Origin of the sequence: Myxococcus sp. MISCRS1, assembly GCF_026626605.1 — a bacterium.
Lineage (GTDB): Bacteria > Myxococcota > Myxococcia > Myxococcales > Myxococcaceae > Myxococcus > Myxococcus fulvus.
Genome location: NZ_JAPNKB010000001.1, coordinates 5,201,537 through 5,256,982 on the forward strand (window position 1 = coordinate 5,201,537; position 55,446 = coordinate 5,256,982).

The 55,446-nt window shown below is 70.7% G+C and carries 53 protein-coding genes and 2 pseudogenes (2 of these 55 only partly in view); 28 read left to right on the forward strand and 27 right to left on the reverse strand.

The features are described from left to right. Both OWM54_RS20580 and OWM54_RS20585 read right to left on the reverse strand, forming a co-directional pair. Positions 1-115 carry the 5' portion of a hypothetical protein gene (locus OWM54_RS20580; RefSeq protein ID WP_267698569.1) on the reverse strand. It extends 1,334 nt beyond the left edge of the window, so 115 of the gene's 1,449 nt are visible here — the first part of the coding sequence; it begins with the start codon at positions 113-115; its stop codon lies beyond the left edge, outside the window. A 157-nt stretch (positions 116-272) separates the two neighbouring features. After that, positions 273-1,901, reverse strand: coding sequence for a sensor histidine kinase (locus tag OWM54_RS20585; protein WP_267698570.1), 1,629 nt, complete (start codon positions 1,899-1,901; stop codon positions 273-275). Positions 1,902-2,237: 336 nt separating this feature from the next. Here OWM54_RS20585 and OWM54_RS20590 point away from each other — a divergent pair, with 336 nt between their 5' ends. Continuing rightward, positions 2,238-2,633 (forward strand): hypothetical protein, encoded by a 396-nt coding sequence (locus OWM54_RS20590; protein WP_141332592.1) that lies wholly within the window; start codon positions 2,238-2,240, stop codon positions 2,631-2,633. 53 nt (positions 2,634-2,686) lie between these two features. Here the strand turns inward: OWM54_RS20590 and OWM54_RS20595 are convergent, their stop codons facing one another. The 5 genes from OWM54_RS20595 to OWM54_RS20615 are packed head-to-tail and all read right to left on the reverse strand — an operon-like array spanning position 2,687 to position 6,978. After that, on the reverse strand, positions 2,687-3,667 hold the full coding sequence (locus OWM54_RS20595; protein WP_267698573.1) for a c-type cytochrome: 981 nt from the start codon (positions 3,665-3,667) through the stop codon (positions 2,687-2,689). After that, positions 3,664-4,215: a cytochrome c oxidase subunit 3 gene (locus OWM54_RS20600; protein ID WP_267698574.1), complete on the reverse strand. Its 552-nt coding sequence runs from the start codon at positions 4,213-4,215 to the stop codon at positions 3,664-3,666. Before OWM54_RS20600 ends, OWM54_RS20595 begins: the two co-directional genes overlap by 4 nt. Further along, a complete protein-coding gene (locus tag OWM54_RS20605; RefSeq protein ID WP_267698575.1) occupies positions 4,212-5,933 on the reverse strand; it encodes a cytochrome c oxidase subunit I in 1,722 nt (573 codons plus the stop codon). Before OWM54_RS20605 ends, OWM54_RS20600 begins: the two co-directional genes overlap by 4 nt. Further along, positions 5,930-6,718, reverse strand: a complete 789-nt coding sequence (locus tag OWM54_RS20610) for a cytochrome c oxidase subunit II (RefSeq protein WP_267698576.1) — start codon at positions 6,716-6,718, stop codon at positions 5,930-5,932. The genes OWM54_RS20605 and OWM54_RS20610 overlap by 4 nt, the downstream gene beginning before the upstream one ends. Then, entirely contained in the window at positions 6,715-6,978 is a 264-nt protein-coding gene (locus OWM54_RS20615) for a hypothetical protein (protein ID WP_267698577.1), read from the reverse strand. The genes OWM54_RS20610 and OWM54_RS20615 overlap by 4 nt, the downstream gene beginning before the upstream one ends. 491 nt (positions 6,979-7,469) lie before the next feature. On the opposite strand from OWM54_RS20615, the gene OWM54_RS20620 reads away from it, so the two are divergent. After that, on the forward strand, positions 7,470-8,129 hold the full coding sequence (locus OWM54_RS20620; RefSeq protein WP_223750979.1) for an SCO family protein: 660 nt from the start codon (positions 7,470-7,472) through the stop codon (positions 8,127-8,129). A 573-nt stretch (positions 8,130-8,702) separates the two neighbouring features. Here OWM54_RS20620 and OWM54_RS20625 read toward each other — a convergent pair. From OWM54_RS20625 to OWM54_RS20680, 12 genes are all read right to left on the reverse strand, one after another. Beyond that, on the reverse strand, positions 8,703-9,158 hold the full coding sequence (locus tag OWM54_RS20625; RefSeq protein WP_267698578.1) for a hypothetical protein: 456 nt from the start codon (positions 9,156-9,158) through the stop codon (positions 8,703-8,705). A 143-nt stretch (positions 9,159-9,301) separates the two neighbouring features. Further along, positions 9,302-9,781, reverse strand: a complete 480-nt coding sequence (locus OWM54_RS20630; RefSeq protein ID WP_141332586.1) for a hypothetical protein — start codon at positions 9,779-9,781, stop codon at positions 9,302-9,304. A gap of 55 nt (positions 9,782-9,836) precedes the next feature. Then, positions 9,837-10,373 carry an O-acetyl-ADP-ribose deacetylase gene (locus tag OWM54_RS20635; RefSeq protein WP_267698579.1) on the reverse strand — a complete coding sequence of 179 codons (537 nt, stop codon included), beginning with the start codon at positions 10,371-10,373 and terminating at the stop codon, positions 9,837-9,839. Between the two features lie 89 nt (positions 10,374-10,462). Continuing rightward, complete coding sequence (locus OWM54_RS20640) at positions 10,463-11,050, reverse strand: Fis family transcriptional regulator (protein WP_141333031.1); 588 nt, start codon at positions 11,048-11,050, stop codon at positions 10,463-10,465. Between the two features lie 155 nt (positions 11,051-11,205). Beyond that, complete coding sequence (locus tag OWM54_RS20645; RefSeq protein WP_223750977.1) at positions 11,206-12,552, reverse strand: universal stress protein; 1,347 nt, start codon at positions 12,550-12,552, stop codon at positions 11,206-11,208. A gap of 154 nt (positions 12,553-12,706) precedes the next feature. Beyond that, a complete protein-coding gene (locus OWM54_RS20650; RefSeq protein WP_223750976.1) occupies positions 12,707-13,123 on the reverse strand; it encodes a type II secretion system protein GspG in 417 nt (138 codons plus the stop codon). 61 nt (positions 13,124-13,184) lie between these two features. Further along, complete coding sequence (locus tag OWM54_RS20655; protein WP_267698580.1) at positions 13,185-14,645, reverse strand: adenylate/guanylate cyclase domain-containing protein; 1,461 nt, start codon at positions 14,643-14,645, stop codon at positions 13,185-13,187. A 150-nt stretch (positions 14,646-14,795) separates the two neighbouring features. Then, a complete protein-coding gene (locus OWM54_RS20660) occupies positions 14,796-17,627 on the reverse strand; it encodes a GAF domain-containing protein (RefSeq protein ID WP_267698581.1) in 2,832 nt (943 codons plus the stop codon). Between the two features lie 145 nt (positions 17,628-17,772). Beyond that, positions 17,773-18,894 (reverse strand): hypothetical protein, encoded by a 1,122-nt coding sequence (locus tag OWM54_RS20665; protein WP_267698582.1) that lies wholly within the window; start codon positions 18,892-18,894, stop codon positions 17,773-17,775. A 256-nt stretch (positions 18,895-19,150) separates the two neighbouring features. Beyond that, positions 19,151-20,035 (reverse strand): tryptophan 2,3-dioxygenase, encoded by an 885-nt coding sequence (locus OWM54_RS20670; RefSeq protein WP_267698583.1) that lies wholly within the window; start codon positions 20,033-20,035, stop codon positions 19,151-19,153. Positions 20,036-20,167: 132 nt separating this feature from the next. Beyond that, a complete protein-coding gene (locus tag OWM54_RS20675) occupies positions 20,168-20,698 on the reverse strand; it encodes a cell wall protein (protein ID WP_223750973.1) in 531 nt (176 codons plus the stop codon). A 193-nt stretch (positions 20,699-20,891) separates the two neighbouring features. After that, the gene (locus OWM54_RS20680) at positions 20,892-21,389 is read right to left on the reverse strand and encodes a hemerythrin domain-containing protein (RefSeq protein ID WP_223750972.1); all 498 of its coding nucleotides are present in this window, start codon (positions 21,387-21,389) and stop codon (positions 20,892-20,894) included. A gap of 322 nt (positions 21,390-21,711) precedes the next feature. On the opposite strand from OWM54_RS20680, the gene OWM54_RS20685 reads away from it, so the two are divergent. The 4 genes from OWM54_RS20685 (at position 21,712) to OWM54_RS20700 (ending at position 25,244) form a co-directional block, all read left to right on the forward strand. Beyond that, positions 21,712-22,434 carry a lysophospholipid acyltransferase family protein gene (locus OWM54_RS20685; protein ID WP_267698584.1) on the forward strand — a complete coding sequence of 241 codons (723 nt, stop codon included), beginning with the start codon at positions 21,712-21,714 and terminating at the stop codon, positions 22,432-22,434. After that, a complete protein-coding gene (locus OWM54_RS20690; RefSeq protein ID WP_267698585.1) occupies positions 22,427-23,326 on the forward strand; it encodes an alpha/beta fold hydrolase in 900 nt (299 codons plus the stop codon). Before OWM54_RS20685 ends, OWM54_RS20690 begins: the two co-directional genes overlap by 8 nt. Next, positions 23,323-24,261, forward strand: coding sequence for a proline dehydrogenase family protein (locus tag OWM54_RS20695; RefSeq protein WP_267698586.1), 939 nt, complete (start codon positions 23,323-23,325; stop codon positions 24,259-24,261). Before OWM54_RS20690 ends, OWM54_RS20695 begins: the two co-directional genes overlap by 4 nt. 170 nt (positions 24,262-24,431) lie before the next feature. Next, positions 24,432-25,244 (forward strand): hypothetical protein, encoded by an 813-nt coding sequence (locus OWM54_RS20700; protein WP_267698587.1) that lies wholly within the window; start codon positions 24,432-24,434, stop codon positions 25,242-25,244. 76 nt (positions 25,245-25,320) lie between these two features. Here OWM54_RS20700 and OWM54_RS20705 read toward each other — a convergent pair whose 3' ends face one another. Then, positions 25,321-25,884: a hypothetical protein gene (locus OWM54_RS20705; RefSeq protein WP_223750967.1), complete on the reverse strand. Its 564-nt coding sequence runs from the start codon at positions 25,882-25,884 to the stop codon at positions 25,321-25,323. Between the two features lie 590 nt (positions 25,885-26,474). Here OWM54_RS20705 and amrB point away from each other — a divergent pair. Then, positions 26,475-27,263, forward strand: a complete 789-nt coding sequence (gene amrB, locus OWM54_RS20710) for an AmmeMemoRadiSam system protein B (protein ID WP_223750966.1) — start codon at positions 26,475-26,477, stop codon at positions 27,261-27,263. Between the two features lies 1 nt (position 27,264). On the opposite strand, the gene OWM54_RS20715 is transcribed toward amrB, so the two are convergent. Both OWM54_RS20715 and OWM54_RS20720 read right to left on the reverse strand, forming a co-directional pair. Beyond that, positions 27,265-27,879, reverse strand: coding sequence for a TIGR02265 family protein (locus OWM54_RS20715; RefSeq protein WP_267698588.1), 615 nt, complete (start codon positions 27,877-27,879; stop codon positions 27,265-27,267). Between the two features lie 158 nt (positions 27,880-28,037). Then, entirely contained in the window at positions 28,038-28,367 is a 330-nt protein-coding gene (locus OWM54_RS20720) for a DUF3817 domain-containing protein (protein WP_046717183.1), read from the reverse strand. A gap of 194 nt (positions 28,368-28,561) precedes the next feature. Here OWM54_RS20720 and OWM54_RS20725 point away from each other — a divergent pair, with 194 nt between their 5' ends. Genes OWM54_RS20725 through OWM54_RS20735 form a run of 3 tightly spaced genes read left to right on the forward strand, consistent with a single transcriptional unit; the run spans position 28,562 to position 30,125 of the window. Then, positions 28,562-28,966: a hypothetical protein gene (locus OWM54_RS20725; RefSeq protein WP_223750964.1), complete on the forward strand. Its 405-nt coding sequence runs from the start codon at positions 28,562-28,564 to the stop codon at positions 28,964-28,966. Further along, on the forward strand, positions 28,963-29,925 hold the full coding sequence (locus OWM54_RS20730; protein ID WP_267698589.1) for a hypothetical protein: 963 nt from the start codon (positions 28,963-28,965) through the stop codon (positions 29,923-29,925). Before OWM54_RS20725 ends, OWM54_RS20730 begins: the two co-directional genes overlap by 4 nt. A gap of 32 nt (positions 29,926-29,957) precedes the next feature. Further along, on the forward strand, positions 29,958-30,125 hold the full coding sequence (locus tag OWM54_RS20735; RefSeq protein ID WP_267698590.1) for a hypothetical protein: 168 nt from the start codon (positions 29,958-29,960) through the stop codon (positions 30,123-30,125). An 8-nt stretch (positions 30,126-30,133) separates the two neighbouring features. On the opposite strand, the gene mobA is transcribed toward OWM54_RS20735, so the two are convergent. Next, positions 30,134-30,751 (reverse strand): molybdenum cofactor guanylyltransferase, encoded by a 618-nt coding sequence (gene mobA, locus OWM54_RS20740; RefSeq protein ID WP_267698591.1) that lies wholly within the window; start codon positions 30,749-30,751, stop codon positions 30,134-30,136. Positions 30,752-31,382: 631 nt separating this feature from the next. Between mobA and glp the strand changes: the two genes are divergently transcribed. The 16 genes and pseudogenes from glp to OWM54_RS20820 all read left to right on the forward strand — a co-directional run bounded on the left by glp (position 31,383) and on the right by OWM54_RS20820 (position 48,001). Continuing rightward, positions 31,383-32,645 (forward strand): gephyrin-like molybdotransferase Glp, encoded by a 1,263-nt coding sequence (glp, locus tag OWM54_RS20745; protein WP_223750961.1) that lies wholly within the window; start codon positions 31,383-31,385, stop codon positions 32,643-32,645. A 97-nt stretch (positions 32,646-32,742) separates the two neighbouring features. Continuing rightward, a complete protein-coding gene (mobB, locus tag OWM54_RS20750) occupies positions 32,743-34,125 on the forward strand; it encodes a molybdopterin-guanine dinucleotide biosynthesis protein B (RefSeq protein WP_267698592.1) in 1,383 nt (460 codons plus the stop codon). Positions 34,126-34,464: 339 nt separating this feature from the next. Next, positions 34,465-35,958 carry an exopolysaccharide biosynthesis polyisoprenyl-phosphate hexose-1-phosphate transferase EpsZ gene (epsZ, locus tag OWM54_RS20755; protein ID WP_141329052.1) on the forward strand — a complete coding sequence of 498 codons (1,494 nt, stop codon included), beginning with the start codon at positions 34,465-34,467 and terminating at the stop codon, positions 35,956-35,958. Between the two features lie 110 nt (positions 35,959-36,068). Further along, positions 36,069-37,619 carry an exopolysaccharide biosynthesis flippase gene (wzx, locus tag OWM54_RS20760; protein ID WP_223750959.1) on the forward strand — a complete coding sequence of 517 codons (1,551 nt, stop codon included), beginning with the start codon at positions 36,069-36,071 and terminating at the stop codon, positions 37,617-37,619. Positions 37,620-37,628: 9 nt separating this feature from the next. Then, a complete protein-coding gene (epsY, locus tag OWM54_RS20765) occupies positions 37,629-38,258 on the forward strand; it encodes an exopolysaccharide export protein EpsY (RefSeq protein ID WP_223750958.1) in 630 nt (209 codons plus the stop codon). 3 nt (positions 38,259-38,261) lie between these two features. Further along, complete coding sequence (epsX, locus tag OWM54_RS20770) at positions 38,262-39,494, forward strand: exopolysaccharide export protein EpsX (protein WP_141329057.1); 1,233 nt, start codon at positions 38,262-38,264, stop codon at positions 39,492-39,494. A 15-nt stretch (positions 39,495-39,509) separates the two neighbouring features. Further along, on the forward strand, positions 39,510-39,686 hold the full coding sequence (locus OWM54_RS20775; protein ID WP_170300513.1) for a hypothetical protein: 177 nt from the start codon (positions 39,510-39,512) through the stop codon (positions 39,684-39,686). Between the two features lie 30 nt (positions 39,687-39,716). Next, a complete protein-coding gene (epsW, locus tag OWM54_RS20780) occupies positions 39,717-40,121 on the forward strand; it encodes an exopolysaccharide biosynthesis response regulator EpsW (RefSeq protein WP_141329058.1) in 405 nt (134 codons plus the stop codon). Beyond that, positions 40,118-41,641 (forward strand): PCP family exopolysaccharide biosynthesis protein EpsV, encoded by a 1,524-nt coding sequence (epsV, locus tag OWM54_RS20785; RefSeq protein ID WP_267698593.1) that lies wholly within the window; start codon positions 40,118-40,120, stop codon positions 41,639-41,641. Before epsW ends, epsV begins: the two co-directional genes overlap by 4 nt. Before the next feature lie 24 nt (positions 41,642-41,665). Further along, positions 41,666-42,874, forward strand: coding sequence for an exopolysaccharide biosynthesis GT2 family glycosyltransferase EpsU (gene epsU, locus OWM54_RS20790; protein WP_324289134.1), 1,209 nt, complete (start codon positions 41,666-41,668; stop codon positions 42,872-42,874). A 131-nt stretch (positions 42,875-43,005) separates the two neighbouring features. Continuing rightward, positions 43,006-45,102 (forward strand): YfbK domain-containing protein, encoded by a 2,097-nt coding sequence (locus tag OWM54_RS20795; RefSeq protein ID WP_267698594.1) that lies wholly within the window; start codon positions 43,006-43,008, stop codon positions 45,100-45,102. Positions 45,103-45,273: 171 nt separating this feature from the next. After that, positions 45,274-45,846 (forward strand): hypothetical protein, encoded by a 573-nt coding sequence (locus tag OWM54_RS20800; RefSeq protein ID WP_267698595.1) that lies wholly within the window; start codon positions 45,274-45,276, stop codon positions 45,844-45,846. A gap of 174 nt (positions 45,847-46,020) precedes the next feature. Then, positions 46,021-46,419 (forward strand): carboxypeptidase-like regulatory domain-containing protein, encoded by a 399-nt coding sequence (locus OWM54_RS20805; RefSeq protein WP_267698596.1) that lies wholly within the window; start codon positions 46,021-46,023, stop codon positions 46,417-46,419. A 90-nt stretch (positions 46,420-46,509) separates the two neighbouring features. Further along, a complete protein-coding gene (locus OWM54_RS20810; RefSeq protein WP_267698597.1) occupies positions 46,510-47,094 on the forward strand; it encodes a type IV toxin-antitoxin system AbiEi family antitoxin domain-containing protein in 585 nt (194 codons plus the stop codon). Beyond that, positions 47,091-47,339 (forward strand): annotated as a pseudogene (locus tag OWM54_RS20815) (nucleotidyl transferase AbiEii/AbiGii toxin family protein); the annotation flags it as partial. The gene OWM54_RS20810 and the pseudogene OWM54_RS20815, both read left to right, overlap by 4 nt. A gap of 110 nt (positions 47,340-47,449) precedes the next feature. Further along, positions 47,450-48,001 (forward strand): nucleotidyl transferase AbiEii/AbiGii toxin family protein, encoded by a 552-nt coding sequence (locus OWM54_RS20820; RefSeq protein ID WP_267698598.1) that lies wholly within the window; start codon positions 47,450-47,452, stop codon positions 47,999-48,001. Positions 48,002-48,012: 11 nt separating this feature from the next. Here the strand turns inward: OWM54_RS20820 and epsH are convergent, their stop codons facing one another. After that, positions 48,013-49,320 (reverse strand): exopolysaccharide biosynthesis glycosyltransferase EpsH, encoded by a 1,308-nt coding sequence (epsH, locus tag OWM54_RS20825; RefSeq protein ID WP_223784175.1) that lies wholly within the window; start codon positions 49,318-49,320, stop codon positions 48,013-48,015. Positions 49,321-49,374: 54 nt separating this feature from the next. Here epsH and wzy point away from each other — a divergent pair, with 54 nt between their 5' ends. Then, positions 49,375-50,967, forward strand: a complete 1,593-nt coding sequence (wzy, locus tag OWM54_RS20830; RefSeq protein ID WP_267698599.1) for an exopolysaccharide repeat unit polymerase — start codon at positions 49,375-49,377, stop codon at positions 50,965-50,967. A 24-nt stretch (positions 50,968-50,991) separates the two neighbouring features. Here the strand turns inward: wzy and OWM54_RS20835 are convergent. From OWM54_RS20835 to epsE, 3 genes and pseudogenes are all read right to left on the reverse strand, one after another. Beyond that, a pseudogene (locus tag OWM54_RS20835) lies at positions 50,992-51,960 on the reverse strand (hypothetical protein); the annotation flags it as partial. 123 nt (positions 51,961-52,083) lie between these two features. Beyond that, complete coding sequence (epsF, locus tag OWM54_RS20840; RefSeq protein ID WP_223750950.1) at positions 52,084-53,652, reverse strand: response regulator EpsF; 1,569 nt, start codon at positions 53,650-53,652, stop codon at positions 52,084-52,086. Positions 53,653-53,927: 275 nt separating this feature from the next. After that, a complete protein-coding gene (gene epsE, locus OWM54_RS20845; RefSeq protein ID WP_267698600.1) occupies positions 53,928-55,154 on the reverse strand; it encodes an exopolysaccharide biosynthesis GT4 family glycosyltransferase EpsE in 1,227 nt (408 codons plus the stop codon). Between the two features lie 154 nt (positions 55,155-55,308). Here epsE and OWM54_RS20850 point away from each other — a divergent pair, with 154 nt between their 5' ends. Continuing rightward, positions 55,309-55,446, forward strand: the start of a protein-coding gene (locus tag OWM54_RS20850; RefSeq protein ID WP_223750948.1) for a hypothetical protein. Its footprint extends 384 nt past the window's final position; only the first 138 of its 522 coding nucleotides appear in the window; the start codon lies at positions 55,309-55,311; its stop codon lies beyond the right edge, outside the window.

Sequence of the window (55,446 nt, forward strand, 5' to 3'; positions counted from 1 at the left end):
GCTCGCGGGAGGCCAGGAGGGGCGGCTGAGAGGGGGGCCGCGCCGGCGTGGGCACCTCGTCGGCGACAGCGTCGAGGGCCAGGGCGTTGCTGCCTGCTGCGTCGATTCGGGACATGTGCTCGCTTCCGCAAAGGGGACCTCCGGCCGCACTGCACCGGGCACACCAGGGTCCACTCCGAGCGGCGCGCGGGCCCTCGGCGCCTCACGCCATCGCCAGTTCCGGACGTGAAATCTCCCGGCGCGGACGTCCTCGCGCGCGAGGTCGGCGCGAGTCAGGCGACCACGGCGGCGACGGCCCGGGAATCGAGCGGCAGCTCCAGCGTGAAGGTCGTCCCGGTGCGCTCCCCGCTCTCGATGCTCACCCGTCCACCATGGGCCTGGGCACAGCCCCAGACCAGGGTCAGCCCCAGGCCCCAGCCCTTCGAGGGCCCCTCGCGCGCAGAGCGCGTCCTCGAGAACGGCTTGAAGAGCAGGTCCTGGTCGGACTGGGAGAGGGCCCGGCCCTCGTTGTGGACGGAGACGCGCGCGCCTGAGCCCGTCCGCGCGACGGTGAGGGTGACGGGGGAGTCGCTCGCGCCGTACTTCACCGCGTTGCTGGTCAGGTTCCAGAGTGCCCGGCGCAGCTCGTCCTCGCTCCAGAAGCCCTCGACGGGCGCCTCGGCCACGAGGAGGAAGCGCTCGCCGTGGATGGTGCTCAGCTCCTCGATGACCTCCCGGGCGATGGCCCGCAGGTCGCACGGCGCGAACTGGAGCGAGAGCTGCTCCCCGGCGCGCAGGCGGTTGGCGTCGAGCAGGTCCCGCACCATGCGGTCCGTGCGCTCGATGTTCTGGTCGATGCGCCGGGCCAGGTCCCGCCGCTCTTCCATCACCTCCGGCCGGCGCAGGAGCAACTGCGCCGCCACCTTCGCCGCCGACAGCGGCCCCCGCAGGTCATGGGCCAGGACGGAGACGAAGCGCTCCCGGAGCACCCGCTCCTCCTGCAGGGTGTCGACCTTCGTCTGCAGGTCCGCGTACAGCTTCGCGTTGTCCAGGTGGATGGTGAGCCGCTCGCCCAGGGACTCGAGCCGCCTCCGCTCCCGGGCCGTGAAGTCGCGCGACGCGGCGACGCCGACGTACAGCACGCCCCTCAGGGCGTAGTGCGTGGCCAGCCGGATTCCCAGCAACGAGCAGAGCCCCTCGCGCCGCAGGTCCTCGCTCACCGCCATCGGCGTGGCCTCCGCCTCCTCGCCCGAGCCGGGGTCCTCGTCCACGACGCCTCGAGTGGTCGCGTATCGCGCGAGGGCCTCCATCGCCACGCCCGTGGAGACCACCGTGCCGAGACCGGGGAGCGGGGTCTCCTTCAAGAGCAGGGCCGCGCCCTGTCCCCCCAGCGCCTCCATGATGAGCTCGAGGACCTCCCTCAATCGCTCCTGGAGGGAGGCGGCGTCCACCTCCAGGGCCTCGTTGGCCACCTTCTGGATGAGCCGCAGGTAGCGCTTCTCCGCCTGCTCATCCTCCCGCATGTGCTCGCTGAACAGCGCGATGACGCTCGCCGAGGCCGCATGCAGCTCACCGAGCAGCCGCTCGACGTCCTCGACGTCGGGCCGCGCCTGGGGCGGGGCCTCGGCCCACATCCTGGAGATGCACCTGCCCAGGAGCGCGAACTCCTCGACGACCTCCGCGACGTGGAACCCCTGGCGGAGTCGCGCGGCCACATGGCCCTCCACGTACTTGCGCCGCTCAGCGAAGGTGGTGGCCGGCGCCTTCGCGTCCTCCGCGAGCGAGGCCAGATAGGTCGGCATGATGTTCTTGAGCTCGGGGGCGTCCAGGCCTCGGGCGGAGGCGGCCCGGGTCGCCTCCTCGGTCCACAGCCGGACGATGGCGTCGTAGTGCCGGTGGATGATGTCAGCGATGCGGTTCATCGTGTGGCCCCATCGTTCTGCCGCACGGAGACGCCATCCCGTGCATTCCTGGAGAGGGGATAAGGCCTGGGCCTCCCGGAGGTGAGCGGGGAGAGCGCCGGGCCCGCGGACCACCGTTCGCTGGCATACACGCCCCGGGGAGGTCGCGACGGGTGCCCGAGCGGGGAGGGCATCCCGCCCCGAGGACCGAGGACCCATCCCCGAGCCCCCTCGGCGGGCGAGTGGCCCGCCGCTCCATGTCCGCGGCCGCCTCCGTGTCCATCCTCAAGAAGCTCAACCTTCCCCTTTCAAGCTGTCCTTCTCGCGAGTCGCGCGGCGGGCCGCCCGAGGTCCGCCATGCCTTCGTACACGGTCGACATCCCGCTCCATCTCCACCACGCATACTGGCAACTGCCCAATGAGATGCGCATGGCCGTCGCGCTGCATCTGCTGGCGATGGCGGAGCTGGCGCCCCGGAGATACTCCGCCGTGGACGGGGGGCCGAGCCGCAGTGACATCGCCGGCCTGGACGCGGGCGAGCACCTCGTGGAGCTCGGCGGGCTCTGGTTCTCCTATCGCATCACCCCTCAGGAGAACCTCTTGCGGTTGCTGGATTTCGGGGGCACGACGCGGGGTGTCCCCGCCACCGCGCCCTCCACCTGGAGGAACCACCTGCTGGACCAGGATGTCTGGACCAACGAGGGCGGCGGCAGCCATGCCCTGGCGCGGGGTGACGACGTGGCGGGGACCTGAAGCTTCCCGCGCGCGGAGCACGCGCGTGGGCCCGAGCGGGCGTGGCCTCCTCTTCAGTTCATCGTGGAGCCGCGCAGCCGCGCCCTCAGCACAGCGGCCTCGTCCGTGTCGCGCAGCACCACCAGCGTCTGCACGTAGTACGCGAGCGCCCACAGGTTCTCCTCGGGAATGGCTCCCTTCCACGTCGGCATCGCCGCGCCGCCCACGCCCGCCGCGATGACCCGGTAGAGGTCCTCGCGCTGACGGCCGGGTGTGTACGGCGCGCCTTCGACGGTTTCTCCCACGGGCCAGATAGTGCGCAGGGGCTGGAAGAGGAAGTCTGGCGGAAGCACTTTCTGCGTGCGCGTGGGCTCGCCGTTCGCGTCCACCTCCACCGCGTGGTCCGACTCGCGGACCTGCGCGGTGTAGGGGTCCACCTTGGACAGGTCCACGTCGCGCCCCGTGGCCTTCTTCATCAACGCCGCCAGCTCCGCGCGGGGAAGGTACGCGACATGACAACTGGAGCAGCCCGCGTTGCCCGCGCCCGACACGTGATAGGCGACGCGGCCCCGCTCGATGGCCTCCGCTTCACGGCCTCGCCACGGGTCGGGTGACATCTCCAGCGGCTTGCCGGGGACCTCTTCCTTCCAGCGAGGGCTGAAGGTCTTGAGGTATTGCACCACCGCGTCGAGGTCCGCGTCGGGCACATCCCACGCGAACATCGGCGTGCCATGGAGCCCTCGTCGCAGCGTGCGCTTCAGCGCCTCGTCCGTGGGCAGCTCTCCCACGGAGACACCGCCGAACTTGAACAGTCCCTGACGGAAGCTGCGAGGCACGGGCCGCATGCCCCGTCCCGCCGGGCCTTGTCCGTCGCCCTGCGCTCCGTGACAGGAGGCGCAGTAGTACGCGTACACCGAGTGCCCACGCACCAGCGTCTCCGCGGAGAGGACGCGGCCGTCGGCGAGCTTCAGGGGCTCGAACGTGGGCGAGCTCTTCGAGCGACACCCCGCGAGCGACACCAGGAGCAGCAGGGCCGACAGCACACGAGAGGTCATGGGAGGTACACCGCGATGAAGAGGAACACCCACGTCACCGTCACGAAGTGCCAGCCCAGGGCCCAGGTCCGCCACGAGGCTCGCACGTCCGCTCCGCGCAGATGACGCCAGCAGCAGGCGAAGAGCCCGACCTCCACCGCGAGCACGTGCAGCGCGTGCAGCGCGGTGAGGCCATGGAAGGCCGACGCGGACACGCCGCTCTCGGGGATGCGCAGGTGCTCGGTCCACCAGGCCCGGTGCATCCACATCGCCTGGAGCACGAGGAACCCGAGCCCCGCGGCCCACACTCCCCAAGTTGCCCACAGGGGACGAGGGCCCTCGCGGCGTGAGCCCAGGTGCAGGGCCGCGCTCCCCGCGACGAGCAGGAGCCCCGTGAGGCCCAGTCCCCACGTGGGCACCCGCGGCGAGGGCCACGCCTCCCGCATCCGGTACCAGCCCACCGCGAACACGAGCGCCGCGAAGAACATCGCCCACGCGGACAGGCCCAGCACCGTGCCGAGCCACTGTGTGGCCTCGGCCCGGGTGTCCGCTTCGGGCCGCGTGCTCATGACGTGCGCTCCAGGAGGGGCAGCGGGCTGCTGATGGCTGGAGACTCCGCGGGCAGCGCCTCCGCCTGTCCCACCCAGTCGCGGCCCAGCTGCTCCAGCACCTCCGGCTGGGACAGCGCATGCGGCCCGCGCAGCACGACGGGGAGCTGCTCGAAGTTCTCGTCGCTCGGAGGGCTGGCCGCGCACGTCCACTCGAGCGTGCCCACCTGCCACGGGTTCGCGTCCGCCACGCGCCCGCGCCAGAGCGTCCACACCAGGTTCACCACGAACAACACCTGCGCGGCCCCGAGCAGGAACGCGCACGCCGTGGTCCACTGGTTCAGCGGCAGCAGGTGCTTCAGGTACGTGTACTGGTACGGGTCATAGAGCCGGCGCAGCTGTCCCGCGTAGCCCGCCGCGAGCTGTCCGCCGAAGACCCCGAGGAACAGCACCGCGCTCGACACCACGTGCGCCTTCGCGAGCCCTTCGTGAAGCGGTCGCCCGAACATCTTGGGGAACCAGAAGTACAGCCCCGCGAAGACGCCCAGGAAGCTGGCCGCGCCCATGGTCAGGTGGAAGTGCCCCACCACCCACAGCGTCCCGTGCAGGGGCACGTCCGTGGCCACCGCTCCCAGCGCGAGCCCGGTGATTCCGCCCAGTCCGAACACCCCCATCGTCGAGAGCGCCGCGAGCATCGGCGAGGTCAGCCGCACGCTGCCGCGCCACAGCGTCATCAGCCAGTTGAGGAACATCACCTCCGCCGGCAGCGAGATGAGCAGCGTCAACACCATGAACGTGCGCCCCAACAAGGGCGACATCCCGCTGGTGAAGAGGTGGTGCGCGTAGACCAGCCCGCTCAGCGCGGACACCCCGCCCATGGCCCCCGCCGTCAGGCGATAGCCGTGCGCGGGCTTGCGGCTGAAGAAGGACACCAGGTCCCCCACCATGCCCCACGCGGGCAGGATGAGGATGTAGACCTCCGGGTGGCCGAACAGCCAGAACAGGTGCTGGTACACCACCGGGTCCCCGCCGCCGCCCACCGCCGCCGCGCCCGCGATGAAGAACTGTGTCCCCAGCAACCGGTCCATCAACAGCAACACGGTGGCGGCCGCCAGCACCGGCACGAAGAGCACGTTCAACACCGACGCGAAGAACAGGCCCCACACGGTGAGCGGCAGTCGGCCCCAGGTCATCCCGGGCGCTCGGCATCGCGCCACCGTGACGACGAAGTTCAGCCCGTACGTGAAGGCCGAGACACCCGCGCACAACACCGCCACCGTCACCAGCGTCTGGCCCAGACCCGGGGTGAAGGCGGTGGTCGACAGCGGGGGATATGCGGTCCACCCCGCGCTCGCGGGCCCCAGCCGCACCGCGAACGAGAGGAGCACGAGGGCGCCGCCCAGCGCGTAGACCCAGAAGCCCAGCGTCGACAGCCGGGGGAACGCGAGCCTCCGCGCGCCGATGGCCAGGGGCAACACGAAGTGCCCCAGCGCGCCGAAGAGCAGCGGCGTCACCGCGAAGAAGATCATCACCAGGCCGTGCATGGTGAAGACGGAGGTGTACGTGGGCGGCGTCAGCGCGCCTCGGGACTCGGGCAGCGCCCACGCGAGCCCAGGCACGGGCTGCCCCGGCCACGCCCACTGCCAGCGGATGAGCAGCGCCAGCAGTCCGCCCAGGAGGAGGAAGCCCAGCCCGCTCCACAGGTAGCGCCGGGCCACCTGCTTGTGGTCGACGCTCACGGCGTCCTCCAGTCCCAGCCCCAGTGGGCCGCGACGTCGTCCGCGTCGTACGCCTGGAGCGCCTGTCGCCCCGCTTCGCGCAGCCACGCGGCGTACGCCTCCGAGGACAGGGCGCGCAGCTCACCGCGCATCCGGTAGTGGCTGGTGCCGCAGTGCTGGTAGCAGGCCACCTCCCACGTGCCCTCGCGCTCGGCCTGGAACCAGGTCTGGTTCACGCGGCCTGGAATCGCGTCCACCTTCACGCGGAAGTGCGGCAACGAGAAGCCGTGCACCACGTCCGTGGAGACGAGCTGCACCCAGACGGGGACGCCGGCGGGGACCCGCAGGTCGTTCCACGTCACCACGTCATCGGGCGTGTTGAAGCGGCCGTCCTCGCCCGCGTAGCGCGCCTCCCAGGACCACTGGTGCGCGTTGATTTCGATGCGCACCGTGCGCGGGTCCTCGGCGGGGACCTGGAGGTTCCACAGCACGTCCCGCAGGTAGCCCTCCGAGCCCACCAGCAGCGTCCCGTCCACGATGAGGAACGTGGTCAGCGCCAGGCCGAGGACGAAGGCGATGGAGCGCTTGGTGCCTCCGTCCGAGGCCGCGCGCTTCGCGCCCCGGAAGCGCCACACCGCGATGAGCATCCACCCGAGCGCAATCGCCGCGAGGCCCGCCTCGAAGCGGTGACTCCACCCGAGCAGCGCGTCGATGCGAGGGCCGTGGGTGCTCGCGTTCTCGGGCAACGCGAGGGTCTTCACCGTGTCCGTCGAGACAGGGGCAGACCCTTCGACGGGGGTGCTCATGTCGGGTCCTTCCGGGTGTCCTCACGGCTGGCGCGACGCACGGCCCACACGCCCACGCCCAGGACCACGAAGGGCGTGAGCATCAAGCCCACCACGAGCAGCACCGAGCGCACCGCGGACTCCGGCTCCCTGAGCGAGCACGTCGCGCAGGCCCAGGCCTCCACGGGCAGCAGGGCCAGGAGTGCCAGCGCGAGGGCCGCGGCGGCGTGCGCCTGGCTCGCGACACATCGACGAGACGTGGTGCTCCGTGAGGGCTTCACGCCCGACATCGAAGACCGGGCGGTCCACCGGCGCCAGCCGCCTCGAGGGGACTCGCCGCCTCGGCCTTCCTCGGGCGTCGGGTGGGAAGCCAGAGGCGCGGTGGCACCTCGGAAGGACTCGTCGTCCCGGCAGTCCTCCCAGGTTGGGGCGAGCGACGGGCGCGCAGAGGCGCCTCGATGAGGCTCGCAGCCTCGGCCGCCCTTGGGTGTCGAGCCGGGGCAGCACGACGGTCGAGGCTCGGACGGGGCGAAGACGCGCCTGCCCGCTCCCGGGAGGCGGGATGCGGCTCGTCGACCCTGGTTGGAGCGCTCACCGTTCATCACCGCCCTCCCGGCTAGCACGAGGGAGTGACCGTCTCAAGCCGAGGCCCCCTGGGCTCGGCTGCCCACCGGGGTGACCTGCCACCGGCTACACCTCGCGAGTAGGCGGGTTGGCCCCTGCGACACCTCGGCGCTTGTGCGCTCCCAGGCCTTTCGTTAGTCCCAGGCCCATGTCCGCCGAATCGCCCCTCGCGCTCCCCCAGGCCCGTCTCACCCAGCGCCCCGCCTTCTGGGCCGGCCTGGCCGTCATCGCCCTGGGACTCACCGCCGCCCTGGGCCTGTCCCTGGTGCGCGGAAGCAGCGAGCCGCTGCCCCGGCTCGGCACCCTCCCGGACTTCTCGTTCACCCGGCAGGACGGACAGCCCTTCGGCAACGCCCAGCTCCGCGGGCACCCCTACATCGCCAACTTCATCTTCACCCGCTGCCCCACCATCTGCCCCGCGTTCACCCGGAAGATGGCGCACGTGCAGAAGAGCACCGACGCCCACGGCACGGGCCTCCAGCTCGTCTCCTTCTCCGTCGACCCGAAGTACGACACCCCCGAGCGCCTCGCCGAGTACGGCCAGACGCACGGCGCCAACTTCGCCCGCTGGAGCTTCCTCACTGGCGACTACGCCGTCCTCCAGGACGTCATCGTCCAGGGCTTCAAGGTCAGCATGGGCCGCGAGGCCGGCGCCCCCGAGGATGACCTGACCTCCATCTTCCACGGCTCCCACTTCGTCCTCGTGGACTCGAAGGGGGAGATTCGCGGGTACTACGACAGCGCCGACAGCGACTCGACGGACCGGCTCCTCGTCGACGTGAAGCGGCTGATGCGCGAAGAGGCGTGAGGCGGGCGGGGCCCGTGGATCCGGGATGATTGATCCGCGGAGCGGCGCTCCCATCGCGCGTGTGAGGCCGCCAGTTCGCCGCTCCCCTCCGGCCACGCCACGAATCACCTGGCCTCGCGAGCCGGGTGGACTCAACCACTCACAGTATGACTTCGGGCTCCCGATTCTCGAGGAATGAGGATCATCCGGCCCGCCCTGCCGCGTGAGCCGAGCCCGAGCGACAGCTCGACCCTCGCGGGTATCGGCCCGTCCGAAGCGCAGGCCGCGCTCCGCATGGACCCAGGACGGGCCCCGCCTCCCGCGCGGGACCCGCTCCCGTCTCCACCCCGTGAAGCCGAAGGGCCGGCCCCGCGTGGCGGAGGACCGGCCCTCGTCGCATGCCCACAAACCGAAGGGCCGGCTCCTCTCGCTCGGAGGACCGGCCCTCGTCGCATGCCCACAAACCGAAGGGCCAGTCCTCTCTCGGAGGACCGGCCCTCGCATCCGCCCCGCAAAGCCGAAGGGCCGGCCCCGCGTTGGCGGAGGACCGGCCCTCTGGCTTGCCACCTCATCGCGCCAGGGGCGCGAGGTGCCTTACTCGATGAAGGCGGCGTGGCGCTGCGCGATGATGTTCTGCACGTTCTGCTGGCCGAGGACGTTGTCCGTCCACGCGCCCACCTTCTCGGCACCAGCGCGAACCTGCTCGGCGACCTTGGTCACGTCCTCGAGCTTCGAGGTGGCCTTCGCCAGCGCGCCGATGCCGCCGATGGGGCCCTCGCCGACCAGCGACGTCACGCCCTGCTTCAGCAGGCCGTCCACCACCGGGGCCAGGAACTTGCCCACGTAGGGGATCTTGTTGATCTGCTCGCTGATCTTGTTGGTGATGGGCTCGATGATCTCCGAGGCCGGCTTCTTCAGGAAGCCCAGGAGCTTCTCACCGAACTTCGCGATGCCACCGGCGATGCCGCCGACCTTCTCCGCCGCGGTGCCAACGGTCTTGATGACGTTCTGGAACAGCTTCGCGGGGTTCAGCTTGTCGAACAGGCCCATGGTGACACCTCAAAGTTCGCGGGGGACGCGGAAGTTTTTTGGGAGAAGGAAGACTCGAAGTGATTCTCGACAGGGCGGCTGAATAGTTTCCGCCAGAATTTCCGTGAGAATTTCTCCGGACTTCCGCCCCCCGGGGCAGGACCTCAGGCCCTGCCACCACCGCCCCGCTTGATCTGATCCAACATCGCCTGCCGGGCCGCGGCGTCCTGGTTCCCCCCCGTGGAGGGAGCCTGGGTCGTCGTCGACGGAGGCGCGTCCGCGTTCAGGGAGGGCTTGCCCGCGGTGCCCGGGGTGGACTTCTCGAACTTGGAGTTGTCGAAGTCCGGCGCCGACCCGGGCAGCTCGCCCTTCATGCCCCGGATGAGCAGATCCGCGGCCTCATCGGAGGTCACCGGGGTGATGCCGTTCTTCTTGAGCTCCTCGTCGGGGACGATGTTGAGCTCCGGCTCCAGGTCCTTGTCCTGCGCGTACTTGAGGACCAGCTCGACGTAGTCCTCCAGCTTCATGCCGACAGCCTTGGCGATCTTCTTGGTGTCCGCGTCGTTCAGCAGCTCGGCGCGAACGACCTCGATGGGCCGCTTGAGCCCGCGCTTGGGCTTGGCGGGGGCGTTATCCTGAGACATGTGATGCTCCGACGAAGAAAGGACGTGGGCGAAACTCTAGCCCAGTTTTTCTCGTTCACACATTCTCGCCCCCGCCTCCCCCTGACGACAGCGCCGTGAGGGCTCGCTGGTAGGTCTCCAGGTCCGCCTGGGAGAAGAGCACCACCGTCACCTTCTCCAGCTGGGGCAGCCGCCCGAGCGCCGCCCGGATTTCCCGGAGCGCGATGAGCGACGCCCGCTCGATGGGGAAGCGATACACGCCCGTGGAGATGGACGGGAACGCCACCGAGCGCAGGCCGTGCTGCTCCACCAGGGCGAAGACGCTCTTGTAGCACCGCGCGAGCGTGGCCTCCTCGCCCCGAGCCCCCCCGCCCCAGACGGGCCCCACCGTGTGGATGACGTGGCGGGCGGGCAACCGGTAGCCCTTCGTCAGCTTCGCCTGGCCCGTGGGGCAGCCATGCAGCAGGCGGCACTCGGCCAACAGCTCCGGCCCGGCCGCGCGGTGGATGGCGCCGTCCACGCCGCCTCCGCCCAACAGCGCGCTGTTCGCCGCGTTGACGATGGCGTCCGCGTCGACGCGGGTGATGTCACCTCGGATGAGCTCCAGGGTCATGGCCTCTCCTCTTGCCACGGGTGGGCCACGGACGACGCCTCCGGCGACCGCGCCTGACTCGAGGCGCGGCGGGCCGGGACCGCGGGTCCTCAGCGCGGCGAGGCGTTGCGAGGCGCCGACTTGCGCGTGCTCGACACGGGCTTGCGCGCCTTGGGGAAGGTGCGCGTCACCGTGCCGGGGCGGCGGGCCTCGGCGGCGGCGCGGGCCTTCTCCTCGGCGGCGCGGGCGGCGGCGGCCTTCACCGCGAGCTGCTCGGCCTGGAGCGCCCAGCGCCGACGCAGCAAATCCCGCAGGCCCTCCTTCTGGAGGTCCACCTGCGCCTGATGCAGCCGGTAGTGCAGGTCCTCGCGCAGGGTGCCGCGCGCGAGCGCCGCGTCCGCCGCGCCCGACACGCCCACCACCACCTTGGGCCGCTCCTCCTGCATCTGCAGGCAGCGCAGGATGAGCCCCTGCGCCTCGCGCCCCAGCTTCACCGCGTCCGGGATGAACACCACGCCGTTGCGCTGGCGGAGCGCGTTGGCTAGGTCCGCGGCCTGCCGCACCTCCACCAGCTCCACGTCGAAGCTGCGCGCGGCCTCCTGGGCCCAGCTGCGTCGCTCCTCCTCCGTGCCTCCGTGGATGATGAGCGAGGCACGATTGCAGACGAGCTCTTCTTCTCGGTAACCGCTGAGCGTCACCGGCAACCCCCCTGCTGCCTGAAGCGTGGAGGCCGGATTCTAACGCCCCCCCGGGTCCTCCATTCAACGCCCCGGGTATCCTGGCAGGTGGGGCTCGGAGCGACCCACCTGAAAGCCCTTTCATGTGTACCTGGGTGACAGCTGTCTCGGGGCTGTCACGAAGCAGGGACCACCATGACGGGGCGACGGCAGCGCGCCACCAGCTCCCGGGCCACCACCACGGGCAGCGCGTCCGGGGCCTGGGAGGGCACGCCCGACGTGCCCAGGCACACCAGGTCCACGCCCTCGCGCTCCGTGGCCTGGCAGATGGCCAGCGCGATGTCCTCCCCGGACACGCCCTCCACGCTCCAGCGCAGCGCCCGCGCGCCCTCGTCCCGGGGCACCAGGTCCCACAGCCGCTGGAGCGTCGCCTCGTGCTCGCGCGGGGGCTCGGGCAGCACGCCGGAGTGGTCCATGAAGCCCGTCTCGCCGAAGCGTCGACGGTGCACGTGCAGCAGGTGCACCCGGCCTCCCGGCCCCACCATCGAGCGCGCCTGGGTGATGGCGCGCAGGCACGCGTCGGAGAAGTCCACCGGCACCAGCACGCTCTTGGGAGGCTGCGCGCGACGGGGCTCGCGCAGCGTGTCCGGCACGCACACCACCGCCTGCTCCGCGTTGCGCAGCACGCCCGCGGACACCGAGCCGTGCCACCAGCGCTTCACCGGCCCCTGCGCGCGCATGCCCACGACGACCAGGTCCGCGCCGCGCGAGAGCGCCACATGCAGCAGGTGGTCCGCCGACCGCCCGAAGCCCGGCTCCAGCACCACCTCCACGCTCCCCTCGCCGAGCAGGTCGCCCACCTGCTCGCGCACCTCGCGCAGCAGCACCGTCTGCACGGCGGGGTCCAGCGCCTCCATATCCCGCAGGCCGGGCTCCAGCACCTCCACGTGCACCGGCGTGTGGATGCCCAGCCGCTCGCGCGCCTCCAGGGGCGAGCACACGTACGTGGCCAGCACGTCGCACGGCCCCACCCGGCGCAGCTCGCGCAGGAAGCCCACCGCCGCGTCGGCCGTGGGGGACAGCGGATCCACGCCCACCACGACGAGCAGCCGCCTGCGTCCGCGCATCCAGTCCACCAGCGCGTCCGCGCGGCGCACCGACAGCACCGGTCCGCAGCCGTGTCGGGCCAGCCGCTCGGGCAGCGAGGCGCGCCGCCACGCCGACGTGCGCCAGCCCTCCGCCGCGGCCACCACCCAGCGCGAGTGCCTGCACTCCTCGTCGGCGAGCACCGCCTCGGTATCCGAGCGCACCCGGCAGCTCACCCGGCCCGGAGGCAGGTGCAGCCGCTCCGCCTGGGCCTCCAGGTCACGCTGGGCCTCCCGGCGCACGGCGTCGGTGAGGGGCTCGCCGTCCATCACGCCCACGAGCAACAGCGGCTCCCCCAGCCGCGCCGCCAGCGCCGCGGCGACCTCCACTTCGCGGGACTCCCGCGCCATCAGCGGGCTCGCACAGACGATGGCCATGGCCGCCCTCCTCGGAAGGGATGGCCGAGACTCCACCCCTGGAGGACAGATGCGCACGCCGCGCGCGGACGGGGCCCCCTCGGCGGACGGGGAGGAGCGCGGGGACCACCGCACGCCTGCTCCCCTCACACCGCGCGGACGCCTGTCCGGACGGCTACTTCACCTCCGGCCGAGGGTGGCCGTCGTGGTTGGTGTGGTCCTGCTCCTCGCCGTTGCCGCCCCGGTCATCGCTCTTGCCGAACGTGGCGAGGAACACCTGGCTGCCGTTGCTGGTGTAGCGGTAGTGCCGGCCCCACGGGTCCAGGGGCAGCGCGGGCAGGTACTTGGGGACGAGCAGCGGCTCCAGGTCCGCCTCCTCCGGCAGCACGTTGCCGTCCGCGTGGTAGCGGTTCAGGGCGTCCTCCAGCACCGCGAGGTCCTGATGGATGCGCTCCGCGTGCACCGCCTTCGAGCGCGTCAGCGCCCCCACCAGCACCGCCCCGACGAGCGCGACGGCGAACACCAGCCCCACCCAGAGGACGGGGGAGCGGCGAGAGGGCGGAGGGTGGGCATCGGAGGCGGGTGCTGTCATGCCCCCACCCTACCCGTTGAGACGCCCTGGGGCGCGAAAGACTTCGCGTGGGGCCCGGCGGCTAGAGGGCGCGGTAGAGCGGCACGGGCTGCTGCTTGCCCTTCAGGCGCACGGGAGGCAGGTCCTCGAAGGCCGTCTCCCGGGCGTCCACCAGGTCCCGGGTGCGCTCGCCCACCAGGATTTCCCCGGGGCCGGCCAGGGCACACAGGCGCGCGGCGACATTCACCGCGTCGCCGATGCAGGTGTACTCCGAGCGCACGGTGCTGCCGATGTTGCCCGCGACGACGACGCCGGAGTTGATGCCCACGCCCAGCTCGAGCACCAGCGGATGGCCCTCGCGCCCGTTGGCGGCCCACTCGGCCTCCGCCTCCACGCGCAGGTCCGTCATCGCGTCCATCATCATCTTCGAGCACTGGAGGGCACGCAGCGCGTCGTCCGTGCGCGCCACCGGGGCGCCGAACACGGCCATCAGCCCGTCGCCGAGGAACTTGTCCAGCGTGCCGCCGCACGTCAGCACCGCGTCGGACAGCCGGCCCAGGACCTGGTTGAGGACCCCGACGACCTGCTCGGGAGGCAGGCTCTCCGCCAGGCCCGTGAAGTTGCGGATGTCCGCGAACAGCAGCGTGACTTCGCGCTTCTCGCCGGTGAGCACCACGCCGTCGGCGCTCTTGAGGATTTCATCCACCACGGCCGCGGACGTGTAGCGCGCGAACAGCTTGCGCATGCGCTCCGTCTCGCCGGTGCGGCGCACGACGCTCTCGATGCGCGCGGCGAGCTCGTCCATGGACGCGGACTTGTTGACGTAGTCGTCCGCGCCGGCGCGCAGGCCGCGCACCTTCTCCGCCTCGCGGTCGTTCGCGGTGAGGATGATGACGGGCAGCCCGCGGGTGGGGCCCTCCTTGAGGCGGCGGCACAGCTCCACGCCGTCCAGGCCGGGCATCTCCAAATCACTCAGGACGATGGCGGGCTGCAGGCGGCTCATGCCTTCGAGGGCCTCGAACGGGTCCTGGAAGCAGAGCACCTCGTAGCCCAGGGCGACGAGGCCTTCCTGCACGAAGGCGCAGGCGAGCGGGCTGTCATCGACGACGACGACGCGGCGGCGCCCGTCGATGAAGGGGCGGGGGTTCTCCTGGCGGCCGGCGATGCGGTTCTGCAGGCCCAGGGCCTCGTAGATCTGCTTGTAGGTGCAGTGGCCCAGCTCCACGAGGATTTCGCCCAGCTTGCGGCCGTCGCGGCGCTGGCGGGCGAGCGCCTCCTCGAGTTGAGCGAGCGTCACGTACTTGAGGCCCACGAGCAGCTCGCCCAGCGCGGGCTGGGAGGGGCCCTTGTCGTGGTGCAGGCCCAGGGCCTCGCCGAGCGCGTCCTGAATCTGCTCCCGGGTGACGTAGCCGAGGGAGATGAGGGCCTCGCCCACGCGCTGACCGGTGAGGGCCTGGAGGGCCAGGGCCTCCTGCACCTGCACGGGCGTGACGATGCCCAGCTTGAGCAACAGGTCACCGAAAAGGGGGCTGGATGCGCTCATGTGGGGGCGGCCTTCCGCGTCCAGGAAGCCAGGGACGCAAGGACCGCAGCGTATCCGACCTGCCCCCGGTCCGGGAGGACTCCCACCACCGTGACCAGGCCCCTCACGTCCGGAGCGGGCGAGGCATCCAGGACCCGCCCGCGTCGACGCTCAGCGCGGGGCCACGTCCGGTAACGGCAGCTCCACGGTGAAGGTGGAGCCCCGGCCGGGCTGGCTCTCCACGCGGATGCCGCCGCCGTGGGCCTCGACGATGCGCTTGGTAATCCAGAGCCCCAGCCCCAGGCCCTTGAAGTGCTGCGCGGACTCGGTGCGCTCGAAGCGCTCGAAGATGCGCTCCTGGTCCTCCTGCGCCACGCCGATGCCCTCGTCGCGCACCGCGAGCGCCGCCACCAGCCCCCGCGCCTCCACCTGCACCGTCACCGGCCGCCCCGCGCCGTACTTCGCCGCGTTCGACAACAGGTTCACCAACACCTGCTCCAACCGCAGCTTGTCCCAGTGCCCCAGCACCTCCACGTCCGCCACCAGCCGCACCTCGCTGCCCGCGCGCGCCAGCTCCTCGGACATCCGCGACACCAGCTCGCGCGTCAGCGCCGCCAGGTCCAGCTCCTCGCGGTTGAGGCTCAGCCGCCCCGCGCTGATGCGCGACACGTCCAACAAATCGTCGATGAGCAACCCCAGCCGCTGCCCCGCCCGCGCCGCCTTCTCCGCCCGCTCCGCCAGCCCGCTCGCCGCCATCGCGTCCTTCGCCATCCGCGCCAACAAATGAATCTGCAGCTGCAGGGCGTTGAGCGGCGACTTCAGCTCGTGCCCCGCCACCGACAGCAGCTCGTCGCGCGCCTTCACCGCCTGCGTCGCCGCGCCGTACAGCCGCGCGTCCTCGATGGCCAACGCCGCCCGCGCCGCCAGGCTCTCCAACAACGCCCGCTCCTCCGCCGTGTACTCGCGCCCCCGCGCCTCGCGGATGACCCCCAGCGTCCCCAACACCCGCCCCCGCGCCCCCAGCGGCACCACGATGAGGCTCTGCGGCCCATACCGCTCCAGGAATCCCACCCCCTCCGGCGAGCGGTCCCCCCGCAGCTCCTCCGCGCTCAGCCGCGGCACGAAGAGCGTCTTGCCCGTCGCCACCACACGGCCCGACAGCCCCTCCCCCACCCGCGCCGGGTCCCTCCGCAACGCTTCCTCCAGCACGCCACGCGCCCGCGGATCCGGATGGTGCGCCGCCACCACCTCCAGCTGCTCCCGGTCCTCCCCGAGCAGTTGCAGCACGCACCCACCCCCCAGCGCCTCCGACACCTTGCTCGCCAGCACGTCCAGCACCGTGGGCAGGTCCAACCCCGCCTCGGCGATGAGCTGGCTGACCTGCACCAGCACGTGCAACCGCGCCGCGCCCCGGCGGCTCTCCTCCTCCGCCGCGCGCGCGTCCCGGAACAGCCGCGCGTTGTCCATCGCCAGCGCCGCGCGCCGCGCCAGCTCCTCCGCCAGCGACACGTCCGTCACGTCGAAGGGCGCCCGCTCCGAGTCCCGCACGAAGGTCAGCGCCCCCAGCGTGCGCTGCCGCGCCACCAGCGGCGTGAGGATGACCGTGCTCGCGCGCCAGGACGCGCCGGGCTTCGCGCCCCCGGGCGCTCGCGTCCCGCGGGTCTCCAGCCGGGACTGCCCGCTCGTCAGCACCCGCGACAGGAGCGACGGCTGCCCCGCGTCCAGCGGGAAGCTGGTCAGCTCCAACACCCGCTCCGCCTTCTCCGGGTCCGCGTGCAGCACCGCCAGCCGGCGCACCACGCCGTCCTCGTACGAGTCCACCGCGCACCCGTCCGCGAAGTGCCCCAACGCCAGCCGCGCCACCCCCGCCACCGTCTCCTCCCAGCTCAACGAGCCGGACACCAACGCGCTCGCGTCCGCCAGCAGGCTCAACCGAGCCCCCAGCGCCTCCGCCTCCAGGCGCGCGGTGTGCTCGCGCTCGTACAGCCGCGCGCGCTCCAGCGCCTGCCCGCACTGCCGCGACAACCCCACGAGCGACGCGCGCTCCAGCGCGGAGAACGCCTTCTCCCGCTCGAAGCCGAAGGCCAGCGTCCCGAACACCCGCCCCTCCACGAACAACGGCAGCAGCGCCAACGCGCGGGGCGGCCCCTCCCCCAACGGCCCCGCCAGCGTCGGGTAGCGCTCGCGTATCGCCGCCACCGTCTCCAACCACACCGGCGCCTCCGCGCGCTTCGCCGTCTGCGCCAGCAGCTCCTCGCCCCCTCGGGGCAATTCGCGCAGGGGCTCCACCAGCGCGTCCGGAACGCCCACCGCCGCGACGAGCTCCGAGGCCGCGCGCCCCTCCGCCGTCAGGTGCACGATGCCCGCCGTCGCCTCCACCGCGGGCAGCCCCAAATCCAGCACGACATGGGCCACCTCCTCGCGCGTGAGCGTCTGACCGAACGCCTCCGTCACCGCCTGGAGACGGCTGAGCCGCAGCACCTCCGCCTGCTCCACCTCCGCGCGCGCCCGCGCCACCGCCTCGCGCGTGCCGACCACCGCCCACTCGCGCTCCAGCGCCAGCCCCGCCAGTCGCGCCTGCAATCCCAGCCGCGCCAGCTCCTCGTCCGTCGGCACCCGGCCCTCGGGCAGCACCGCGCACAGCACCCCCACGCCGCTGCCCGGCTCCACCCCCGCGAGCAGCGGCAGCGCCACCAGCACCTCCCGCTCCGCGTCCAGCGCCACGTACGGCAACAGGCCCCCGTCGATGTCCCGCAGCCCATCCAGCAGCCGCTCGCCCCGCGCGCGCGCGGCGTCGACGGACAGCCCCGGCGTGACGAGCACGTGCGCTTCGCTTCCGTCCTCTCGCCAACACATGAAGACACCGGACACGGCGAGGGCGGACGCGGCCTCACGCAGCAGCGCCTCCAGCACCGCCTCCACGGACGGCGCGAGGGACAGCCGCTCCAACGTCCGCGTCACGCGGTCCTCGGCGGCTCCCCGGTTGCTCTCGGGCACCTTCATGCCCACACGTCCCCCCAGCCAAGGCCCACCGGCGGGCCCCACCGCGAATCCCCAGTGTCCCATGTCCGCTGTGCCCGCGAAACCCGCGCGCGCCTTGTACCCGGGAACAAGTCGTCCGGGCGTTCAGTGGACGAACACTCGGCCCTCAGTGGGCGAACACGTTGAAGAAGGCGAAGAAGATCTCCAGGACGATGAGCAGCACGATGACCGCCTCCAGGGTGTGCGAGCGGTCGATGTCCACGTCGCCCTTGAGCAGGCCATACGTCTGGGCGAGCAGCTGCTGCTTGCGCGTCACCGAGCCCTGCCACGCGGGGATGCGCATGCGGCGCACCGCGGCCTCGTAGACCTTGGCCAGGTAGAAGTCGCCGATGATTTTCAGGCTGTTGTCCACCCGCTCGATGAACTCGTTCAGGTCCACCAGCGTGCCCAAGGTCTGCCGCGTCAGCGTGCGGTACGGACTGCGGAACAGCCGCGTCCACCCGTGGCGCTTGGCCTGCACCTCGTCGTGGATGCGCGCGATGTGCTCGTCCAGCTTCTCGTCGAAGTAGCGGAACTCCAACAGCTGCGCGTTGGCGATTTCGAGCAGGTCCGGGATGTCCCCGGAGCCCGACGGCTCGTAGACGAACGCGCTGTTCCAGTCGATGACGACCAGGTCCTTCACCGTGTAGCTGAAGCGCACCTGGGTGACGGCCTCGCTCTCCCGGCGCGACAGCGGCGTCTCCCCGTTCTCCCCCAACAACAGCCGCGCCAGGTCCGCCTTCTCCAGGAGCTCCTCCGCCGTGGGGTTGCCCCGGATGCTCTCCGCGAAGATGACCGTGTAGCTCTCGTTCTGGTCCCACAGGTGCGCGCCCTGCACCGCCGGCGCAATCGTGCGCCGCACGCCCTCCACCCAATCCAGCGCCAGGTCCTCCAGCGCCTGGCTGTCGTAGAGCTCGTCCGCCACCCGCGTCAGCTGCTCCAGCGACGTGCCCGGCACCACCGGCACCCGCAGGATGATGGACGCCGCGCCATGGTCGAACAGCCGCGCGGTGGCATCCACCGTGACAGGACCGTCACGAAGCGCCAGCGCCCGGCGCCCCAACTCATACGCCAGCGGCGGATTGGGCAGCTGCAGGTACTGGCCATTCTCGCGCGACAGCTTCAGCCGGCGGGTGTCCTCCGAGACGGCCCTGCGCGCCCGCTCGAGGTTGATCTCCTCCGCGATATCGAAGGTCCGGTAGCACAGGATGTGCGCCTTCTCGAAGAGCAGGGGAGACTCGGCGGCCATGGTGCGCAGAAGCCTAGCCGCTGCCTCCCACCCTTCCGCGCGCCAGGTGCCCTTCCTCGCCCGCATGTCCGGGAGGCGTCATTCCACCCACGGCCACTTCACGCAGGGGCCCCCGGGGGACCACCCCACCCGTCCTCCCACGTCACATTGTCGATGTTTCAGCGGCCGAAGCCTGTCACCCCCGGCTTCGCCTCATTCCTCTCACCCTCTTGGATGTCAGGACAGGCGCGCAACGCCTGCCATGACCGGGGAAGGCTCACCGCGTGGAGGACGGGGGCCGGGCGCCGGGCGGCAAGAGCTCCGTGCGCACGTCCCATAGCTCCGGGAAGAAGCGCAGGTCCAACGCCTTGCGCAGGAAGGACACGCCCGTCGAGCCACCGGTGCCCTGCTTGAACCCGATGATTCGCATCACCGTCATCATGTGACGGTAGCGCCAGAGCTGGAAGCGCTCCTCGGTGTCCACCAGCTTCTCGCACATCTCGTACGCGTCCCAGTGCGCTTCGGTGTCCTCGTAGATGCGACGGAACACCTCCACCACCGCGGGGCTCTTCTCGTACGGCTTCTTCCAGTCGCGCTGGGCGTGGTCCTCGGGAATCGCGTGGCCCTTGCGCGCCAGGTAGCGCAGGAACTCGTCGTAGAGGCTGGGGGACTCGAGCAGCCGCTCCAGCTCCCCGTGCACGTCCGGCTGGTGACGGAAGGGGCCCAGGGCGTTGGCGTCCTTGTTGCCCAGCAGGAACTCCACCGCGCGGTACTGCCAGCTCTGGAAGCCCGACGCGGGCCCCAGCGCGTCACGGAACTCCAGGTACTCATTCGGCGTGAGCGTCTCCAGCACGCTCCACTGCTCGAAGAGCATCCGCTGGATGTTCCCCACCCGCGCGAAGATCTTGAAGGAAGGCTCCAGCCGGTCCGCCTGGACATAGCGGATACACGCGCTCAGCTCGTGGATGAGCAACTTCATCCACAGCTCGCTCGTCTGGTGCTGGATGATGAAGAGCAGCTCGTCGTGGTGCGGTGGCTGCGAGCGCGGAACCTGCGCCGACAACACCCGGTCGAGCTGTAGGTATTCACCGTACGTGGTCCGTCCGGCCAGGTCGGTGATGATGCCAGGCTCCAGATCTCGTTTGTTCATGGGCCCGGGCATTCATGCCCCTGCGAGCCCCCGCGGGCAAGACTTCCCGTACGGGCGTCCCTCGAACCCTCTCCCGACGACGGAGCCTGGGTTGACGAAGGTGCGCGGTCACTCTCTGCCCGGGCCGGGGCAGCGTGCCGCTGTTTAACCGTTCGCGGCTTGCGCTGCTGCTGCCAGGGCCTTCGACGCGGCGCGGCCACGCGGAAGCTTGATGTCCTCGACGCTGTCAGCGGGGGCGTAATCCACCCACGCGGAGGGCCGGCGGTTGGTCTTCTCCAGCATGCGCAGCTTCTGGTAGTGCGCCGCGCAGTAGCCCTTGGTCCGGCTGGGCTTGCCGCAGCCGACGATGGCGCACGCGCGCGAGCCATCCGCCGCCGCCGCCGCGGGCTTGCGACCCCGGCGCTTGCCACCCACGGGGGCCGCCGCGCTCACCGCGCCACGCGCCGCCGCCGCCGGGCGACCCACGGCCTTGCGACCGGGCTTCGCCGCGGGCAGCTGGGCGCCGAACAGGGGACCCACCACCTCGGCCAGGGGGGCCAGCCGCTCCGCCACGTTGCGCAGCGCATCCAGGTCCGCCGTACCGGACTCCAGGCGGGAGACCACGTCGCGCAGCGGCTTGAGCTGGACCTCGATTTCGTTACGGATCATGTCCCGAAACGCTTTATCCACGGACATTCGTTCAATCCTCGTCTTGGCTAGTCTGGGTGTTGAAGGTCTGGAAGGGGGAGTTGATTTGTGAAGCCGTCCATACCCATACCTTCCAATTTAGGATTTGTCTAAAGGAAGCGATAAAAGGTGTGACTGAAGGACGTATCACCCCCCCCGCCGTCCCAGGTCGGGTCCCATTCCAGTGAGGCGGGAACGGCGCTCAACCCTCCCAGCGCAGGTCATCCAGGAAGGGTCCGGAGCCCGAGAAACCGGCCTCGGAGCCCGAGGAGCGCGTGTCCCGCCGGCACCGGGACAGCTCCTGGGCGAGCGCCTGTTGCTCGCGTGGAGCCATCACCGCGGTGAGCCGGGGCAGCAATGAGGACTCCACTTCTTGGAGATGCGCGACCCACAGGTCCTCGAGCGTGAGGAAGCGGGCCTGCCATTCCGCGCTCTGGAGGGGATGCTCCTCCAGCTCATCCAACAGCTCATGCATGGCCTGCCGATCCCCGGCCTGCTGCCGACCCCGGGCACGCCCCTCCACCCGGGTCACCCAGGGCTGAAGACAGCGCTCCTCCAGCCAGAGGTGGTGTCGCAACAGCGCCACCAGCTCCCGCACGACACCGGATGACCCAGACTCATCGTCCCCCGCGCCCAGGGCCTCGAAGCGCTCCTCGAGCTCCCGGTGCTGCTCGACGAGGATGTCGAAAGGGCCTCCCATCCCTGAACCATCTGCACGACGGGGCAGGCAGACAACCAAAGGCGGGCTTCATCCTCACATTATCGAAACTCAAACGATGGGTGGATCGAACGTTCGACAGGGGTGAAACAACCACATGGAATCGTGCCGTATCCGGGGGCTGAAAGCCCATGGGGGTCGACGCCAAGCGTTGCCTACTCAAAGCAACCTGGGGGGTGGGCCGGGAGCATCCCCCCGGGGACGGTGCGTGGGTTTGGGGCGTCTGGGGACATGGAGTCCAGGGGCCCGACTGCCCGGCCGGTCCGGCTGACGTGGCGCCCGGGCGTCTCCATGATGAGTCTCCGTGGAAGCCTCGCTCGCCACCGTGCGCAGGGCCGTGTTCCGCCTCGCCGAGCGGGGGGCGGCGCTGTCGGCGCTCTACCATCGCGCGCGGCTGATGGGGGCCGAGCACGTGCCGACCCGGGGCCCCGTGCTGTTGGTGGGAAACCATGGCGTCTGGGGTTACGAGACACCGGCCTTCTTCCACCTGCTGCACCGGGCGACGGGACGCCGGGCGCTGGGGCTGGCCGAGCGCGGCTTCTTCCGCATCCCCGTCATCCGCACGGTGTTGCCGTGGCTGGGCGGGGTGGAGGGGACGAAGGACAACGCGCTGGCGGCGCTGAAGGAGGGGGCGCTGGTGGTGTGCTACCCCGGCGGCGCGCGCGAGGTCTTCAAGCGTCCTCCGGGCCGCTATCAACTCCGGTGGGAGCAGGCCCTGGGCTTCGCGCACGTGGCGGCGCGCGCGGGGGTGCCGGTGGTGCCCTTCGCGGGCTTCGGGGTGGATGACACGTTCCTGTTCCCCCCGGGCGAGGCGAAGCTGGGCGTGCGGCTCACCGACGAGGAGAAGTACCGCGTGCCCCTGCTCGTGGGGTTGGGGCCGCTGCCCTTTCCGGTGCGGCTGACCTTCGCGTTGGGAAGCCCGCACATGCCGCCGCCGGCCGGTGCGTCCGAGTCCCGCCTGCGTGCGTTTCGCGACCGGGTGGCCACGAGCGTGCACCGGTTGATGGTGAAGGCCCGCCATGCTTGAGCCGCCCTCCTCTTCCCTGCAGCGCCGTCGCGCGGCACCGCTCGTCCCGGACGTGGAGGACATCCCCTCCGGCTACGAGCGACTGGTATGCGAGGAGCGCCCGGTGAAGGGGACATCGGTGCGGCTGTTCACCTTTCCCGACGGCGACACGGACCCATCGCGCACCGTGGTGTGTCTGCCGGGCCTGGGCGCCAGTGGCCGCTCCTTCGCGCCGATGGAGCCCTTGTCCCGCCTGTTGCGTCTGCTGTTGTGGACGCCGCCCCTGCACACGCCGGCCACGCACTCGCCGCTCGCGTGGAACCTGGCCGTGCTGGACCATGTCGAGGCGCGGCTGCCGGAGCGCTTCGCGTTGGTGGGCTCGTCCTACGGGAGCCTGCTGTCCATCGCCTTCGCGCTGGCGCATCCGGAGCGGGTGCGGGCGCTGGTGCTCGTGTCGCCCGTGGCCAGCGTGCGTCGGGTGAGGCGACTGGCGGTGTCGCTGTCGACGCTGGTGCGCGCGCCTCGGCCGCTGGCGTACCTGGTGGCGCCCATGGTGGCGCGGGTGCTGGGGGGCGCGCGGCTGCCGCCCGAGGGGCGCGCGGAAATCGTGCGCGAGGCGCGGAGGCTGACGCCCCTGGAGCTCTTGCGGCGACTGCGGGACGTGCTGGCCGCGGACTTCCATCCCCGGCTGCACGAGCTGCGCGTGCCCACGCTGGTCATCCAGGGCGGCAGGGATTTGCTGGTGCCGCCCGAGGCCGCGGTGGACGTGGCCGGACACATCCCCGGAGCGCGGCTGGAGCTGCTGCGCGACGCGAGCCACCTGCCGTACATGAGCCACCCGGAGGCGTTCAACGCCCTCGTGGGGGCCTTCCTCGAGGAGTATGGGGTCGCCCCCCGGGAGCTGCGTGGATGAGCGCCATCGCCGAACAGTGGTCTCGCGGAGCGCTGATGTTCCTGTCGCGGCGGACGGGCCTGAAGGACTGGGCCACGCGGCTGCCTCCGCTGAAGAAGCTGTCGCGGCGCTTCGTCGCGGGCGAGACGCTCGACGAGGCGATGGACGCGGTGAAGGCGCTCACCGCGCAAGGGCTGTCGGCGTCCTTCGACCACCTCAACGAGGCGGTGAAGGACGCGGCGGAGACCCGCGAGGAGGTGCGCGAGTACCGCCGACTGCTCGCGCGCATCGACCAGACGGGGGTGCGGGCCAACGTGTCGCTGAAGCTGACGCAGTGCGGGCTGCTGCTCGATGAAGCGCTGGCGCTGGAGAACGCGCGACAGGTGGTGGCGGACGCCACGTCACGCGGCTCGTTCGTGCGCATCGACATGGAGCACGGCGCGGTGACGCAGGTCACGCTGGACATCGTGCGAAAGCTCCACGCGGAGTTCGGAGAGCCGCACGTGGGCGCGGTGCTGCAGAGCTGCCTGCGGCGCACGGAGGCGGACGCCCGCGCGCTGTGCGATGAGCGGGTGCGCATCCGTCTGTGCAAGGGCGCCTATCTGGAGCGCGAGGCCATCGCCTACCCAGACAAGGCGGACGTGGACGCGAGCTTCGTGCGGTGCATGAAGGTGCTGCTCGACAGCGGCGTGTATCACGGCATCGCCACGCACGATGAGCGGATGATTGACGCGACGCTGGAGCACGCCGCGCGGCGCGGGCTGCCTCGCGGTGCGTTCGAATTCCAGATGCTCCATGGCATCCGCGCGGACCTGCAACGACAGCTCGCGGACCAGGGGCATCCGGTGCGCGTGTATGTCCCGTACGGCCGCCACTGGTATCCCTATCTCATGCGCCGCATGGCCGAGCGCCCGGCGAACCTGGCCTTCGTGCTGAAGAACCTCGCGCGAGGTTGAAGCGGACACCTTCCCTCGCGTTGGATTGAACAGACGTCCCGTCCGCGAGTCGTGAGCGCTCAGGATTCGCGGGCCGCGTGCGTCCTCCTCCCACGGGAATTCCTGTCGTCCCGCCACCACGACGCCGTGCCAGGACACCCGGGTGTGCCGCACCCGGCAGGGGGAAGCACATGGCCATCCATCTCCGACTCCGGAGCCGTGCTCGCGCGTGCGGTGCGCTCCTCTTCGCCCTCGGGCTCGCGTGCGCGGGAGGCGGCACGGGCGGCTCGGGTCGACCCGACGTGCCCATCGAGCAGGACGCGGCCCGACTCCACGAGGCGCGGCAGGTCGCCGTGCGCGTGGCGGCGCTGGCCGGCACCGTGCGCGAGGTCGGCGCCAGGCTGGAGCTCACGTTCTGGTCGGAGCAGGGCGCGCTGACGCTGGTGGGCTACCAGGCCCAGGAGCGCGGCGGACGCGCGGGCCGTCCCGTGGACGCCGCGGAGCTCCAGCGACAGGTGGCCACGCGGCTCCTGTCCACCACGCGACAGCCGCCGGGAGAGGTGGTGCTGACGCTGGAGCGCGGGGCCTCCTCGTGGCGGGTGGAGCCGCCCCTCCTGCTCCCGGCCGAGCGTCCCCCGGGAGCCCGCCGCGCCCCGGGCCGACGCGAGGCCGGAACGCCCGAGCCCGGCGCCGTGGTGGAGGGCCTGAAGAAGCTGCTCGCGCCGGTGCGAGTGCCGGCGGGAGGCAGCGCGTGGGCGGACGTGACGGTGCGCCTGCGGGACGGCCGCGTGGTGGGCTGGGGGCTGAAGGACTGGCGCGAGCTGCGGGGTGGCCGGGACGACGCGACGCGACCGGTGTCCCGAAGGGTGCTGGAGGAGACGGCCTCCGTGCTGCTGCTCCATGCGCCGGCGACGGGGGAGCGCTCGCTGCAGCTGGGGCTGCGTCTGGTGCACGAGCCGGGCGCGGCGGCCGCGGGCGGCTGGGTGGAGGTGGCGTCCCCATGAAACGACACGAGCCCCGACGCGCGGAGGAGACTTCCAACCGTGCGCGGGGCCCGTGGGTCCTGCCGACGACTGCCGACTAGAAGTAGCCGCCGAGCGTGGTCGCCACGCCGAACGTCACATCCACGTCGTCACCCAGGCCGATGGCCAGACGGGGGCCGGCGCCGATGAAGAAGTGGCTGGTGACGTGGTACAGGAACGGCGCGTAGCCATCCAGGATGACGGTGGACGCAGCCCCCGTCCCGTCCTGCGTGGCGATGATGTCGTCACCGACGAACAGCGTCACGCCGGCCTTCGGCCACACGGAGATCTTCTCCGCCAGCGCGATGTTGTAGCCCACGCGCCCGCCGATACCGAAGGCGGCCACCGTGTCTCCCTCACCGAAGAGCACGCGCAACTGCACGTTGGCTCCGACGGAGAGGTTCTCCTTGAGGAAGTAATCGGCGCTCGGCGCGATGTGGAAGTAGCCGTACCCCGCACCCTCCGTCGTGTAGCCCAGGTTACCGAACGCATCCGAGCTGACGACAATCTGCCCGGCGTTCCCGAAGCTGCCCGAACCGCCACCCGTCTCCTGCGCGCTCGCCGTCGACGCCACCATCAACCCTGCCGCCACGGCCATCGCCTGCCACTGATTTGCCTTCATGAAGCGTCCCTCCGTTGCGTTAGCCCGCGGTCATTCCCGGGCGCTCGGCGGCCCCTTCTAGTCAATGGGCGAAAGCGTGCATCCTTTTTTCGTTCTTCATGTGTCGGCTATCGCATCACCACTCCTTGAGAATTCGCGCAGGAGCGTACGACCAGGGTCCCATGGCCCCGGAGAACGGGGAGTTGGCGGAGGCCTCCCGCGGTGGGCGCGCGCGGTGGGGCCCGGCGTGAGACATCGCTGAGACACGGCGCGGAGCACACGCGTCACGCCGCGAGCCCGCGGACGAGAAGGCACGGCCGGGCGGAGGAGTCATGGTTCCCGGCCGGCCTCCCCATTCGCGAAGTCCCGCGCACCAGGCGGCCCTGACCGCCCGGGAGGAGTGCGCGGCACGAAGCGTTGGATAGCAATCACCGAGCCACCCGCGCGCCCGGGCGAAATCAATCCCTTGTCACCCCGGGGCCCTCGGCGGACGCGCGGAGGTGGGACCCGCTCATCCCAGAAGCGAACAGTCTTGCAATGATTGGCATGACTGACGTTGCCGTGCTTCTTTAGGATTCCAGCAGGTGCCCCGTTCGCGGTGGGAGGGGACCATGCCTCGAGTGCGCACGCCCGCGGTCGCGGGCTCCTTCTATCCGGCCCAGCCCTCCACGCTGTCCACCCAGCTGGACACGTGGCTGGAGCAGGCGCGTGTGCCGGGGGACGCGTCGCCCGCGGCGCTCATCGTCCCCCATGCCGCGTATGTCTATTCCGGCGGGGTGGCGGCGGCGGCCTACGCCACGCTGTGGCCGCGCCGCGCCGCGCGCACGCGGGTGTTGCTGCTGGGCCCCAGCCACTTCGTCCCCCTGCGGGGCGTGGCGTATCCGGAGGTGGACCTGCTGTGCACGCCCCTGGGGGACGTGCGGCTGGACGAAGGGCTGCGCGAGCGGGCCATGCGGCTGCCCCAGGTGACGGCGTCGACGGGAGCGCACGAGGCGGAGCACGGCTTGGAGGTACAGCTCCCGTTCCTGCAGCGGGTGCTGGAGCACTTCACGGTGCTGCCGCTGGTGGTGGGCCGGGGCGCGTCGGACCAGGCGGCGCAGGTGCTGGAGGCGCTGTGGGACGAGGACGTGCTGCCCGTCATCACCTCGGACCTGTCGCATCACCTGCCCTACGAGCAGGCCGCACGGGCGGACCGGGTGACGGCGGCGCGGGTGCTGTCGTTGGAGGAGCCGCTGGACGCGGGGAGCGCGTGTGGCGCGGAGGCCATCAACGGGCTCTTGCGCGTGGCGAAGCGGCGGGCGCTGCGGCCCCGGATGGTGGCGCTGCGCAGCTCCGGGGATGCGTTCGGCGCGCACGAAGGCGTGGTGGGCTACGGGGCCTTCGTGTTCGACGCGCCGTGAGTCAGTCGTCCCAGGAGAGGATGTACTCGCTGTCGAGCAGCGACGTCTGGCGGCCCCGCACCTGGATGTCCTGGGCGCCCACGGCCTGGAGCGCGCCCTCGAGCATGCCCTCGTTGTAGGCGACGGGGGTGAAGATGCGGCGCATGTGGATGCGGCCCGCGCGGGCGCTGGTCCACTCCACCACCAGCTCACCGAAGTCGATGGCCATGCGGTAGGCCTCCGGCAGCATGTTGACCAGCTGCTTCGGGTCGCCGCCCACCTGCTGGCGCACCTCCGAGCCGAACATGGAGTGCACGAAGGCGAGCGTGCCCTGGACGCCAATCTGGCGCATGGCCTCCTCGAAGCCGCCCAGCTGGGGCGCGAGCAGGTGGGCCGCGGCGAAGAACAGCCGCATGAAGGGCGGCACCGGATACAGCTCGGTGGGGTCCAGGTCCGCGGGCATGTCGCCCGCGTCGACGATGCGCTTCACCGCCTGCTCACCGCCCAGGAAGCGCACGGTGTCGAGCACGGCGGCGAAGTGCATGCCCCGGATGTGCTCGGAGGGCTGCACGAGCGCGAGCCGCGCCTCCAGCTCGCGCTGGACGTCCTCGGGCGTGTTCCAGATGCCGCGTTCCATGAGAGCCGACCTCCACCGTGAAAAAATCCGCGCGGAATGCTCGCACAGCTTGCTCGCGCGCGCGAACTCCTTGGAGGGCTCGCGCCCGCTCCGCGTGGAGCACGAGCCGACGTGTGAGGTCGGGTGACGCCCTCGGCGGAGCCTCCAGCGCTCTGGGTTCAGGAACCCAGGGGGCCGGCGGCACGGGGGGTGGTGGAGGCTTCCTCTTTCCGGAGCTTCGCGTCGAGCAGGAAGTTGCCGAACGGCACCAGCGACGCGCCGAACGCGAACACCACGCGCGAGAAGGACCAGCGCAGGGCGATGGCCACCTCCATCAGCGCGAAGAGGTACAGCACGAACAACAGCCCGTGGGCCATGCCCGCGAAGCGCACCGCCAGGGGCATCCCCGCCGCGTACTTCAGGGGCATCGCGATGAACAGCAGCGCGATGAAGGACAGGCCCTCCAGCAGGGCCACGGCGCGGAATCGTCCAAGAGGGGTCTTCAGCATGAGGGTCTCCTCGTCCTCTCTCCCACCCCCAGGCCTGTCCGTCCATGCGTCAGTGTGACGCACCCGGAGGCACGCTCGCCCGCCAGGTGTGCCCGGCGCGTACCCCGCCGCCTTCGAGCCGTGTCATGCCGGGCGCTAGAATGGACGGCGGGCAGGACGTCGGCGTCCACCCAGACCCACGAGGGGGGAACATCATGTCGGGAAACGACAAGCTGGAGTCCACCATCCAGGTGCCTCGCGCGGACCGGAAGGGGGCGAAGCTGGTGCTGGAGCGCCCCTCCGGCACGCTCAACACCGTGGCCATGCGGCTGGTGGTGAGCGGGAAGATGCAGGGCCAGGAGCGGCGGCAGCTGCACTCGGCGACCTTCGCGGGAGAGACCACGCTGCCCCTGCCGGATGACTTCCTGACCAGCGCGGCGCAGGGCTTCGTGCGCGTGGTGTTCTCCGTGGCCGACCCCGCGGGCGTGGGGGCGCGGTTCCTCCAGCGCGCCTCGCTCGTCTTCGAGAAGGGCGGCAAGGAGGCCCTCTGGGATGACTTCTCCCTGGAGAAGGGCTCGGTGGCGGACTTCATCACGCTGACCTGGACGGTGGTGGAATGAGGGCGGCGCTCGCGCTGCTCACGGCGCTCTGCGCGGGGGTCGCGAGTGCCCAGGCCACACCGCCGAAGCCGAACACGGTGGAGCTGGACTTCCCGAGCATCCTGCGCGGCGGCTCGGAGGCGGCCGCGGGGTTGGATGTCGCCACGGCGGGAGAGCTGGTGCACCCGGCGAACCCCACGGCCCTGGTGGCGAGCCTGCGCGGCGTGGGCGCGGTGCTGAATGGAACCCAGGCCTCGTTCGCGCTGCAGTTCAATCCCTACCTGCTCACCGAGGGCTTCGAGCGGCTCTACTCGGAGGCCGTCGCCTCCCGCAATTCGTCGCTCGTCACGCGGCTGCTCCAGGACACGGCCATCACGCTGGGCATCGGACAGGACACGCCGTTTCCGGACGCGGCGCCCCAGAAGGGCCGCTTCGCCACGGTGATGGCGGGTGTGTCCATGGACGTGCTCGGAGAGCGCAGCATCTACGGCGCGCGCTACAGCCAGTGCATCGCCAACGTGCTGGCGGACCCGACCCTGTACGAGTTCCCCGACAAGCCCCTGCCCGGGGACTACGACAGCGCGGAGGACTTCAGGAAGGCGGACGCCGAGTACCGGGTCGCGATGGAGGCCACGCGGCAGGCGGGCATCGCGCGAATCCGGCAGGGGCTCCCCGCGTGCACGAAGGAGTCGCGCGCGTCGTCCAGCGCGCTGTTCCTCTCGGCGGGGGGACGCTGGGTGACGCCGGGGCTCGAGTCGCAAGACGGGGATGGGGTCGCCATCCAGCGCGGGTTCGGCGCGGCCACGTTGGAGTTGTTGAGCGACGCGGACGCGAACCTGGAGGTGGCCCTGCAGGTCCGCGTGCTGCAGGAGCGCGCGCGGCCGGAGCTGTCGATGGAGAAGTGGGTGGACGTCGGCCTGTCGTTCGGCGTCGCGTCGCCGCGCTTCCAGCTCAAGCTGGAGGCGACCAGTCCCTGCTGAAGCTGGGAGGCACGGAGTCGAGGCGGGCCAGCGTGGTGGCGAGCACGCGGGTGCGCCTGGGCGACAACTTCACGGTGGGCCTGGGCGTGCAGGGGCAAGGCGAGGACATGTCCGATGCGCTCGGACAGATTCGCCCCAGCCTCGTGCTCGACCTGGCGGAGCTGCCCACGCTGCTCCAGTCCGTGCCGACGCCGAGGTGAACCGTGGCTCACCGTGGCGGCAGCGAGACACCGTGCCGCGCGAGGTCCTCGGGGGTGTTGACGTTCACCAGGGAGCGCAGCGTGGGGTCCACCGCGCGCAGTGCGCTCTCGGGCAGGACCCGGGAGCGGAAGCGTGAGAGCAGCCGTCGCAAGGACGGGTCCTCCGGGAGCAGGGTCCTCCAGTGGGGCGCCAGCTCGGCGCGATACACGGCGAGGAGCGGCTCCATCCGTCCCTCGGCCTCGAAGCACACCGCGTCCACGTCCTCGCCGCGCGCGGCGAGCAGCACCCGCAGCGCCTCCAGCGACACGAAGGGCATGTCGCACGCCACGGTGACGACCCAGCGCGTGCGCGACGCCGTCAGCGCCGCGTGCACACCCCCTGGAGCGCCCTTGTCCGGGACCGGGTCCGCCACCGTGCGCAGGGCATATGCCGCGTAGGGAGCGGGGGCGTTCGCCACCAGGAGCACGTCGCCGAAGTGGGGGGACAGCGCGAGCTGCCGTGACAGCACGGTGCGCCCCTCGACCTCCAGCAGTCCCTTGGGCACGCCCGACAAGCGACGCCCCTGACCGCCCGCGATGATGGCGAGCGTCACGTCCGGGAACTCGGTGCCAGGGCGGGGGGCCATGAAGAAGGGCGCGTGTCCGGCGGAGGACCGTGGGGCCCGCGCGGCTGGAGCATGACATACACCGGGGGCCTGTCGCGGACAGGTCCCGCGCTTCCACCTTCGGACCATGACGCAGGCCATCTCCGGGGCACGTCTGCGCTGCTCATCGTGCCGTCGGGAGGCCGACCATCGTGGCCTGCAAGGCCTCCCGACAAGCGCACCGGGCGCGTCCCTCGGAAATCCCTCACCCAACACCCCGTGGAGCCACCCGCCAGACAGGATCCGCAACCCGACCGCTGGCCCCCGCGCCCGGCGAGGTGTCCATCCATCGTGGTCCGCAGGGCCTCCCGACAAGCGCACCGGGCGACCCTCGCTACTTCTTTTGAGTCAGGTGCCTGGTGAGTCTCTTCCTGCCCAGCACTCCGTCCGATGAACTTCGCATCCGCCGGTGTCGTGGTCTTCCACGCCTGGCCTCGCGTCGAGGCATCGCCCGAAACATCCTCCGGACGCCACGGCCAGTCCCCTGGCGGTCACCCGCCAGCCAACGCCCTCCGGATGACGCACCGGCCCACCTCGTGTCCGGCAGGCGGGCAACCGTCACGGGGTACGATGGACAAGGCGCCGCTCCCTCGACGTAGTCTGCGCCGCGTCGATGCCGCTCACGTCCCTTCACACCGCCCGGCAGGCCGCGCTCGAAGCCCTCTCACCGACGGCTCCCGAGTCCGTGCTGCTGCTCGACGCCCACGGCCGCTTCCTCGCCGAGGACGTCCGCGCGGTGCGCTCGCTCCCCGGCTGCGACAACTCCGCGATGGATGGCTGGGCCGTGCGCGCCGAGGAGACCCGCGGCGCCAACCGGGACCGCCCTGCTCGACTCCGGGTCGTCGACACCGTCTACGCGGGCGCCCTGCCCTCGCGCGCGCTCCAGCCCGGAGAGGCGGCCCGCGTCTTCACCGGCGCGCCGATTCCCTCCGGCGCGGATGCCGTCATCCGACAAGAAGCCGCGCGCGCGACGGAGGACGGTCGCCACGTGGACCTCTTCATCACCGTCCCTCCGGGCCATGACATCCGCCGCACGGGCGAAGAGGTGCTCGCGGGCACGCTCCTGTTCAGCGCGGGTCAGCGCTTGAGCGCGTCGGCGCTCGGGGTCCTCGCATCCCAGGGGGAGACCCACGTGCGCGTGAGGTCCGCGCCTCGTGTGGCGGTGCTCGCGACGGGGGACGAACTCATCCGCCCGGGCCAGCCCGCGCTCTCGCATCAGGTATACGAGAGCAACTTGATTCTGATAGCGGCGCTCGCTCGCGAGGCCGGCGCGGACGTGCGCCACCTCTCCCGCGCCCGTGATGACGAGCAGGCGCTGCGCGAGTCCATCGAGCACCTCGCGCCACAGGTCGATGTGCTCATCACCACCGGTGGGGCCTCGGTGGGAGACAAGGACCACGTCAAGCGGGTGCTCACGCGCCTGGGCGCGCGCTTTCTCGTGGACGGCGTGGCGCTCAAGCCGGGCAAGCCCGTGGCCGTGGCGAGGTTGGGCACCACCGCCGTCGTCGTGCTGCCGGGCAACCCGGGCGCGGCGAGCGTCGCGTTCGACCAGCTCGCGCGGCCCCTGCTGCTCCGGCACCAGGGAGTCCTCGAGCTGCGCCGCCGTGTCCGCGCGCGCCTGTCCGAGCCGCGCCACAAGCAGGCGGGCCTCACGTACCTCATCACCGCCCTGCTCGAACACGACGACACGGGCGCCCGCGCGGTGCTGCGCCCCCAGGGCGCCGGACAGATTCTCCAGAACGTCCAGGCGGATGGTTGGGCCGTCCTGCCTCCAGGCCAGGCCGACTTCGCCGAGGGAGACGTGGTCGAGGTGGAGCTGTTCGACCGTCCGACACATGTCGCCGTCGACGCCCCCACCGGGGGACAGCCCACATGAGCCGCGTCCCCACCATGCGCATCCACGTCGCCGAGGACGACCTCGCGCGCCGCATCCGCCCCACCCAGGTCGACGCCACGGCTGCGGGGCTCCACCCATGAGCCGCGTCCCCGCGGTGAGCATCATCGGCTGGTCCGGCGCCGGGAAGACGACGCTCCTCGCGCGCCTGCTCCCGGAGCTCGCCTCGCGCGGCCTGCGCGTCGCCGCCGTGAAGCACTCCTCCGACGCGCACCCGCTCCACCGCCCCGGCAGTGACACCGCGCGCTTCCAGCGGGCTGGCGCCGTGCTCACCGGCTTCGCCACCCCCGAGGGCGTCCAGCTCACCCACGACCCGGCCCCCGCGGACAGCCTGCCCACGCTCCTCTCCCGCCTCGTCGGACGCCTGGACCTCGCCCTCGTCGAGGGCTGGAAGGACGGCCCCCTGCCCAAGCTCGAGGTCTGGCGCGAGGGACTCGGCCCACCCCTGGCTCCGTCACGGCCCGAGGTCTTCGCGCTCATCACCGACTCGCCCCCCCCGAGTCCCACCAGCCCACGAGTCCTCTCCCCCGAGGACCTCGGCGCCATCGCGGACGCGGTGCTCGAGCACCTGCGCCCGCCCCGCCCCGAGCCCCTCTCCCCCGCCGACGCGCGCGGCGTCGCCTCCAAGCCCGTGCGTCGCTGGAACGGCGCCACCTTCCAGCCCACCGAGAACGACGCCCTCGCCGTCGAAGAGCCGCTCGAGCTTCGCGTGAATGGCGAATCACTCGTCACCACCATGCGCACCCCCGGACACGACCGGGAGCTCGCCGTGGGCTTCCTCCTCGCCGAGGGCCTCATCCGGGGCGCCGAGGACCTGGGCACCCTCGCCCACTGCGGACGGCCCGGAGAGGAAGGCTGGGGAAACGTGCTCGAAGTCACGCCCGCCCCAGGCGTCTTCCTCGACCCGGAGCCCCTGCGCGCCACCCGTCGCGGAACTCTCACCACCTCAGCATGTGGAGTGTGCGGGAGGCGCAGCGTCGAGGACCTGCTCACCGGCTGCACGCCCCTGCCGCCAGGCCCCGTGCTCTCCCCCTTCGCCGTGGCCCGCGCCACCGAGCGCCTGCGCGACGTGCAACGCAACTTCGCCCGCACCGGAGGCGTCCACGCCGCCGCCGCGCTCGACACCGAGGGGCGCCTGCTCGCCGCCTTCGAGGACGTGGGCCGACACAACGCCGTGGACAAGGTCGTCGGCGCGCTCGTCCTGGCGGGCACACTCCGCGCAAATCTCGCGCGCCCCGCCGATTTGACGCGTCAGCCCGCGCTCCTCGCCGTGAGCGGACGCGTCAGCTTCGAAATCATCCAGAAGGCCGTCCGCGCCCGAATCCCCGTCGTCGCGGGCGTTTCCGCGGCCACCACCCTGGCCGTGGACCTGGCCCTGCGTTCCGGCGTGACGCTGGCCACGTTCGTGCGGGACGGCCGCTTCAACGTCCACTCCCACGCGGAACGCCTGGCGGGCGCATAAACCCATGAATTCCCGGCGCACGTCTCGCATGCATCCAGCCCCCCCTCCACGCCCGTACCTCTTCACGTCAGACCGGCACCGTAGATGCAGTATCCCGCACGGCTCCTTCGCAGCGGGGAAGCGAAGGGAGCACTCCCGGTGTTCGCTGGGACCCCGTGAGATGCGACGAGAGTCGGATGATCCAAAGATTTCACACCATGTCACGTCTTACTCACGGTGCGGGGGGTTGCAACGCACCGCACAAGCATGGCAAAAAGCAGTTCTTTCCGACTTGAAGATTTTCAGCCTCAACGGCAGCCTCTATCTGGACTGAACGCTCGGTCGAGCAGGTAGAGGGGGGTGGACACGATGAGCAGCGCAAGTACTGGTGCGGCGGTCGGTGCTCCTGGGTCGGCATCCGCTCAGGGCAACGTGGGGGTCGTCGCGGCGGAAGAGCAGGTTCCGGGGCCGAAGCTGGCGCCTGGCTTCGCGGCGAAGTTGAACCTGACGGTGGACCTGGTCCTGATGACGGTGGTCCTGACGGCCTCCGCGTGGATGGACGGCCAGCTGCGGGCGGAGCCCGGGTGGCTCCTGCCCGCCGTCGTGCTGGCGTCGCTGGTGGTGTGGATCATCACCGGCACGGCCCTGTGCCTGTACGACTCGCGCTTCGCCGAGCGCAGCCGGCTGGACCACGTCGCGCTGGTGTCGGTGACGACGCTCGCCGTGGTGACGGTGCTCGCGGTGGCGAACCTGGCCCTGCCGGAGACCCTGAAGGTCCCGGGCCTGGCGCCCCTGCTCATCCTGTTCTGGCCCGTGGCGCTCTTGCTGCGCCTGTTCGTCTTCCGTCCGGTGGCGGCGCAGGAGCGCCCCATGGACGCGGTGCTCATCGTCGGCACGGGGGCCATGGGCCGCTACTCCGGCGAGGACCTGACGCGCCGCGGCCGCCGGCAGATTCTGGGCTACGTGCGCTTCCACGACGACACGGGCTCCATCGGCGAGCTGCCCTCGAAGGTGCTCGGCACGGTGGATGACCTGGAGCACATCCTGCGCAACACGGCGGTGGACGAGGTCTACATCGCGGGCAACACGCTCAAGCAGGGCGAGGCGATGCAGGCCGCCATCAAGCTGGCCGAGCGCTTCGGCGTGCCCTTCGCGCTGCCGGCGCACACCTTCCGCCTGGACCGCGCGCGCCCCGTCGACAGCCGCGCGGTGGCGGACGGCTTCCTGCACTTCGCGGCGGTGAGCCCCAAGCCGCACCAGATGGCGATGAAGCGCCTGTTCGACATCTGCGTGTCCGCGGTGGCGCTGTGGATGCTGCTGCCGCTCCTGGGCTTCGTGGCGCTGATGGTGAAGCTCACGTCGAAGGGGCCCATCTTCTTCAAGCAGTACCGCGTCGGGCAGAACGGCAAGCCGTTCTACATGCTCAAGTTCCGCTCCATGGTGGTGAACGCGGAGGAGCTGAAGGAGAAGCTGGCGGCGCTCAACGAGCAGTCGGGCCCGGTCTTCAAGATGAAGAACGACCCGCGAATCACGGGCATCGGCCGCTTCATCCGCAAGTTCTCCATCGACGAGCTGCCCCAGTTCATCAACGTGCTGCGCGGGGAGATGAGCATCGTCGGCCCGCGGCCGCCGGTGCCCAGCGAGGTGGCCAAGTACGAGACGTGGCAGCGCCGCCGGCTGTCGGTGCGCCCGGGCCTGACGTGCATCTGGCAGGTCTCCGGCCGCAACCAGATTTCCTTCGAGGAGTGGATGTACCTGGACATGCAGTACATCGACCACTGGACGCTGACGAGCGACCTGCGCCTGCTGCTGCAGACGGTGCCGGTGGTCATCACGGGTCGCGGGGCCAGCTAGGCCTCCAGGCGACCTGACTTCCCGCGGGGGTGGCATTGACGTGCCGCCCCCGCTCGTCTTCTATGCACCCGGGCCGTCCGGCCGACGCCGGGAGCGCCCGACTCCCCACCGTGACTACCCACAGCGAATCCTCTCAGCAGAACGCCCAGGAGCATGAGCGCTCCCACGAGGCGATGGGCGCGGTGCGCAACGGCCTGCAGCTCGGCGGCTCGCTGCTGGTGACGTACGCCATCGCCTTCGGCATCCGTCCGCTGCTGACGCACTACCTGTCGCCGGAGGCCTTCGGGCGCTTCAACTGGGCGGACAGCTTCTCCGCCATCTTCTTCATCGCCACGAACCTGGGCCTGGAGATGTACATCCGCAAGGAGGTGTCGCGCAGGCCGGAGCACGCCAGCGACTTCTTCGGCGCCTCCATGCTGCTGCGGCTCATCCTCACCGTCGTGCTGATGGGCGCGCTGTCGCTCGTGATGGCGTGGCGCGAGGACCCGCCGGAGATGCGCGCGCTGGTGTACGTGTTCGGCGTCGCGCAGCTGCTCGTCATGTGCAACGCGTCCATGGCGGCGCTGCTGCACGCCAAGGGCAAGGTCGCGGGGCTGTCCATCTCCAACGTCGTCACCAAGGTGGTGTGGGGTGGCGGCCTGCTGGCGGTGGGCGTGCTGGGGCTGCCCTTGCCCTGGCTCGCGGTGCCCGTCGTCGCATCGGAGGCCATCAAGCTGGGCATCGGCTGGTACCTGGCGCGCGTGCACATGGGCCTGGTGTTCCGCGTGGACTTCCCCGCCACGTGGAAGGTGTGCAAGGCGGGCCTGCCCTACTTCCTCACCGCCGCGGCGCTCGCCACCAACGGGCGGCTGGACATCATGATTCTGGGGATGCTCGGCAGCCACGAGGAGGTGGGCTGGTACTCCGCCGCGTGGAGCATCTCCAACGTCACCTTCGCGCTGAACCCCGTCATGGGCTGGGTGCTGCTGCCGCTCATGTCGCGCGCCGCCGCGCGCTCGGAGGAGGAGGTCAGCATCATCGCCCGCCGCGCGCTCGAGGGGACGCTCGCCGTGACGGTGCCCATGATGATGCTCATCGTGATGGGCGCGCCCTTGTGGATTGGCCTCCTGGGCCGCGACTACTCGCTGGCGGTCAACCTGCTGCGCCTGCAGTCGCCGCTGTTCGTGCTCGCGTTCGTGACGATGACGTGCGGCGCGTGGCTCACCATGACGAACCGCGAGTGGTGGGTGACGGGCACCAGCATCTTCGGCAGCCTGCTGCTCAACCCGCTGCTCAACCTGCTGCTCGTGCCCTGGCTGTACGCGAAGTACGGCGACGGCGGCGGCGCGGCGGGCACGGCGATTTCGCTGCTGCTGATGGAGGTGGTCATCACCATCATCATGCTCGGCCGCATGGGCCGCTCCGCGGTGGACCGGCGGCTGCTGGTGCGCGTGGCGAAGACGGCGGTGGTGTGCGTGGCCATCGTCGCGCTGGACCGCACGGTGCTCGCGCCGCTGTCCGACTGGCCGCGGCTCATCGTCGAGGCCTCGCTGTACGTCGTGGGGGTGCTGGCGCTCGGCGCGGTGAAGCCGGGCGAGGTGCTCGCGGTGGTGAAGCTGGCGCGCCGCCGAGGCAACCCCGAACCGGAGCCGGCCGTCGTGGCCGTCGCCCCCGCGCCCTGAAGGAGCCCCATGACCTCCCCGCTCCGCTCCCTGCTCCGCCCGGCCTCGCGCGTGCTCGCCACCGCGGGGCTGGTGCTCGTGGCCTCCGGCTGCACGGGGCTCGGCAAGTACACCTGGGTGGACGAGTACCAGGAGAAGCCGCCCCCGCTGGACGCCAGCTACCGCATCGCCGCCGGCGATCTGCTCAACATCCGCGTGTGGAACCAGGAGTCGCTCACCACGCAGGCGCGCGTGCGCGACGACGGGCGCATCAGCCTGCTGTTCCTGGACGACGTGGAGGCCGCGGGCCACAGCCCCGCCATGCTGTCGCAGCAGATCCAGACGCGGCTGAAGGACTACATCAACCACCCCGTCGTCACGGTGGCGCTGGAGATGCCGCGCCCCATCAAGGTGACCATGGTGGGCGAGGTCAACCGCATCGGTCCGCTGGAAATCGATGTGGGGGCCAGCCTGCTACAGGCCCTGGCCGGCGCGGGCGGCTTCACCGAGTACGCGCACAAGGACCGCATCTTCGTCATGCGCCAGGACGACGGGCAGGCGCCCGTGCGCATCCGCTTCCGCTACCAGGACCTCATCCACGCCGAGGGGCGCGCGCCGTCGTTCCGCCTGCGCCCCGGTGACGTGGTGGTGGTGGAGTGAGCGGTGCTGGGGGCGGCGCTCACCGCGATGTGGCTGGAGGTCTGTGGGGCCTCCGTCTCCTACACCGCGTCGGTGCGGGTGGACTCGCGCGTGCGCTCCAACGAGGACCCCGCCGAGGACGCGCCCACCCTCGCCGCTGACACGGACTTCACGCCGATTCTGGGCCTGGAGCGGCGCGAGGGGAACACGTCGCTCCAGCTGGACTACGCGCCGCGCATCAGCCTGCGCGAGGTGACGGCCAGGGCGCGCACCGAGATTCAGCACATCGGCCGCTTCGCCGCGCTCTGGCGCCCCGAGCGGGGCCTGTCGTTCCGGCTGAGCGAGGAGCTGGTGCTGGGCAGCGTGAACCTGCTCACGCTCGACGCGCTGCCCTCGCTGGACCCGGACCCCATCGACCCGGACGGCCCCATCCGGCCGCCGCAGGGCGGAGGTCCGCTGCAGCCCCTGCCCGAGGCGGACACCGTCCACTTCCTCTCCTCCGCTACGTCGCTCACCGGCGAGACGGGCTGGCTGGGGCGGCGCTGGCAGCTGTCCGGCACCACGGGCTTCACCGTGAGCGGCGGCCTGGACGGTCCCGCGCGCGAGGCCGTGCCCCTGCAGTACGGCCCGCGCCTGGACGTGTCCCTGAGCCACGCGCTGTCCCCGCTCAGCGCCATCACCACCTCGGCCGCCGCCACCTACGCGCGCTTCTCCACCGGGGCCAACAACACCGTGGTGACGCTGACGGAGAGCTGGACGGGCCGCATGACTCGCCGCACGGGCCTGGAGGCCGGCGTGGGCGCGAGCATTGTCCACACCGTGACAGCGGCCGGCGGAGTCGAGCCGGACCCGGCACCTCGCACGGAAGTGCTGCCCAACCTCACGCTCGCGGTGGGGCACCGCATCCCCTCGCGCACGGCGGACTTCGACGGGCGGCTGGGCGTGCGCGTCTCCCCCTTCACGGACCGGCTGACGGCGCGCGTCTATCCGCGCGCGGACCTCACCGCGACGGGGACGTGGGCGCTGGGGCCCCGGGTTCGCGTGGGCACCACGGCGGGGACGGCCTTCGCGGTGGGCGGGGCCACGGGTGACAGGTTGGTGTCCGGCGGGGTGACGGCGTCCTGGATTCTCAACACCTGGATGTCGGTGGACGCGGATACCCGGGGGACGTGGAGCCGCTCGCCCGAGTTGCCGGCGGCCCGGTTCCAATGGGCGGCGGTGCTGGGCCTGTCGCTGCGGCAAACTGGTATCCTCTGAGCCAAAGCGAAGGCCATGGCGAAGCTCATCCTGATGTCCGTCCTCATCCTCACGATTGCCCTTCCCGCGAAGGCGGCGAGGGACCCGAATCCGTCGCGAGGACTGAAGAAGGCCATCCTGTGGGTGATCCTCTTCAACGCGGCATACACCTACGGCGTCATCGTCTGGGTGCCACGGCTCGGCTTCCACTGAGCGCGACTGAGAAGAAAGGCTGACGACGCAATGGAGCCCCAAATGCACACGGTCCTCCTGGTGGAGGACGCGCCCTTCTTCCGGAAGATGCTGGGCGACTACCTGCGTGCCATGGGATTCAAGCAGGTGGTGGAGCTGCCCAACGGGCAGGCGGCGCTCAAGCACCTGGCGAGCGCGGAGCGTCCGGACCTGGTGTGCCTGGACCTGACGCTGCCGGACATCTCCGGCTACGACTTGTGTGAGCACATCCGCAAGAACCCGGGCATGACGGATGTGCCGGTGCTGGTGGTGAGCGCGCGGGATTTGCCCGAGGACAAGGCCCACGCCGAGGAGGCGGGCGCCAACAGCTACCTGGGCAAGCCCTTCACGCAGGAGGAGTTCTCCAAGCGGGTGAAGCACCTGCTCAAGAACGCGCCCGTGAGGAGGACCTCGTGACGGCGCCGGCCCTCGGGCCTCGGGGCCCCCGGGCCGCCCCCGCCGCTCCGGCATACACGCCCGAGCGCGTGGAGACGAACGCACCGTCGGACCTCATCGACTGGGGCTTCGCCATCGACGCGGTCTTCTATTTGAAGAACGCGGTGCTCAGGCATTGGTTCCTGGCGTTGGTGGTGATGGCCGCGGTGTCCGGCCTGGCGGCGGGCGTGACCAAAATCATGCCGCGCAAGTACCACGTCGAGACGCGGATGCTCACGCAGCGCAACTTCATCATCGCCTCGCTGGCGAACCCGGGCCGCTCCATTCCGGTGGACGCGGACCAGCCCACGCGCGCGGCGTGGGAGATGGTGATGAAGGCCGACAACCTGAAGGCCGTGGTCCGGGACGCGAAGCTGGTGGAGTACTGGGAGCTGCAGCGCTCGCCCATGAGCAAGCTGAAGGAGAAGCTCTTGCGCAAGCCGCCGCCGCCCATGTCCGACGAAGACAAGGCGGACGCGCTCAGCGCCATGCTGGAGCAGTCCATGCTGGTGATGGTGGAGGGTGGCACGGGCACGGTGACCATCGGCGTGGACTGGAGCGACCCGCAGCTGGCGCTCAACATCGTCGAGGCGGCGCAGAAGAACTTCCTGGAGATGCGGCAGCAGGCGGAGATGGGCGCGGTGGCGGAGGCCATCACCATCCTGGACAAGCAGGTGGTGGACGAGGCCGAGGGCATCAAGCAGGCCATCGCGTCGCTGGACGCCACGGTGAAGCGCGTGGAGGCCAAGCGCAAGCGCGAGGAGGCCAAGCAGAACAAGGGCCGTGGCGGCGCGGCGGCGCAGGCGGCGGGCGCCTTGGGCATCAACACGAACCACCTGCTCGCGCAGATGCGGTTCATGGTGCAGACCAAGCGTCGGGCCATCTCGGACGTGGAGGAGTTCCGCGCGCGGCGGCTGACGGAGCTGCGCAACCAACTGGCCGAGCAGCGCGTCATCTACTCGCCGCAGCACCCGCTCATCACGGACCTGGAGCAGCGGATTGTCGCGCTCCAGGAGGACTCGCCGCAGCTGGTGGCGCTGCGCTCGGAGTTGAACGAGCTCATCAACGAGTACATCCGCAACGGCGGGGACCCGGGGGAGCTGGAGCAGGGGACCACGGGCGGGCCGCTGCTGGGCGCGGCGGCGTTTGGTGGGCCCGCGACGGCGGACAACCCGGAGGTGTCGGTGGCGGCGGACCGGGTGCGGATGCTGGTGATGCGGCACCAGGAGAAGATGCGGCGGCTGGACCAGGCGAAGACGGAGCTGGAGATTTCGCGCGCGTCGATGAAGCACCGCTTCAGCGTGCTGTCGCCGCCGACGTTCCCGGAGAAGCCGTCGAAGCCGAAGGTGCAGCTCATCCTGGCGGCGGGTGTGGTGGGTGGCATCGCGATGGGCATCTTCGCGGCGGTGGCGCTGGACATCATCCGTCGGCGCATCCTGGAGAAGTGGCAGGTGGAGCGAATCCTGAAGCTCCCGGTGCTGGCGGAGCTGGAGCGGCGCTAGGGCGCGTGCTCGGGGGAGACAGTCGTGACGGTGTGGACCTGGGTGGACCTGGCGCTGTGCGTGGCGCTGCTGCCGGTGGCGATGGCGTGCGGCTATCTGCTGCTCCTGACGGTGCTGTCGTGGCGACGCGCGGCGCCGGTGCCGCCCGCGCCCACGCGCAAGTTCGACGTGGTGATTCCGTCGCACAACGAGGAGCTGGGCATCGCCCGGACGGTGGCGAACCTGTCCGCGGTGGACTACCCGGCGTCGCTGCGGCGCATCCTGGTCATCGCGGACAACTGCTCGGATGCGACGGCGCAGAAGGCGCGCGAGGCGGGCGCGACGGTGCTGGAGCGGCATGACACGCAGAAGCGCGGCAAGGGGTACGCGCTGGCGCACGCGTTCGAGTTCAGCCAGAAGGACGGCTTCGCGGACGCCGTCGTCGTGGTGGACGCGGACACGGTGGTGTCGCCGAACCTGCTGCATGCGTACGGGCGCAGGTTGGAGGACGGGGCGCACGCGGTGCAGGCGCACTACGGGGTGATGAACCCGACGGCGTCGTGGCGCACGCGGCTGATGACGATTGCGCTGGGCATGTTCCACAAGGTGCGCTCGCTGGGGCGCGAGGCGCTGGGGGTGTCCTGCGGCCTGCGTGGCAACGGGATGTGCTTCACGCACGCGGTGCTGCGCGAGGTGCCTCACGACGCGTTCAGCGTGGTGGAGGACCTGGAGTACGGCATCCGGCTGGGCCGCAAGGGGCACCGCGTGCACTACGCCTGGGAGGCGGAGGTGCAGGGCGAGATGGTCTCGGCGGAGAAGCAGAGCCGCTCGCAGCGTCAGCGCTGGGAGGGTGGGCGCGCGCAGATGCGCAAGCTGCACGGGTGGCCGCTCTTGAGCGATGCGTTGAAGCAGCGCAGCGGGTTGTTGTTGGACTTGTCGATGGACGTGCTGGTGCCGCCGTTGAGTCAGCTGGTGCTGGCCGCGGTGGGCAGCGCGGTGGTGGCGTCGGTGTTGGTGTGGCTGTCGGGCGGGACGGCGGTGTGGGCCTCGGCGGTGGCGGGCTTCGCGCTGATGAGCCTGGGGGCCTATGTGCTGCGCGGATGGTGGGTGTCCGGCGTGGGACCGCGTGGGCTGTTGGACCTGGCCTGGGCGCCTGTGTACGTGGTGTGGAAGGTGGGGTTGATGTTGCGCGGCCCTGGCGCGGAGAAGCGCGGCGAGTGGGTGCGCACCGAGCGCGAGGCCGAGCGGCGCTGAGTCGTTGACGAAGGACCGGGCCTCACGAGGCCCGTGCTGAAACCATGATGGAGACTGGAGCCTCGCGTGAGGCTCGGGCGCCATCGGTTTCGGAGGCTGTCCACCTCTCTCGCTGCTCCGAGGTGGACCTCATGAACGCTGTCCTTTCACGACTGCTAGGCGGGCTGCTGGTGCTGCTGGCCCCGCTGGCGCTCGCCCAGAACAGCAACATCATCGGCACCGTCATCGACGTGAAGAGCCGTCAGCCCCTTCCCGACGTCGTCATCACCGCGACGTCGCCCAGTCTCGTGGGTGAACGGAGCGCCGTCACCGACGCCAAGGGCGAGTACCGCATCCCTCAGCTCCCTCCGGGCGTCTACACCGTCCGGTACGAGCGGGAGCACTACAAGCGCTACGAACGCGGGGACGTGAAACTGAGGCTCGACCGCACCCTCCGCATCAAGGTCGAGATGCTCGCCGATGACGCGCTCATCGTGCCCATCATCAGTACACCGCCGACCATCGGCCCGGGCTCCACCACCACGGGCGTCAACGTCGACCAGGAGTTCATCAAGCGCATCGACAAGGCTCGGCCTCCTGAACCGTCGCGCTCCTTCGAAGCACTGGCGGAACTGGCCCCGGGCCCCGCGCACGACGCATACGGCGTCCCCCTCAACGGGCAGGTTGCCGTCGCGAGCCCTCCACCCCAGGACAACGTCGCCCCCGCCAAGCCCAGCATGTCGATGACGCTGCGACTCCACCCCGCCCCTCCGCACCAGGCGCCCACCCAGCCCCACCACGGCGAGCCGATGCCCCGCTCGCGCTACTCTGACATGTACTTCAAGGGGTACGGGGTGAACCCCACCGTCAACACGGAGGAGGAGCGCTTCTCCACGTTCTCCGTCGACACGGACACGGCCTCGTACACACTCACGCGCAGCTACCTGAAGCGCGGCGCCATGCCGGACGCGCGCGCCGTGCGCGTGGAGGAGTTCGTCAACAGCTTCGACTACGGCTACGCGAGCGCGAAGAGCGCGCCCTTCGCCGTCCACGTGCAGGGCTTCCCCTCACCCGTGCGCAAGGGCTACCAGGTGCTGCGCATCGGCGTGAAGGCGCGCGAGGTCTCCCGCGCCGAGCGCAAGCCCAGCCACCTCGTCTTCGTCATCGACGTGTCCGGCTCCATGGCCATGGAGAACCGGCTGGAGCTGGTGAAGCAGTCCCTGCGCCTGTTGGTAGCGGAACTGGATGAGCGCGACCTCGTGTCGCTCGTCGTGTACGGCTCACGGGCCCGCCAGGTGCTCCCGCCCACGAGCGCGCTCGACACGTCACGCCTGATGGACGCCATCGACGGGCTCCACACCGAGGGCTCCACCAACGCCCAGGCAGGACTGGAGCTGGGCTACCGCATCGCCGTCGAACACCTGCTCGAGGGCGGCATCAACCGCGTCATCCTCTGCTCGGATGGCGTGGCCAACGTGGGCATCTCCGACGCGGATGGCATCTGGGAGAAGGTGAAGTCACTCGCGGCCCGGGGCATCACCCTGTCCACCGTGGGCTTCGGCATGGGCAACTACAACGACGTGCTGATGGAGCGGCTGTCCCACGTCGGCGAGGGGAACTACGCCTACGTGGACGAGCTGAAGGAGGCCCACCGCGTCTTCGTGAAGAACCTCACTGGCACGCTCCAGGTGGTGGCCAAGGACGTGAAACTCCAGGTGGAGTTCGACCCGAAGGCGGTCTCCCTCTACCGGCTGCTCGGGTACGAGAACCGCGCGCTGACGGCCGAGCAGTTCCGCGATGACCGCGTGGACGCGGGTGAGGTGGGCGCGGGCCACTCCGTCACCGCGCTCTACGAAGTGAAGCCTCTCGAGAACGCCCGGGCACTGGGCACGCTGCGCATCCGCTACAAGTCGCCCGAGGGCGGCACATCGAAGGAGCTGGCGACCCCGTTGCCCCGAGCCACCCTGCGCCCGAGCTACGCCCAGGCTGGCGAGTCCACCCGACTGGCCTACGTGGCCTCCGCCTTCGCCGAGAAGCTCCGGGGCTCGTACTGGACGCGGCCGCTGACCTACGACTCGCTCCTGGAGTTGTGGAGCGGGGTGGGCCCGGAGCTGAAGGCCCGCGAGGACGTCCGCGAGCTGGGTGACCTCATCCGCCGGGCCAGGGGCCTGGACCGGAGAGTGGATCCATTCGAGTCCTTCGCCCCCCTGAGGACCATGGACTTCGACCGTCCGCCCACGGGCTCCTGAGGAGGCCCCCTCCCGTTCGACCCGAAATGACGCCTTGGGTCGTATCTCCATCATGCCCACGGCCTCGAATCATGACCGAGCCATGATGAACCCGGGGACCTGCGCGGGAGATTCTCCCGTCGTGGTCCCGGATGATGGGGTTCGTTCTCCCGAGGCCATGGAGTCGAGCACGTGACGCCCTTCCTTCGCGGTGTGCTGTGTGGACTCGTGTGGATGCTCTCCCCGGCCGCCGGGGCGCAGGAGGCCGGCCCGAGCGCCGAGTCACAGGCCCCGGCCTCGACCGAGGCAACGGAGGCCTCCTGTGCCAAGGTCGAAGAAGAGGCTCTGCCTCGGTCGCAGGTGATTCGCAGGCCCAGCCGCCCGGTCGTCACGCTCGACGCGGGGCGCGGCACCTGGCCTGTCGAGACGCTGCGCATGGAGACGGGCGGCCCGACGGTGGACGTGGGCTCGATGACCCCGAGCGCGCGGGTGGACCAGGAGTTCCTGGAGCGCATCGCCGTGCGCCCCGCGGCAACGGAGTCGCGCGAGGACTCCGGAGCGACCGGCTCCACGAAGGAGGCCTCGGCCCTGGAAGACGCGCTGAGCGGAGCCCCTGCGCGGCGTGACACCCCGGAGCCCGAGTTCCGATTGAGGCGCTTCCGGTCCCTCGCGGAGCTGGCGCCGGAAACCCCCGAGCAGGTCGTCCTCGGAGACCCGGATGGGCACCACGTCCAGGAGCCCGAAGCACGTGTCGTGAGCCGCTGAGCCGCGTTCCCGAGCTCGAAGGGCCCCGGTGGCATCCCGGTCGGCTGGGCCTTGGACCAGGCCGAGCGGCGACCCCCGTCACCGCGACGCTGAGCCCCATGCCGAAACGGTGATGGGGCGAGGAGCCGCGCATGCGGTTCGCGTCAGCCCAGGCCAGGAGAATGGCCCCTCTCCATGAACCACATCGAGGCCGCCTCCGAGCTGATGGACTTCGTGCCCTACCTGCTGTGCATGGGGGTGCTCATCGTCACGGTGCCCGTCCTGGCCCGAGCGGAGGGCCACGAGTACGCGCCACCGCCAGGGGTGCTCCTGGGCATCGTCGTCGACGGGGACAGCCGCGAGCCGCTCGTGAGGGTGAAGGTCAGCGCCAGCGCATCGGAGCACACGGAGGCCCACGTGACCTGGACGGACCCGGCGGGGCGCTATCGGCTGCCCCTGCTCCCTGCGGGGACGTACACGCTGCGGTTCGAGCACCCGGATTACGCACCCTCATCCCGCACGGACATCCTGCTGCGCGCCAACCGCGCCATCCGCTCGAGGGTGGCGCTGCGCCCGAACACCTCCCGGGCCTAAGCTCCCGCACAAAACCAAAATCTGATTTTAGGTTCGTGCAGCGCGGGGCCCAGATTGACACGAAACTAAAATGGAGTTTGAGTTTCGTGCATGACGGGCAAGCGCGCGCAGGCGCCGGATTGGGACCGGCTCTTCGAGTTCGCGCTGGGGCAGGCGGGCCTGTTCACGACGAAGCAGGCGGCGGAGGCGGGTTATTCGTCTCAGCTCCTCGTTCACTACCTGCACATCGGCAAGGTGGTCCGGATCCGGAGAGGGGTGTACCGATTGGTGCACTACCCTCAGGGCCAGGACGAAGCGCTCGTCACCGTGTGGCTCTGGTCCGAGCAGCAGGGTGTCTTCTCACATGAGACGGCACTCGCCCTGCATCAGCTCTCGGACGTGCTGCCCTCTCGACTCCACCTGACGCTTCCCACGACCTGGAGACAACGCAGGCTTCGCGTTCCTCCCGGTGTCGTCATCCATCACGCCGCGCTCGACGATGCCGAGCGCACCTGGCCCGCCGCGGTGCCCGTCACTTCGCCCCTGCGGACCCTGACGGACTGCGCGAGCGTCCATCTCGCACCTGATCTGCTCCAACAAGCCATCGCGCAGGCCCTCGCGCGTGGACTCATCCGCAAGTCCGACCTCGCTCGCATCCAGAAGGCGAGCGTGGCGAAGGAGCGGCGGACACGATGAGCGTTCGCCGCTACCTGACCGGCGACGCCTTCAGAAATGCTCTCGAGCAACGGTTGAGGAAGGGCGCCCCGCGAGGGGACGACTTCAACCGGCGGCGTCAGCTCCTCGTCTTCCACCGCTTCCTCGCGCGTGCGTCCCAGGTCTTCGCGGACGCCATCACCCTCAAGGGAGGACTGGTGCTCGAGCTGCGGCTGCAGCGAGCACGCACGACCCGGGACGTCGACCTGCGTCTGACCGGAGACCCACGAGACATGCTCGCGCGGCTCCAACAGGCGGCCCAGCTGGACCTCGGAGACTTCATGCGCTTCGAACTCCGGCTCGACCCCACCACCACCCCGACATCCAGAACGAGGGCGTGCGCTACGACGGACGTCGGTTCCGCGCGGAGTGCCGCATCGAGCGAGACCTCTTCGGCCAACCCTTTGGCGTCGACGTGGCCATCGGAGACCCGATGCATGGAGCACCCGAACTCATCGAGGTGGAAGACACCCTCGGCTTCGCCGGCATCCCTCCGCCCAGGCTCCACGTCTATCCGCTCGAGACGCATCTGGCGGAGAAGCTCCACGCCTATACGCTGCCTCGGGCGCGGCCCAATACCCGGGTGAAGGACCTCCCAGACCTCGCGCTCCTGGGAAGCATCCGCTCACTCGAATCGAGGTGCCTGCGTCAGGCCCTCACCAGGACCTTCTCCTTCCGGAAGACACACGGTGTCCCGTTCTTCCTGCCCTCGCCACCACCCGAGTGGCACCGGCCCTATCAGGCCATGGCCACCCAGGACGGTCTGCCGTGGAAGACGCTCGACGTGCTCACGGAGGCGGTCCGCGCCTTCCTCGACCCCGTCCTCCTCGACGAGGACCTGGAGGCGTGCTGGGAACCCACGGCCTGGACATGGACGTCCAGGCCCTGAGTCACACGGGGTCAGTCCGCCAGCGGCATGCCCCAGTCGGGCTGCCCACGCTCGCCCAGCACCCAGCGGTACACCTCCAGCACCTGCTCCGCCTTCGCCTTCCACGTGAAGTGCTTGAAGATGCGCTCCCGCGCCCGCTCCCCCATGGGACGAATCACCGACGGGTCCTCGACCAGCTTCGTCAGCACCCCGCGCACCCGCGCCACGATCTCCTCCGGCGTCCCGATGGGCACCGCGAACCCCGTCGCCGGACTGACAATCTCCCCCGGACCGCCGTAGTCCATGACGATGGGCACCAACCCCAACGCCATCGCCTCGCACACCACCGCCCCGCCGAACTCGCGCACGCTCGGGAACCCGAACACGTGGTTCTTCGCCAGCCGCCCCTGCAGCTCCTGGTGCTTCACCCACCCGGCGAACGTCACCCCGGACTCGATGCCCTCCCTGGCCGCCTGCGCCTTGAGGTTCGGCATCTCCTGCCCGTCGCCGATGTACTCCAGCACCACCTTGCCCTCACGGATGAGCGGCGCCGCCGCCTCCATCAACATCGCCATGCCCTTGTACGGCACGAAGCGCCCCACGAAGGCCACCCTCAAGGGCAGCTCCACCGGCCCCTCCGACTTCGCCGTCCCGAAGCGCCGCGTGTCGATGGCGTTCTCCGGCACGTACACCGTCTTCCCCTGCCACTCCGGCGCCACCTGGCCCCGCGTCGCCCGCGAGCCCGTGATGATGGCCGACGCGTTCTCCCGCGTGGACTTGTAGAAGGGCATCAGCTTGTACGCGTCCCGCACGTAGCTCAGCCACTCCTTCTCCCGCCGCCGCGCGCCACCAAACCCCTTGGGCCACGGCAACCCGCCATTGAGCGGCCCCATCACGAACGGCACCCCCGCCGCCTTGCAGCGCCGCGCCAGCGTGCTCGGCGTCGTCGGGCTGATGGGCGTGTAGCGATGCACCAGGTCGAACTCCCGGGCCTTGATGCGCGCGCCGAAGCGCTGCCACAGCACCTCCTCGAAGTAGTAGTACGGCAGCACGCTCAACGCCGTCGCCGTCGTCCAGCCCACGCCCGCCTTGCCCCGCAACAGCTCGCCCACCTTGTCGAGCGGCTTCTCCACCGGCGTCGAATCCAATGCCGTGAACTGCGAGCCCTCCTGCACCCCCTGCTTCAGGATGTTCTCCCGGTTGCGCACCTGCGTGACCAGGTGCACGTCGGCCACCTCCGCCAGCGCGCGGTAGAGCGACCAGCCTTCCAGCGGGACACTCACCCAGTCGGGGTTGCACAGCTCGGCAATCAGGAGGACGCGTGGTCTGGGAGCAGGCATACGTGAGGCTTCATCTATCCCAACCGGCCCGCCAGATGTAGCCTCCCCTCCGTCGTGACGTACGCCCCGGACCGGCCCTCCTACCTGCGCTTCGTGGCGCTGCTTGGCTTCCTGGTGCTCGCCACCGTGGGAGGGGCCCTCCTGCACCCTGTGGTCGCTTTGGCCCCAGTGCTGCTCGTGGCCGTGCTGTGGCTGGTGGTCAAGGTCCCCATCCGCTACCCGGTGATGATCGTCACCTACCTGGTGCTCGCGGTGGACTACGTCCCGGAGCGGCCCCAGTCCGGGTTCTGGCCGTCCCCCCTGCACCCCCTGGGCGAGCTGCTCTTCGCCCAGCTCAGCTACATCACCAAGATTGGAGCGCTGCGCTTCCCGCTGGTGGACGTGCTCATCGTCGGCCTGTTGGGCCTGGCGATGTACCGGCGGGTGACGAAGTCGAAGATCGACCCGCCCGCGCTGCCCATGCCCCGGCCGCTCATCGCCGTGGTGGCGCTGTCACTCATCGCCATCCTCTTCATGGAGGTGCGCGGGGTGATGCGCGGCGGGGACTTCAAGAACTCGCTGTGGCAGTGGCACCAGGCCGCGATGATGCCGTTCATCGTCGCCATGTTTCACTACGCCATGCGCGGCCCGGAGGACTGGCCCATCTTCGCGCGCACCGTCATCGCCGCGGGGCTCACCAAGGCCGCCATCAGCGTCTACTTCGGCGCCATCGTCGTGCCGTCCATGGGCGTCTTCGTCGAGTACACCACGTGTCACTCGGACTCGATGACGTTCAACTTCTGCCTGCTCGTCGCCACCATGCGCTTCCTGGAGAAGCCCAAGGGGGCTCACGCGCTGCGCGGCCTCTTGCTCATGTTCTGCATCTTCATGGGCATGGTCTACAACGACCGCCGGCTCGCCTACGTCAGCTTCGTGGGGTGCCTGCTGGCCGGCTACCTCATCACGCCCTGGCCCGCCATCAAGCGCACCTTCACCCGAGGGCTCGTGCTGATGGCGCCGCTGATGCTCGTCTACTTCGCGGTGGGCTGGAACGCGCGCGGCGGCGCCTTCGCGCCCGTGCACAAGGTGCGCTCCCTCATCGACGGCGAGGGCGGCGAGGGCAACCTGGACTATCGCGACATCGAGAACCTGGACGTCATCGCGACGTGGACCCAGTTCCCGCTGCTCGGCACCGGCTACGGCCACGAGTTCCTCGAGCCCATCCCGCTGCCCAACATCGCCTTCGTCTTCCCCCAGTACCGCTACCACCCGCACAACTCGCTGCTCGGCTTGTTCGCCTTCGGCGGGATGGTCGGCTACACGGGCGTGTGGATGTACCTGGTGGTGACCATCTTCCTGGCGGTGCGCGCGTACCATCGCTCGCACGTCGCCGAGCACCGCGCCGCCGGGCTCATCATCGTGGGCTCCGTCATCTGCTACATCAACCAGGTGTTCGGAGACATGGGCATCATCTCGTACATCTGCACGTTCGTCGTGTCGCTGTGCGTGGTGACGTCCGGCAAGCTGGCCGTCGCCACCGGCGCGTGGCCCATGCCGCACACCGCCCTGGTCCCCCCCGCGCCGTCCGCGCCCGTGCCGCCTCCGGGCGCCATCATCCACACCAACCCCGAGGACACCCAGGCCCCCGCGCTCGCGAAGCACGGCTGAGCGCACGGCACTTCAGTCTCCGCCCGACAGGCCCACGGTGAAGCCCTCCGCCGTCAGCGCCACCGACTCCACGCGCTCCAGCGCGGGATATGAGAAGCCCGCCTGGGCCTTCAGGAACACCGCCGCTCGCGCCGCGCCGGGCAGCCCTGGCCCCTTCGTCGCGAGCCCTCCAGCGCGCCCCACCGCCGCCGTCGCCAGCATCACGAAGACCCGCGCCGCGTCGTCGCCCAGCACCTCGCCGTAGGCCTCACCGGCGGCCTCCAGCTCCTCGAACGAGCGCGCCAGGTCCACGCGCCGCACCAGCACCACCCACGCATCCAGCACCCGCCACACCGTGTCCACGCCCAGGTACGCCATCGCCGTCGCGGTGAGCAGCGCCGCCAGCCCCTTCGACACCGGCTCGGGCAGCGACCACAGCATCAGATACATCGCCACCGAGGACGTCAGCGTCGCGCGGAGCGCCACCGGGTCCCCCACCCCCCGCAGGGACTCCGCCGTCTCCTCCCAGACGTCCTCCATCGCGATGGCCAGCGCCAGCGCGTACTTGCCATCACTGCCGAGCAGCGGCCCCTCCTCGAGCAACCGCAGACAGTCCCCCGCGCGCAGCTCGCTGGCACACCAGCGGCCGTACCCGCGCGTCAGCGTCTCGTCCGCATACGACTCCAGCAGGTGCGGTGACGTCTCATCCGCGCCCTCTTGCACCGCGTGGAGCCTGCGCCCTTCATACAGATACACGCCGCCCCGCTCCGGGACACCGAAGCGCAGCCGCGCCTCCCGCAGCGGATGCGCGAAGGGCCTCACGTCCCGGGCGAGCTTCGTCATCGCCTCCTGGAACGTGTCCTCCCCCAGCTCCACCGGCCCGGAGTCCTCCTCGACGGGGAGGTGACGGACGGACGCTCCCGAGCCCAGCTCCAGACGAACGCTCCGCGTCGTCGAGCACCCCGTCACGATGAACAAGCACAGACACAAGGACACAGCCCGACCACGACCCATCTCAGCCCTCCGGCATGGGCGCCGAAATCACCTGATGGGTTTCACATACCAACCGACTCCGACATCCCACGCCGATGCGACACGTGTCTCACGCATCGCCCGCGTCACGCCGGCCCGGGCGCCTCAGCTCACGGGCCGGGGCAACACGACATGGAACGTGCTGCCGCCGCCGGGCCGCCCCGAGGACTCCGCCCAGACGCGCCCGCCGTGGCGCTCGACGATGCCTCGCGCGATGGCCAGCCCCAATCCCAGACCTCCGTACGACACGCCATGCGCGCGTCCGAAGCGCTCGAAGATGTTCTCCAGCCGGTCCGCCGGAATGCCCAGCCCGTGGTCCAGCACCTCCACGTGCACCCACCGGCCCTCCTCGCGCGCCCGCAGGCGGATGTCCCCTCCGTCCGGCGAGTAGCGCAGCGCATTGGACACCAGGTTGGAGAGCACCTGGTCCAGCCGCTCGCCATCGGCGCGCAGCACCAGCCCCTCGGGGGCCTCCACGTGGATGTCCCGCCCCTCCGGCAAGGGCTCGAAGTGCTCCGCCACCTCGTGAAGGAGCGCGCGCACGTCCACGTCTCCCTCCTCCAACAACAGCTCCCCGCGCTGCAGCCGCCCCATGTCGAGCAGGTTCTCCACCAGCCGCGCCATGCGACCCACGCTGCGCTGGATGCCCTCCAGGGCCCGCGCCACGTTCGGGGTCTGCTCCTCCCCCGCCTTCTTCCTCGCCAGGTCCGCGTAGCTGCGCGCCGCCTGCAGGGGCGTGCGCAGCTCGTGCGCCGCCAGGGTGAGGAACATGTCCTTCGCCTCGTTCGTGGCGCGCAGCGTCTCCACCGCGCGTCGCGCGTCGTCGATGTCCGTCGCCGTCGATATCCACCCGACCAGCCGCCCCGCGCCATCGCGCTCCGGCAGCGTGCGGCACAGGAACCAGCGGAACTCGCCATCCGTCGCGCGCCGAAGCCGGTACTCCTGCTCCTCCGGCATCCCCGAGCGGCGCAGCACCTCCCACGTCGCCTGGACCTTCCCCAGGTCATCGGGATGGAAGCAGCGCAGGTTCTCCTCGCGCTGGCGCCCCTGCTCCGCCGTCAGCCCCGCGTAGTCCAGCCAGCCCCGGTTCGCGTAGCTGATGGTGCCGTCCGCCAGGAGCGCCCAGACGAACTGCGGCATCGAGTCCACCAGCCGGCGGAAGCGCAGCTCGCCCTGTCGCTCGAGCATCCGCCGCTCGCGCTCCCACAGCGCCGCCTCCTGTCGCTGCAGGGCCCGCTGCTGGACATACAGCGCGACGAACGCCTCCGCCTTCCAGCGCAGCACCTCCGGGTGGAACGGCTTCACCACGTAGTCGGCCGCGCCGGACGCATAGCCGCTCACCAGGTTCGCCTCATCGCGCCCGTGCGCGGTGAGGAAGATGATGGGCGTGTACCGCGAGCGCTCACGCTGCCGGATGATGCGCGCCGTCTCGAAGCCGTCCATCCCCGGCATCTGCACGTCCAGGAGGATGAGCGCGAAGTCCTCGCGCAAGAGCCACCGCAGCGCCTCCGGCCCCGAGGCCGCCTTCACCAGCTTCTGGCCCATGGGCTCCAGGATGGCTTCCAGCGCCAGCAGGTTCGACGCGTGGTCATCCACCAGGAGGATGCTCGTCGTCCGTGGCTCCACCCGGGCAGGAGCATGGGGGGTGAGTTGCTCGGTGCCTTCCAAGGCCATTCCTCCCTTCCCTCCCTCCGTCAGACCCCATCGCTTAATCAGCGCGGCTCCAACGGTCAGCCCCCATGTAACTCCCCGGTCCGGCCCCTCACCGGGGAACCCCGCGCTCGGACGCCTGGACGCCCTGCCCCGAAGGCGCCCGCCCGCTTCTCCTCCCAGGGTATGGAGCCGACGACGCGGTGGCACGCTCCGCCGTCCCTCCGTGACGCAGGCGCAGGCCGCCCATGAGGGACAGGGAGCGGCGGACAGGGGCCCGCCCGCCCCCCTGCTTTCGACTACCCCGCCGCGCGCTGGAGCATCAGCGCGAGCATGTCCGCGCTGCGCTCGCTGCTGAACTGCGTCTCCACCTTGCGACGGCCCGCCTCACCCAGCCGCTCGGCCTCGCGCGGATTTCGCGCCACGGCCTCCAGCTTCTCGGCCAGGACAGAGGGCGCCTGCGGCGGCACGAGCATCCCGTCCACGCCGTCGTCCACCAGCTCCTTCACCCCGCCCGCGCCCGTCACCACCACCGGCGCGCGCATGGCCATGGCCTCCATGATGGCCACGCCCAAGGGCTCCTGGAGGCTCGCCAGCGCGAAGATGTGCGCGCGCTCGATGCCGTCGCGCACCACGTCCTCGCCCACCGCGCCCAGCAGCGTCACCGCGTCGCCCAGCTTGGACTCCGCGAGCTTCGCCTCCAGCACCTTGCGGTACGTGGTGCCGCCCGCCTCGTCCTCACCCGCGATGGACAGCCGCGCGTCGATGCCCTTGGCCCGCAGCATCCCCACCGCGTCGATGAGGTCCGCGTGCCCCTTGCACGGGTTGAGGCGTCCGCACGAGAAGAGGCGCAGCGGCCCCTCGCCCGTCCACGCCTGGTACGGCGTCGAGCGGTTGAACTTGCCCAGCTCCACGCCCATCGGCGCCAGCTCGATGTCCTTGGGCAGGCTCCCCGCCAGCTCCTGGTTCACCTCGCCCAAAAGCTTCTTCGTGATGACGAACGCGAACCTGGCGTGCCGCCACTTCTCCCGCTGGTTCGGCCCGTAGTCGTCCAGCGGCCCGTGCAGCGTCATGCTGTACGGCAGCCCCGACAACAGGTTCGCGAACAGCGCCACGTGCGCGGCGTTGGCGCACGAGTGCACGTGCACGTGCGTCCACCCCCGCTCACGCGCCAGCGACGCCAGCCGTCCGCCCATCACCGCGAAGGCCAGCAGCCGCGCGCGACCCTTCGCGTCCAGCCCCTCCGCGCGGGCGATGGAGGCCAGGCACCGCGCCCAGCCCGTGGGCATGGCGCGGGCAATCTCCGCCACGGCCTTCACCACGCCGAGCGGCCCGGGCGGGGCCAGGTACTCGGTGCGGGCCATGGCCTCGCGCGCCCAGCTGTGGGAGATGATGCGCGCGGGCGGCGGCTGGGTGGAGACCAGCTCCGGCGTCACGCCCTTCCCGGGAAGGGCCTGCAACTCTCGCCAGAAGAAGATGTGTGTCTGTCCGGGAAACTCGGGGATGAGATAACCAATCTTCGGCACCTGCTTTCCATAACACGCCCGCTCCCACGGCCCCACGGGGAGGGCCCGGAAGCCCCCGGACTCATTGGGGCAGGTCGCAGGGCACCCGCTCCCCCGCCCGCCCGCCAGGTCATTGGGTCGACACCGTGCGTTGGGCTATACCGGGCGGCGCTCCATGGCCGATTCCAGCGCACCGCCCTCCACCTCGGACGCCGAGGTTCCCGACAGCACCGTGCCCTCACCGGCACTGCAGCGGCTGTGGTTCGCCCTGGAGCGCACCGGCTGGAGCTTCCTCACCGTGGTCCCCGCGCAC

What these genes read in the sequence shown, in the direction of transcription:
- OWM54_RS20670 (WP_267698583.1), bottom strand. Translation starts at nt 20,035, where the DNA reads ATGCCCGGGCCCATGAACAAACGAGATCTGGAGCCTGGCATCATCACC.
- OWM54_RS20665 (WP_267698582.1), bottom strand. Translation starts at nt 18,894, where the DNA reads ATGGCCGCCGAGTCTCCCCTGCTCTTCGAGAAGGCGCACATCCTGTGC.
- mobA (WP_267698591.1), bottom strand. Translation starts at nt 30,751, where the DNA reads ATGGCCCCCCGCCCTGGCACCGAGTTCCCGGACGTGACGCTCGCCATC.
- OWM54_RS20720 (WP_046717183.1), bottom strand. Translation starts at nt 28,367, where the DNA reads ATGCTGAAGACCCCTCTTGGACGATTCCGCGCCGTGGCCCTGCTGGAG.
- epsH (WP_223784175.1), bottom strand. Translation starts at nt 49,320, where the DNA reads ATGCCTGCTCCCAGACCACGCGTCCTCCTGATTGCCGAGCTGTGCAAC.
- OWM54_RS20805 (WP_267698596.1), top strand. Translation starts at nt 46,021, where the DNA reads ATGAACCACATCGAGGCCGCCTCCGAGCTGATGGACTTCGTGCCCTAC.
- OWM54_RS20680 (WP_223750972.1), bottom strand. Translation starts at nt 21,389, where the DNA reads ATGGGAGGCCCTTTCGACATCCTCGTCGAGCAGCACCGGGAGCTCGAG.
- OWM54_RS20795 (WP_267698594.1), top strand. Translation starts at nt 43,006, where the DNA reads ATGAACGCTGTCCTTTCACGACTGCTAGGCGGGCTGCTGGTGCTGCTG.
- OWM54_RS20595 (WP_267698573.1), bottom strand. Translation starts at nt 3,667, where the DNA reads ATGACCTCTCGTGTGCTGTCGGCCCTGCTGCTCCTGGTGTCGCTCGCG.
- OWM54_RS20705 (WP_223750967.1), bottom strand. Translation starts at nt 25,884, where the DNA reads ATGAAGGCAAATCAGTGGCAGGCGATGGCCGTGGCGGCAGGGTTGATG.
- OWM54_RS20700 (WP_267698587.1), top strand. Translation starts at nt 24,432, where the DNA reads ATGGCCATCCATCTCCGACTCCGGAGCCGTGCTCGCGCGTGCGGTGCG.
- OWM54_RS20630 (WP_141332586.1), bottom strand. Translation starts at nt 9,781, where the DNA reads ATGTCTCAGGATAACGCCCCCGCCAAGCCCAAGCGCGGGCTCAAGCGG.
- OWM54_RS20675 (WP_223750973.1), bottom strand. Translation starts at nt 20,698, where the DNA reads ATGTCCGTGGATAAAGCGTTTCGGGACATGATCCGTAACGAAATCGAG.
- OWM54_RS20585 (WP_267698570.1), bottom strand. Translation starts at nt 1,901, where the DNA reads ATGAACCGCATCGCTGACATCATCCACCGGCACTACGACGCCATCGTC.
- OWM54_RS20650 (WP_223750976.1), bottom strand. Translation starts at nt 13,123, where the DNA reads ATGACAGCACCCGCCTCCGATGCCCACCCTCCGCCCTCTCGCCGCTCC.
- OWM54_RS20600 (WP_267698574.1), bottom strand. Translation starts at nt 4,215, where the DNA reads ATGAGCACGCGGCCCGAAGCGGACACCCGGGCCGAGGCCACACAGTGG.
- OWM54_RS20730 (WP_267698589.1), top strand. Translation starts at nt 28,963, where the DNA reads ATGAGGGCGGCGCTCGCGCTGCTCACGGCGCTCTGCGCGGGGGTCGCG.
- OWM54_RS20810 (WP_267698597.1), top strand. Translation starts at nt 46,510, where the DNA reads ATGACGGGCAAGCGCGCGCAGGCGCCGGATTGGGACCGGCTCTTCGAG.
- OWM54_RS20655 (WP_267698580.1), bottom strand. Translation starts at nt 14,645, where the DNA reads ATGAGCGCATCCAGCCCCCTTTTCGGTGACCTGTTGCTCAAGCTGGGC.
- OWM54_RS20620 (WP_223750979.1), top strand. Translation starts at nt 7,470, where the DNA reads ATGTCCGCCGAATCGCCCCTCGCGCTCCCCCAGGCCCGTCTCACCCAG.
- OWM54_RS20660 (WP_267698581.1), bottom strand. Translation starts at nt 17,627, where the DNA reads ATGAAGGTGCCCGAGAGCAACCGGGGAGCCGCCGAGGACCGCGTGACG.
- mobB (WP_267698592.1), top strand. Translation starts at nt 32,743, where the DNA reads ATGAGCCGCGTCCCCGCGGTGAGCATCATCGGCTGGTCCGGCGCCGGG.
- OWM54_RS20625 (WP_267698578.1), bottom strand. Translation starts at nt 9,158, where the DNA reads ATGGGCCTGTTCGACAAGCTGAACCCCGCGAAGCTGTTCCAGAACGTC.
- OWM54_RS20725 (WP_223750964.1), top strand. Translation starts at nt 28,562, where the DNA reads ATGTCGGGAAACGACAAGCTGGAGTCCACCATCCAGGTGCCTCGCGCG.
- OWM54_RS20635 (WP_267698579.1), bottom strand. Translation starts at nt 10,373, where the DNA reads ATGACCCTGGAGCTCATCCGAGGTGACATCACCCGCGTCGACGCGGAC.
- epsY (WP_223750958.1), top strand. Translation starts at nt 37,629, where the DNA reads ATGACCTCCCCGCTCCGCTCCCTGCTCCGCCCGGCCTCGCGCGTGCTC.
- OWM54_RS20695 (WP_267698586.1), top strand. Translation starts at nt 23,323, where the DNA reads ATGAGCGCCATCGCCGAACAGTGGTCTCGCGGAGCGCTGATGTTCCTG.
- epsW (WP_141329058.1), top strand. Translation starts at nt 39,717, where the DNA reads ATGGAGCCCCAAATGCACACGGTCCTCCTGGTGGAGGACGCGCCCTTC.
- OWM54_RS20775 (WP_170300513.1), top strand. Translation starts at nt 39,510, where the DNA reads ATGGCGAAGCTCATCCTGATGTCCGTCCTCATCCTCACGATTGCCCTT.
- OWM54_RS20590 (WP_141332592.1), top strand. Translation starts at nt 2,238, where the DNA reads ATGCCTTCGTACACGGTCGACATCCCGCTCCATCTCCACCACGCATAC.
- amrB (WP_223750966.1), top strand. Translation starts at nt 26,475, where the DNA reads ATGCCTCGAGTGCGCACGCCCGCGGTCGCGGGCTCCTTCTATCCGGCC.
- OWM54_RS20690 (WP_267698585.1), top strand. Translation starts at nt 22,427, where the DNA reads ATGCTTGAGCCGCCCTCCTCTTCCCTGCAGCGCCGTCGCGCGGCACCG.
- OWM54_RS20610 (WP_267698576.1), bottom strand. Translation starts at nt 6,718, where the DNA reads ATGAGCACCCCCGTCGAAGGGTCTGCCCCTGTCTCGACGGACACGGTG.
- OWM54_RS20715 (WP_267698588.1), bottom strand. Translation starts at nt 27,879, where the DNA reads ATGGAACGCGGCATCTGGAACACGCCCGAGGACGTCCAGCGCGAGCTG.
- epsF (WP_223750950.1), bottom strand. Translation starts at nt 53,652, where the DNA reads ATGGCCTTGGAAGGCACCGAGCAACTCACCCCCCATGCTCCTGCCCGG.
- glp (WP_223750961.1), top strand. Translation starts at nt 31,383, where the DNA reads ATGCCGCTCACGTCCCTTCACACCGCCCGGCAGGCCGCGCTCGAAGCC.
- OWM54_RS20645 (WP_223750977.1), bottom strand. Translation starts at nt 12,552, where the DNA reads ATGGCCATCGTCTGTGCGAGCCCGCTGATGGCGCGGGAGTCCCGCGAA.